The sequence below is a fragment of the Nodularia sp. UHCC 0506 genome, assembly GCF_034931045.1.
Lineage (GTDB): Bacteria > Cyanobacteriota > Cyanobacteriia > Cyanobacteriales > Nostocaceae > Nodularia.
Window position 1 is genome coordinate 152,456 of record NZ_JAYGHH010000005.1, and the last position, 42,204, is coordinate 194,659.

Annotated in this window: 22 protein-coding genes, 2 pseudogenes and 1 CRISPR repeat array; of the genes and pseudogenes, 11 read left to right on the plus strand and 13 right to left on the minus strand. The window is 41.0% G+C overall.

Annotated features, from left to right (window positions below):
• Positions 1 to 101: 101 nt before the first annotated feature.
• Together nblS and purD are read right to left on the minus strand one after the other, a co-directional pair.
• Positions 102 to 2,072, minus strand: a complete 1,971-nt coding sequence (gene nblS / locus VB654_RS06050; RefSeq protein WP_323212675.1) for a two-component system sensor histidine kinase NblS — start codon at positions 2,070 to 2,072, stop codon at positions 102 to 104.
• A 377-nt stretch (positions 2,073 to 2,449) separates the two neighbouring features.
• Positions 2,450 to 3,736: a phosphoribosylamine--glycine ligase gene (gene purD / locus VB654_RS06055; protein ID WP_323212677.1), complete on the minus strand. Its 1,287-nt coding sequence runs from the start codon at positions 3,734 to 3,736 to the stop codon at positions 2,450 to 2,452.
• 453 nt (positions 3,737 to 4,189) lie between these two features.
• Here purD and VB654_RS06060 point away from each other — a divergent pair, with 453 nt between their 5' ends.
• The gene (locus VB654_RS06060; protein WP_323212679.1) at positions 4,190 to 5,149 is read left to right on the plus strand and encodes an NAD-dependent epimerase/dehydratase family protein; all 960 of its coding nucleotides are present in this window, start codon (positions 4,190 to 4,192) and stop codon (positions 5,147 to 5,149) included.
• A 204-nt stretch (positions 5,150 to 5,353) separates the two neighbouring features.
• Positions 5,354 to 5,578 (plus strand): hypothetical protein, encoded by a 225-nt coding sequence (locus tag VB654_RS06065; protein ID WP_323212715.1) that lies wholly within the window; start codon positions 5,354 to 5,356, stop codon positions 5,576 to 5,578.
• A gap of 99 nt (positions 5,579 to 5,677) precedes the next feature.
• Here VB654_RS06065 and VB654_RS06070 read toward each other — a convergent pair whose 3' ends face one another.
• From VB654_RS06070 to VB654_RS06080, 3 genes are all read right to left on the minus strand, one after another.
• Entirely contained in the window at positions 5,678 to 6,010 is a 333-nt protein-coding gene (locus VB654_RS06070) for a P-II family nitrogen regulator (protein WP_323212680.1), read from the minus strand.
• Between the two features lie 97 nt (positions 6,011 to 6,107).
• On the minus strand, positions 6,108 to 7,202 hold the full coding sequence (locus VB654_RS06075) for a sodium-dependent bicarbonate transport family permease (RefSeq protein ID WP_323212681.1): 1,095 nt from the start codon (positions 7,200 to 7,202) through the stop codon (positions 6,108 to 6,110).
• Between the two features lie 449 nt (positions 7,203 to 7,651).
• The gene (locus VB654_RS06080) at positions 7,652 to 7,897 is read right to left on the minus strand and encodes a hypothetical protein (RefSeq protein ID WP_323212682.1); all 246 of its coding nucleotides are present in this window, start codon (positions 7,895 to 7,897) and stop codon (positions 7,652 to 7,654) included.
• Positions 7,898 to 8,387: 490 nt separating this feature from the next.
• Here VB654_RS06080 and VB654_RS06085 point away from each other — a divergent pair.
• Positions 8,388 to 8,705 (plus strand): annotated as a pseudogene (locus VB654_RS06085) (P-II family nitrogen regulator).
• Between the two features lie 179 nt (positions 8,706 to 8,884).
• Here the strand turns inward: VB654_RS06085 and VB654_RS06090 are convergent.
• Positions 8,885 to 12,745, minus strand: a complete 3,861-nt coding sequence (locus tag VB654_RS06090; protein ID WP_323212684.1) for a DUF2157 domain-containing protein — start codon at positions 12,743 to 12,745, stop codon at positions 8,885 to 8,887.
• 1,509 nt (positions 12,746 to 14,254) lie between these two features.
• Positions 14,255 to 23,869: direct repeats of the CRISPR family, unit length 37 nt; unit sequence ATTGCAATTAACCCAAATCCCTATCAGGGATTGAAAC.
• Positions 23,870 to 24,123: 254 nt separating this feature from the next.
• Between VB654_RS06090 and VB654_RS06095 the strand changes: the two genes are divergently transcribed.
• The 3 genes from VB654_RS06095 to VB654_RS06105 all read left to right on the plus strand — a co-directional run bounded on the left by VB654_RS06095 (position 24,124) and on the right by VB654_RS06105 (position 29,798).
• Entirely contained in the window at positions 24,124 to 25,977 is a 1,854-nt protein-coding gene (locus tag VB654_RS06095; protein ID WP_323212685.1) for an ABC transporter substrate-binding protein, read from the plus strand.
• 106 nt (positions 25,978 to 26,083) lie between these two features.
• Entirely contained in the window at positions 26,084 to 28,180 is a 2,097-nt protein-coding gene (locus VB654_RS06100) for a hydantoinase/oxoprolinase family protein (RefSeq protein ID WP_323212687.1), read from the plus strand.
• A 58-nt stretch (positions 28,181 to 28,238) separates the two neighbouring features.
• Positions 28,239 to 29,798: a hydantoinase B/oxoprolinase family protein gene (locus tag VB654_RS06105; protein ID WP_323212689.1), complete on the plus strand. Its 1,560-nt coding sequence runs from the start codon at positions 28,239 to 28,241 to the stop codon at positions 29,796 to 29,798.
• A gap of 201 nt (positions 29,799 to 29,999) precedes the next feature.
• Here the strand turns inward: VB654_RS06105 and VB654_RS06110 are convergent, their stop codons facing one another.
• From VB654_RS06110 to VB654_RS06120, 3 genes and pseudogenes are all read right to left on the minus strand, one after another.
• A complete protein-coding gene (locus VB654_RS06110; protein WP_323212690.1) occupies positions 30,000 to 30,497 on the minus strand; it encodes an Hsp20/alpha crystallin family protein in 498 nt (165 codons plus the stop codon).
• Between the two features lie 31 nt (positions 30,498 to 30,528).
• On the minus strand, positions 30,529 to 31,104 hold the full coding sequence (locus VB654_RS06115; protein ID WP_323212691.1) for an HdeD family acid-resistance protein: 576 nt from the start codon (positions 31,102 to 31,104) through the stop codon (positions 30,529 to 30,531).
• A 42-nt stretch (positions 31,105 to 31,146) separates the two neighbouring features.
• Positions 31,147 to 32,383: pseudogene (locus tag VB654_RS06120) on the minus strand (erythromycin esterase family protein).
• A gap of 295 nt (positions 32,384 to 32,678) precedes the next feature.
• Here VB654_RS06120 and VB654_RS06125 point away from each other — a divergent pair.
• Positions 32,679 to 33,314 (plus strand): bifunctional 4-hydroxy-2-oxoglutarate aldolase/2-dehydro-3-deoxy-phosphogluconate aldolase, encoded by a 636-nt coding sequence (locus tag VB654_RS06125; protein WP_323212692.1) that lies wholly within the window; start codon positions 32,679 to 32,681, stop codon positions 33,312 to 33,314.
• A gap of 94 nt (positions 33,315 to 33,408) precedes the next feature.
• Here VB654_RS06125 and VB654_RS06130 read toward each other — a convergent pair whose 3' ends face one another.
• Positions 33,409 to 34,005, minus strand: a complete 597-nt coding sequence (locus VB654_RS06130) for a hypothetical protein (protein ID WP_323212693.1) — start codon at positions 34,003 to 34,005, stop codon at positions 33,409 to 33,411.
• Between the two features lie 523 nt (positions 34,006 to 34,528).
• On the opposite strand from VB654_RS06130, the gene VB654_RS06135 reads away from it, so the two are divergent.
• Together VB654_RS06135 and VB654_RS06140 are read left to right on the plus strand one after the other, a co-directional pair.
• The gene (locus tag VB654_RS06135) at positions 34,529 to 35,230 is read left to right on the plus strand and encodes a DUF928 domain-containing protein (RefSeq protein WP_323212694.1); all 702 of its coding nucleotides are present in this window, start codon (positions 34,529 to 34,531) and stop codon (positions 35,228 to 35,230) included.
• Positions 35,230 to 37,440 (plus strand): adenylate/guanylate cyclase domain-containing protein, encoded by a 2,211-nt coding sequence (locus VB654_RS06140; RefSeq protein ID WP_323212696.1) that lies wholly within the window; start codon positions 35,230 to 35,232, stop codon positions 37,438 to 37,440. The genes VB654_RS06135 and VB654_RS06140 overlap by 1 nt, the downstream gene beginning before the upstream one ends.
• 63 nt (positions 37,441 to 37,503) lie before the next feature.
• Here the strand turns inward: VB654_RS06140 and VB654_RS06145 are convergent, their stop codons facing one another.
• A complete protein-coding gene (locus tag VB654_RS06145) occupies positions 37,504 to 38,058 on the minus strand; it encodes an acireductone dioxygenase (protein WP_323212697.1) in 555 nt (184 codons plus the stop codon).
• A 344-nt stretch (positions 38,059 to 38,402) separates the two neighbouring features.
• Between VB654_RS06145 and VB654_RS06150 the strand changes: the two genes are divergently transcribed.
• Positions 38,403 to 39,851, plus strand: coding sequence for an FAD-binding domain-containing protein (locus VB654_RS06150; protein ID WP_323212698.1), 1,449 nt, complete (start codon positions 38,403 to 38,405; stop codon positions 39,849 to 39,851).
• Positions 39,852 to 39,854: 3 nt separating this feature from the next.
• Here VB654_RS06150 and VB654_RS06155 read toward each other — a convergent pair whose 3' ends face one another.
• The gene (locus VB654_RS06155) at positions 39,855 to 40,385 is read right to left on the minus strand and encodes a DUF2202 domain-containing protein (protein ID WP_323212700.1); all 531 of its coding nucleotides are present in this window, start codon (positions 40,383 to 40,385) and stop codon (positions 39,855 to 39,857) included.
• Between the two features lie 260 nt (positions 40,386 to 40,645).
• The gene (locus tag VB654_RS06160; RefSeq protein WP_323212702.1) at positions 40,646 to 40,861 is read right to left on the minus strand and encodes a hypothetical protein; all 216 of its coding nucleotides are present in this window, start codon (positions 40,859 to 40,861) and stop codon (positions 40,646 to 40,648) included.
• Between the two features lie 289 nt (positions 40,862 to 41,150).
• Between VB654_RS06160 and VB654_RS06165 the strand changes: the two genes are divergently transcribed.
• A partial coding sequence (locus tag VB654_RS06165) for a transketolase (protein ID WP_323212704.1) occupies positions 41,151 to 42,204 on the plus strand: 1,054 nt, incomplete at its 3' end.

Below are 42,204 nucleotides of genomic sequence, written 5' to 3' on the forward strand. Positions count from 1 at the left end.
AAGCTAACAGCTTTGGTGCAGCTGTAAAAAAGTGGACTCAACGTCACCAGTTTTCGCTGCTGCTACTATGTTTATTGTGCATCTGCTTGCTCATAGCTTTGTCAACTAGTTGATATTGTAATTGTTTCCGAGGCAGAGTCAACTAGAATCTTTGGCTCTTCTTCAAACAGAGTTAAATCAAACCAAAAAGTAGTACCAACTCCCACTTCACTCACCAGGTGCATTTGACTGCGATGACGTTCCATGATGTTTCTCACAATTGATAAACCCAAGCCAGTACCTTCTAGGGTGTGAACTCGGTTCTCTACACGGAAAAATCGGTCAAAAATGGCTTGTTGGTCTTCTGGGGCAATCCCAATACCAGTATCGGAGATTTCCACCCGCACATGAGCTTGCTGATTGTGTGAGTCTGCTTTGGGATCTAATTGGTAGGCACGAATAGCTACTTGACCACCCGACGGCGAGAATTTGAGAGAATTACCGACCAAATTAGCTAATACTTGTAACAATAAATCATAATTACCCAAGACTAAAGGCAAATCAAGGGGTACTTCCTGAATGAGTTCAATACCTTTGTCCCTAGCATTGAGTTGGTAAGTCCGCAGGGTTTGGTCGATGGCTTGCGCTAAATCCACCCCACCAAAGTTGTAACTTCGTCCAGATTCGAGTTTGGACAAATCCAAAACATCATTAACTAAACGGGTAAGTCTGTCAGTTTCATTATTAACAGTTTGCAGAAAATCCTGTCTTTGTTCTACACTCAGGTCTTCGCCATACTCATGCAAAGTTTCAATAAAGGATTTGATATTAAATAGAGGCGTGCGTAATTCGTGCGAAACATTACTGATAAATTGGCTTTTGGCTTCATTCAGTTCTACCTCACGAGTAATATCTTGGACGGTGATGGCAATACCTTTGATACTCTCCCGTTGGAGGTTGAGTACAGTAGTGAGAAGAATACGGATGGTGCGCTTAGTAGCTTCGTTCAAATGAATTCGGAACTCGGCACTTTCACATTCACCTGCGGCCATTTCATACAAAGGTCGGGTAATCTCGATCTGCACTGCTGAGGGCAAATGATGTAAAACATTTCTACCTTCAACTTCTATGCCTTCCCAACCAAAAATTCGCCGTGCTGTGGGGTTAACTAAAATTACCTGCATACTGTTATCAATTAACACAGCACCATCAGCAATTGTAGAAACCAGTGTTTCGAGTTTAGCTTTTTCTGCCGTTAGTTCCTCAATATTTTGCTCCTCATAGCGCTCTAGACGCTCGGCCATTTCGTTAAAGCTGAGAATTACCTCTCCCAGTTCACCACCCAGAGGTAAGTCAATGCGCTGCTTGAAATTACCCGCCGCAATTTGTTTTACCCCTACTAGTAATTCTTTAATCGGCTTAGTAATGGTCAAAGCGTTAATGACTCCGGCCAAAATCACCATCACCCAAATTGTGATAAAAACGGCAATAGTCACATCACGGGTGAAATTAGTGGAAATAACTGCGGTTTGGTTGGGGTTAATCCCAATCGCCAACACACCCTGGTATTTTTGATCAACAATGAGGGGGATAAATACATCAGTGACTATCCCATCTGGGGTTGTATGTTGCCGCACCATCGGCTTTTCCCGGTCATTGTTGTAATCTTCTGGCAATTGTATTCTGCGTTCAATGGTCAGGGAATTTTCTACCTCTGGTTCCCAAAAAGGAATGCCGAAAAATATTTTTCCAGTTTGGTCAGCGTAGAGCATATAACGCACACTAGAGGTGCTGCTATAGAAGCGTTGGGAAAATTGGGCAACCTCAGTCAGATTGTGATCAGCTATTAGGGGCGCAACGTTAGCAGCAAGCAGTAGTCCGAGATCACTACCAAAGCGGGTATCATTCATCCGGGCATCTTGCTGAATTGTATTCACAGCCCAAAAGGTGAGGCCACTCATAACTAAAGATACGACCAAAGTGGCAACGGCCAAAAGTTTGGTCTGGAGGGTAAATTCCGACCACCAGTTAGCGAGTGTCTTGGACACGCCATTAGCGAACGCTTCTCGGATTGTTTTTAAGGGGGCCAGCATTTTAAACAAAGTTGTTAGTATTTTCGGTTATTCAACCCAACAACTAAAAAATTAACAGTTAATATCAATATGTTAATTGAAAGATGAAGGTAAGATGAGATCGCAACTTTCGAGGGTCGGTTTTGCTTGATCAGACATTTCTTTCTGAATTTAATGGCAGCATGGGAGTAGTTATAGCGGTTTTGATCAGAAAGGGAAGTCCACCGACCTGGACTAATGCAAAATCAAGGTTTTCAAACCCACGCAGGTGGTCACTGAGCCTGTCGAAGTGTGGGTTTCGTTTGTGTAGCCGCGACTTCTAGTCGCCAAGGCGAGTAATAAATGAGACTTTTCAAACAACCTCTGATACTCAGCACTCAGCACTCAATACTCAGCACTCAACACTCAATACTCAGCACTCGATAACCGATATCTTTTCGGTAATACATCCCCTCAAATTCTAGGGATTTGATCCCAGTGTAAGCCTGAGCGATCGCTTGCTCAAAATCTTTGCCGATAGCAGTGACATTTAATACTCTTCCTCCATCTGTGACTATTTGTTGCTGCTGGTTTAATTTTGTCCCTGCATGAAATACAGTCACGCCAGCGGCCTCCGCCTCTTTAATTCCAGTAATAACTTTGCCTTTGGCGTATTCCCCAGGATAACCACCGGAAGCGGCAACCACAGTGGCAGCTACGCCCTGTTTCCAAGCTATGGGGGGCATTTCGCCTAAACGCTGCTGGACACAGGCTAAAATCAATTCTTCTAAGGGTGTGTCTAAAAGTGGCAAAATTACTTGAGTTTCAGGATCACCGAAGCGACAGTTAAATTCTAAAACCTTCAAGTCGCCATCGGGGGCAATCATTAACCCAGCATACAGCACTCCTCGGTAGTCAATGCCCCTGGATCTTAAACAGGCGATCGCTCTTTCCAAGACTTCTGTTTGAATCCGGTTCATTAACGCTGGTGTAGCCAGAGGTGCGGGGGCATAAGCTCCCATCCCACCAGTATTTTCCCCTGTATCGCCCTCCCCAATCCGCTTATGATCTTGGGCAGGTAGCAAAGGGCGAATCGTTAACCCATCAGTCAAGGCTAAAACTGATACCTCTTGCCCAATCAAACATTCTTCAACAACTACAAAATTTCCCGCACTCCCAAACTGTCCTTGAAAAATGGCATCAATGGCATTTTCCGCCTGTTCTAAAGTTGTGGCAACGATCACACCCTTACCTGCGGCTAAACCGTCGGCTTTCACAACTATGGGGATTCCCTGTGTTTGTACATAGAATTTAGCTGCTCCTGCTTCAGTAAATACCGCAGCATTAGCTGTAGGAATTCCCGCCTCTTCCATTAAGGCTTTTGCCCAAGCTTTACTAGCTTCTATTTGCGCTCCTGCTCTCACAGGCCCAAAAACCATCAGTCCTTGACTTTGGAGGTAATCTGTGATTCCCATTGCCAGGGGTACTTCTGGCCCTACTACCACCAAAGAAATCCCATTTTCCCCAGCATATCGGCTCATCCCCTCAAAATCATCCACAGCCAAAGCCAAGTTCTGACAACGTTCTAGGCTGGCTGTACCCCCATTGCCTGGTACACAGACAACTTGTTCAATTTGCGGAGATTGCAACAGTTTCCAAGCTAGAGCGTGTTCGCGCCCCCCATTACCGACAACTAAAACTTTCACTTATTTCCTCGTGCGTCCCTTGTGAAACGAGAACACCCCAGAGGGGGAACTCGTAGATCAATCTTTCCATCAATGATTGTGCTAATCAAGCCCCTGATTAGACTCCGTACCAATCACATTAGCGGCTATACTTATTTTAGAGAACTCCACAAAAAAGTTGATCCAAATTTCTGCAACTAAAATGACCTTTCCTCCCCCTGCTCTCAAAACGACGGGATATTTTTTTTATTTGGAAGTCTCTTATTAGTATATTTAAGGTGTAATTCCTGTATTTTAAGAACAATCAACTTATCAGTATTTGCCAGATATAAATACAGATTTTAAATATTTAGCATAAATTTTTCAACTTTCCAACAATTAACTGTAAACAACTGAGTCATTCACGACGTTTTGCGATTGTAAGTATTAATCTGTGAATATTGAAAATAAACACATATCAATAAAATAGAACACATGGCTAAAACTATTGTGACTGGAGCCGCAGGCTTTATTGGTTCTCATCTTGTGGATGCATTATTGCAACAAGGACAAGAAGTGATCGGCATTGATCAATTTAATGATTACTACGATCCGATGTTAAAGCACAAAAATATTGCACATCTACACAGTTCACCTAACTTTACTTTAATTGAAGGAGATATTCAGTCTTTAGATTGGCCAGGGCTGCTGCAAGATGTTGAGGTTATTTACCATCAGGCGGCACAAGCTGGGGTAAGAGCCAGTTGGGGTGAAGGTTTCCGTAATTACACGGAACGCAATATTAGTGCTACCCAAGTTTTGTTAGAAGCTGCGAAGAATGCCCAAAACCTGAAAAGATTAGTATTTGCCTCTACATCCAGTGTTTATGGCGATGCGGAAACATTACCTACCCATGAAAAAATTCCGCCGCAACCTGTTTCTCCCTACGGAATTACCAAATTAGCTGCTGAACGTTTGTGTAGACTATATCACACAAACTTTGGTGTACCAATGGTAGCATTACGCTATTTTACAGTTTATGGCCCCAGACAGCGCCCGGATATGGCTTTTCATAAATTTTTCAAAGCTGTATTGCAGGATGAAGCAATTCCCATCTATGGAGATGGGCAGCAAACACGAGATTTCACCTTTGTTAAAGATGCCATAGCTGCCAATTTAGCTGCCGCCACCGTACCAGAAGCAGTGGGGGAAATATTTAATATTGGTGGTGGTAGCAGGGTAGTCTTAGCAGAAGTTTTGGATACTATGGCAGAAATCGTTGGCAAACCCATTAAAAAGAATTACATCGAAAAAGCGATGGGAGATGCACGTCATACTGCGGCTGATGTTTCCAAAGCCCGGCAAATTTTAGGATATCAGCCCCAAGTTACCTTGAGGGAGGGTTTAACGCAGGAATGGCAATGGGTGCAGCCGTTGTACATTTCTAAATCCTGAGATGCGGGAGTGGGAATTGACATAAATGTTTACCACAAAAAATATACTATGAAGCATGGCAATATCCTTTCTTGTTCAAAAGTGAACTGTCTTGGTATTTAGTTTTGATACAATCTGTTATGACTATGGTCATGCTTTTTAACTGCTGAAATGCTTTGTATATATAAAATTTTGCAGTTTTTGACCCCTTTTTTTGATTTCTTTGTGAGAAATCCGTGCAAGGGGGTTATAAATTTTCTTCATATACCTGATGGTATTCCTGATAGGCTACCCCACTGCGGTCATCAACAACGCTGTAAAGCATTAATAGCGATTTGCCGCGACCGCACCAGGATAAACCGCCCATCAGCGCCTGATCGCATCTGGAATTTGCAGTTGGCTACCGAGGGCGGCAATGACGATACCACCAATCAGAAAGCCGAGCGTTAGGGACTGTAACTGAGACCCAAGTCCTGCAGGCAAGAAATACGGCTACTAAAAAGCCGGGGCATGAATGACCTCGGCTTTTTAGGTCTGCGTCGTTTCGATTCAACAGCCGTCTGGCCCGCAGAAAGTGTGCGCGTACAGTACCTCCGCGTCACAGATATAAGCAATGCCCGCATAATCGTTGAAAAACTTCATTGCGATCTTATCCGCAATATTCTCGGCCATCTCCCGATTTTCGGTGAGTACCTCAAACTTTATATTCGCCTGGGTGTCGGAAACGTTGGGTTGTCCCGACGAGCGCACGTTGCGACTGCCTTTACCGCCAGTTTCCACCACCGTATAACCACTCACTCCGGATTCATCGATGATATTGGCGACCTTTTTCAACAGAATCTTTTCCGTGATGATGACGAGCTTTTTGGCTGGCTTGGCCATGTTGGTTACCTCCTTATCTACGTACATTGATATTATATATTGAGTTGCTTGGTCTGCCGGGTCAAGGGAGCGCCGACAGACTGCAACTAGTTTGGGATTAGCTGCCGCCTATCGCCTGGGCAAGACCGAGGAAGAGCGGTATTGCCACGCCGATAGCAATGGGTGTACCGATGGCTGTGGATGCGCCGATGTAGGCGGAGGGATTGGCCGACGGAATCCCGGCTCTCAACGTGGGCGGCCCTGAGATGTCTGAACTGGAGGCGGCAATGACGGACAGAATCACGACACCGCCAAGGCTGAATCCTGTTGCGTAGTGGGCAATCATACCAAGACCGAAGGCGATGAACCCATGTAGCAACGGTGCTATCAGGCTATACACAACGTACCACTGCGCCACCTTACGCAGTTCGCCAATCCTTGACCAAGCCTCCATACCCATGACCAGCATCAAGATCGAAAGCAGTCCACGGAACGCTGGGTCGTAGAAGCTTTCATAGACCCTTTCCGGCCGAGTGAACAGTCCAAGAGCAAGGCCGAGCAACATTGCCGATAGGGCAGGTCCCCGGAGGCTTTCCTCCACGATCGGCCATATCTTGACCCGATCATCCGGAGACTGCTGCTTGCTGAGATACTCTTGCCGGGTCTTGGGATAATCCCCTGCTGCAACGGGCTGCTTGTCGAGATACTCGTCTGCTGCACTATTATTCTTCTTTTTGAGATAAATGTTGGCTATCACAATCGCAGTTACGAGTGCTGGGATATCCATGAAGGGATAGAGTGCGCCCGCCCATGGATCGTAATAAATGCTTTGTTCGTCCAGTACCGTCAGGGCGGCGGCCATAGTAGAGCCACTCACAGCACCAAACAATCCCCCGGTGGCAATCGCATCCACGGTTTTGACCTTCGGCAGCTTGGCTAACGTATAGCGCGCGATGAATACAATGATAATCCCTAGTAATACAGAAAACAGTACGGGTAACACCATCTCCGTCAGGTTGGAATTGCGGATCGCAATACCACCGGTCAGACCGATTTTGGTGAGCAGCATGAAGACGATGATCTTAGAAATCGACTCTGGAATTATCAGTTCGCTACCAAGGGCGGCAATGACCATACCACCAATCAGAAAGCTGAGTGTTGGGGACTGCAACTGCTTAACGAAGTCAATTAAAAAATTGGACAAAAAATCCACGAATACCTCCTTTCGGCTCCTCTAACGAAGAGCGATTATTGTGATAAGTGAGCTTTAAAAATTAAGGATGAAGCGCTTCATCCCTACAGCACAGGTGTTATGCGAATACCTGCCGACAGGGTGTTCAGAGGTGGTCGCTTTCTGAACTGGGACCGAAGGTGTTGCTATCTTGGAGTAATTCCTAGACCTATTAAGAACAAAATTTCTATGTGCTTCAGTCTATCCTTAAATCTGCACCAATTTGCGATCGCTATACATGAATCTACTAAGTAATTTCAAATTCAAATCATAAGTTTTCCTTTTACTTTCAGAAAACTTGTATATTTCTGGTCAATAGTAAATTGCGAATCGCAGAATTTTCTCTATACACGGATATTGCACCGAGGACGGTATGGGATCAGCCAAATCGGAAGAGTTGTTTGGACACCATTCTTCTAGCAATGACTGAGCTAATCAATCCACACTTCAGGGGGAGTGGTTGCCGGCTCATAAGTCGTAGACGGACTGTTACTGGCGAGGTTAAACCACCCCACCGCCAGTAGGAGAGCGAACCCACAGCCCAACAAAAAAGTCCAGGCGTGAGACAACTCAAGTACGCAAAGCAGGCGGCGATCGCCCCCATATACTTGCACTAGCCAGCCTTCGCTGGTGTTGTTAAATGTGGTCGGCAGTTTAGTTGAGTCAAACTTGTTCATTATCTCATTACCGTTTTAAGCAGGTTCTTTAGTTTTGATTATGTGTTTTCAAACCTTGTGGTTAGTTGCAATATTCATGGTCATTCAAAACAATACAGTATCGTTGTCTTGGAGTAATTCCTAGACCAAGACCTATTAAGAAGAAAATTTCTATGTGCTTAAGTCTATCCTTAAATCTGCACCAATTTGTGATCGCTATACATGGATTTACTAAGTAATTTCAAATTCAAATCATAAGTTTTTCTTTTATCCTTAGAAAATTCGTATATTTCTAGTCAATGTAAATTGCAATCATAGAATTTTCTCTATAGATTGTTGTTATTAAGAAGGGCTTTCTATGACTGCACTTGCCATAATCTGAGTCAATTTTTCTCAACAGAAGGTAGTGGATTCGCCGATATTTGGCATAAGATTAACAATATATTTCAAAACAAAACCATAAAGTCTTGCCTTGAATTGTCACAACAAAACGCGTCAAGAGGTAAACTACATGACCCAGCAAGCCAGCAAGCTCGTCATCGTCACGGAAAAGGTGCTGATGAAAAAGATCGCCTAGATCATCGACGAAGCCGGGGCTACCGGTTATACGGTGGTGGACGCTGGCGGTAAAGGCAGTCGCAACGTGCGTTCGTCGGGACAACCCACTGTTTCTGACACCTACTCGAATATAAAGTTCGAGGTGCTGACCCCCAACCGGGATATGGCCGTGAAGATTTCAGATGAGGTTGCAGCGAGGTTTTTCGACGATTATTCGGGCATCGCCTATCTCTGTGACGTAATGGAGGTACTGCACGCGCATAAGTTCTGAACTTAAAACCTTAGCAATTCTCATGTTTGCCAGAAGTTGTTCAAGCACTGGGAATCTCGGTATTGTCATGATATCTTTGGGGATGACAGATAGCTGAAACTGTTCCCTATTACCTGTTCCCTGCCTCCACGATAAAACTTTTATGCCTAACGGCACGCTACGCGAACAGCAAACCCTAATTATTGCCATTGTTGAAGTTCATCCCTGATGTTGCGAAGTAGGGTATTTATTTGAGTACGGCGAGTTTCAAAGTTAGCGGCGATGGAAATTAGTATGATACCCACTAGCAAACCGACAATCCATTTTAAAAAGGGATAGCTGAAGCTGAAAATTACTAATTGATAGAAACTGGTAATTAAGAATGTCGCTGTACCAAGATAGAGAAATGCCCTAGTTCGTAAAGCTAATCCGGCAAAAATGGCAATTAGGCTGAAGATTCCGGGGATTAAGGGTGTCTCTTGATTAAAGAAAATTGCCCATCCACAAATTAAGCCACTGGCTAAAAGTCGTAAACTGTGACGAGCTGTTTTATACTCTGGAAGTCTCAAGAATGGATCTACTTGAGCAACATACAGCAGTGATAATCCCATTGGTGTCACATACCATAAAGGATCATTTAAAAGTAAGCTATCAAACCAGCGAAATAATGCCCAATCAATTATGGCTACACTAATATATGTAAAACGAATATTGTTACCCATTTTGGCTAGGAAGATATAAAACCCAGCTGCTATGAGTAAGGCAATGGGGGAAACTTGCAGTCTGGTTTCCCAGATAATTATTAGGGGAATGATATATGCAGCTTGTTGCCAAGGTCTTTTTGACCAACCCCAACTTTCCCAAGGTAAGATATAGAGAAAATAGGCAATTACGCAGGCGATCGCACCATTCCAAGGCACTAAGGGACCACCTAACCATTGTCCTATTGCTGTCTCCCGCCAATAAATCCGCATCGTGGCTACCTGTAACAGTCCCAGGTAAACCCACATTTCTCCTGTAGTGATCATGCCGAAAATCTGGGGGATAGCAGGGGTTCCCTTTCCCTGAAATACGGCATATCTAATTAAAAATCCGCCAGTACCTAATCCCACAAAACGGTTAATATCGATGGGTAGGCCAATGGCCGCCATTAATAAGGCACTACTCCAAAACCAGTGCAAATGGGAAATTCTCGTAATTTCTGCGGGAGTCAGACGTAAATAGCCGACAATCCAGGGGGTAAGGATGCGATAAGCATACATGATGCTTGTTCCCAAGGCAGACATAGCAATTAAGCCATCACCTAATGCGCCTCCCGTGGTTTGGGACATTTGATAAAACAGCAGTTCATAAGCAGAAATGGATACGCCAATGATGCCTAAATACAACAGAGGTTTAAAAGCTTGATTGCGTCGCCCTACACCAATGAGAATTAAAGCTACACCTAAAGACAATAAACCAGTCCAATCACTAAAGGTGTCGAAACGCAGCAATATACTAAATCCACCATAGATTAAGGGCAAAATGTGCAAACTGCTGGGGGTTCTTTCTAATTGGTGTTTGTGTCGCCACCATTCTCCTAAAAGTTGGGCGACTAAACCCAAGGCGATGTTAGCAACTGCAATCCTAATTAATGAATGTTCTCCAAAAGCCAGGATTTCCGCAATTAACAATTCTACGCACCAACCGATGCCGTAAAATGCCCAATTTGTGGGAGACTGCCAACTACGATAAACAATTGCCCCTAATGTAATAGTCGTGGCTGTTAAAAATAATATTTCTGGGGTAAATAGCCCTAAATATACTAAACCTGAATGTAGCGTCATCGTCACTAATTCGATGCCACATAATATACTCGCCCAGCCATTACAGGCGACTGCATATATAGTTGCTAATTCGTTACCCCGTCGATTGAGGGCGGTTCTGCCTAACCATAAACTGAGAATTGCGATCGCTCCCACAACAAACCACCCAGTTATAGTAAGTCCAGGGATACTTTCCCACAGTAACGCCCCGGTTAAACTCAAGCCAAAACCAACTGTAATTATAGCTGTGGCTTTATCTCTTAAATACCAAGTATTGGCAAACATTACCGCCGTCGCTACACCCAGACTAATTAATCTGGTTCCAGGTAATGGTAAAGTCAGTAGCTGAATTATGCACACAGCTAAAACACTTAAGCCAGTATTGTTAGTGCGCCGTTGTCCAGTGGTACGACTGGCTAAACCTGTGAGACTTAAAGGCGTAATTAACCAAATCACTCCCCAATCAGCTTGATTATTTGGGTTATACCAAGACACTCCGCTATTTACCCACAGTAAACTAAAACTAACAATAGCCAGCCCTAGACCGATGTACCAGGCACTCTGTTGCCATAATCCCTCTCCCAGACTAAATATCCATTCTGTCACCATGAGAGCGAGTAAAATACTTACCCAAATGTGTGTAGCTAGATTTGGTAATAGCCAATGAATGCTGGAACATAAAGTCAGCACCCCCATGATGTGAGTCAGATAGACCCAGGGAATGAGGATAGAAGAACGGCGTTTGGTGACGACGGCGAGGGTGATGGTAGAAAAGAGTAAATTCAGCGATCGCAATGTGGGATTTACAGTCGCAATTGTGGTTAAAAAAGCACCAAATAACAGCGTCAGCAATTCACCAAATTTAGCTAATTCCGGCTTTTGGGCGCGATTTAATCTCTCGGTAATTGCTACCATAAAGATTACATAAGGGAATAAAGCGACACTCAATAATGCCCAAGGTTCGTTGACAGCATTAGTGAGTTGAATGCCAATAGCGATCGCTCTTTGTTGTATATCTAAAGGTACTAATCGCCAACCCAGCCAAACTGCTTGTAAGCCAATGGTAAAAAATATTGCTAAGTCTAGAGGGAAAGAATATCTTCGTAAGCGATTACCTACATACCACAAACCCAATCCACTTACAGCTATGGCTTGTGCTGGTTGATCGAATACTGTCACTAACCAACCGAGGCATAACAAAATTCCTCCCAATCTTTGCCAGAGGGATGAAGAATCTCTATTTTGTGCTAACCAAGTAGCCAACCAGCCACAAATTCCAATGGCTAACCCTAGTTGAGTGACATCTACTCCATTAACAAAAATTCCTCGGATTAATAGAACTACTAACGCATAAATAATTACAGCAGCGAATAAGCTGATACCTAAATTATTCGGTTCAGTCGTGGGATTTTCGGATGTTGTAGGGGGTTGCTGTGGATAACGATGGTGATAAATAGTAATGATAGTTGTACCCACCATTGCTACATAAATAGCAACTACGGGAAAGCCGGGTATTTGCCAACCCCAATGCAAATAAATTAACCCCAGAACATTAATTAAAGGTAAGTTTCCGGTGGGTAAGTTATTAAAAACAGCGCGATTTTTGCAGAGTAAAGCTGTAATAAATGTCAGAGTAGGGCAAGCGATCGCCACTGTCAACCAGTCCAAGGGATTCTGCCACAACTTAAAGCTATCCATTGCCCAAAAGTTCACCGGGATTAATAACAAGGTGACAATCAGCAACGTCTGAGCTGTTAACCTGAGATTATCTTGTCTCCCAGCCCAAAAACTAAAACCCCAGAAACTTAAGGTATAAGCAAATAAAACACCATATTGTCCCGAAGCCGGAAACCTCTCCCACTGACTAGCAGCGAGTACGCCAGAGGAAACTATAACCAGAAATAAACCTAAAAATAATAGCCAACGTACACTCAATTCTGCCCCCAAGGACTGCAACATTGAGGTGAGGAAGTTGGGTTCTGGTGGTGGTTGGGGAGTTGGTCTGCCGCTACTAGATGCAAAAGTTCCCACAGGCAAAGCCTTTACAGGGTCAGAAACAGTGACAGATACCTTTTCCGGTTGAGTTACAGGTGTTAAGATCACTGAACAGACCAGAAATTGTCGGCATAGCTGCCTAACTTGGATATCAGAAATTAAACCCAATCGTAACCATATATCCAATCCTGCTAGTAATTGCGGATGAGAGGATGATACCTTGAGTTGAATTTTTAAGAGGTCGTCAGGTGAAGATGGCATAAGCCGTAATCGTATCGGTAGACACTTATATCATTATTCGTCAACAGTGGATTTATGCGATCGCTATGCCAGTTATTTTTGTTGACTAAGTACGAAAAATTGGGAACTTTATCTTTTTATTCCCTGTCCCGGATCAGACAATATAAATTTTTATCAATACACTTTTCAAAAATGAAAATTTTCTGTTATATAGAATTAGAACTATAAAGTTTTATTAATTACGCAATATAAATAATTTTGGGGTGCGAGGGGAAACAGACCGTGATGCACTATCGAGTTCGTGCTATTTTTCTCGTTAGTATTGTTTGCGCTGTCACAGTATTTGGTACACTGGGGCGATCTGCTTGCAGCAGCGCTTCGCTATCGCCAACAGTCAAAGCTGAAGAAACTAGAAGTGAAACCGTTCAACCTGTAATTAGCGGGGATGCTACAGCCGCAATTACAACTGAAAATTCAGAAATTCCTGTTGATGAGCTACGTTTATTAGTTAAACCACTTATCCTGGCAGAACTTCATAACGAAACAGCAGCATGGCTGTTATTACTCAAAGATAAAGTTAAAAAAATTAGTCATGCGGAAATTGCCATCAAGCGGCAAAATCAAACCATCAAAAAACAGCAAGAAGCAACTCAGGCTTTAGAACAAGCCAAACAATCCCTCAAAGCAGCTCAAAAATACCAATCTCGTCATGATATTGGCTTACCAGAGTTTCAAAAAGCGACAACAAAGGTAGAAGAAGCTAAAGACAACCTCAAAAAAGCTCAGTCAGCTGTCAAGCAAGCCACAGCCACAAAAACAGAAGTTCAAAAGAATGTCGCCTTAAGCAGTGCTTTAAACAAAGCTAAAGAAATCGGCGAACTTTATCAAGCCAAAAAAACCCTTAATCAAGCCAAACAATTCAGAAGAGAAATTACAGCCAATTCTCTAGCATACGAAAGTGCCACTCGCAAAATTGACACACTAGAAGCAGCTATTAATGCCTTTGAAGATGCACAAATAGCCTTTAAGGATGCTGCACCAGAATCGTCAGAATTTACACGGCTAAACCAGGAATTAGCAGAGGCACAAAAATCTTTAATTAAAGCCAGAGAATTAATTATCGGGATTAATCAAAACCAAGTTAACCCAACTGATCAGTTTTCCCAGAATCTCGACAAAGTGTCAATTGTTTTAGCAACAACCCAAATCACAACCCACCGTGGTACAACAATTGCTGGCCCCATCAAAGTTGTCAATGATATACATAGCCTCAATCAAAAAAGCCAAAACCTGGAAATAGCAATAAAACAGTTGGGAACAAGCATTGCATCTGAGTCAAACTTGAAAAATCAACTAGTCATAACTGTAATCGATCTTCAGGCAGAACGGACGGCAATTGTTGACCGCTTGAGAATAGTTTTAAACGAACTAGAGCGCAAAGGCGGAGATCCTCAACCTTATCAACAGTATATTAAAGCTGCTAGTAGTTTTGCCGTCGTTATTCTCATCATCCCCGCGCTAGGGGATGATATTGCAATTAACCCAAATCCCTATCAGGGATTGAAATTTTAAGTGCTGTAATTACAGGATCTATCATATCGCTCACTAAATTGCAATTAACCCAAATCCCTATCAGGGATTGAAATCACGTCAACGAAAGTCGAGAACGTTGGGAGATATATTGCAATTAACCCAAATCCCTATCAGGGATTGAAATATCATGCTAGATCAAATCAAAGCAGCTTACAAAATTGCAATTAACCCAAATCCCTATCAGGGATTGAAATTACATTAAGCCAAGAGATATCGCTTAGACTTTGCATTGCAATTAACCCAAATCCCTATCAGGGATTGAAATTTACATTGGGGCGATAGCGCGGAGGAATTAATGATTGCAATTAACCCAAATCCCTATCAGGGATTGAAATTACATAGAAGTGATGACTCAACTATCTAGTATCATATTGCAATTAACCCAAATCCCTATCAGGGATTGAAATTGAGAAACGCAAGTGTTCTCGGAAAGGGGCAACTATTGCAATTAACCCAAATCCCTATCAGGGATTGAAATAACTCTACTCAATTCAGATAACCCAAACTCCAGGAATTGCAATTAACCCAAATCCCTATCAGGGATTGAAATAACAGAAAGAAAAAATTTACAAGGCAATTTCTGACGATTGCAATTAACCCAAATCCCTATCAGGGATTGAAATCCTCGAAGGAATGGCGATCGCATTCTCCAACTTTGAATTGCAATTAACCCAAATCCCTATCAGGGATTGAAATACAACATTCCTCTTAAATCAGTGGAATTGAACTAATTGCAATTAACCCAAATCCCTATCAGGGATTGAAATCACACAACCGAACAAGCATCTGCGGGACTTTTCCATTGCAATTAACCCAAATCCCTATCAGGGATTGAAATATACCAGCTTCAGCACCATTTGAGTTACCATTCCCTGAATTGCAATTAACCCAAATCCCTATCAGGGATTGAAATTGGTGCCTAACGCTGATTTCGATATTGAAATTAATGATTGCAATTAACCCAAATCCCTATCAGGGATTGAAATCACCAAACTATAGATATTGGGGGTAGGGATGGCATTGCAATTAACCCAAATCCCTATCAGGGATTGAAATTGCACTGCTTTGAGCCTGACCTGCCTTCCCATCATTGCAATTAACCCAAATCCCTATCAGGGATTGAAATTGGACTTCTCGTGAAATTTCATCCTCATCATTCATTGCAATTAACCCAAATCCCTATCAGGGATTGAAATGACTATCGCTGGAATGAAGCGATAATTCAGAACAATTGCAATTAACCCAAATCCCTATCAGGGATTGAAATTTTGGCGTTCAACCAATTGATGACGGCAAATTCACAATTGCAATTAACCCAAATCCCTATCAGGGATTGAAATGGGACTGATTGATTTTGATATCGGCAACTACGATCGCATTGCAATTAACCCAAATCCCTATCAGGGATTGAAATCTAGATTCACGTAAGGCAAGGCACTTCCGTATTGCATTGCAATTAACCCAAATCCCTATCAGGGATTGAAATTCAACAGTTGCTCCACCTGTGGCACTTGCACCTACATTGCAATTAACCCAAATCCCTATCAGGGATTGAAATGAATTTCTTTGACTACATCAGGACTTGCTTCGCTGAATTGCAATTAACCCAAATCCCTATCAGGGATTGAAATACGGTAGGACGCTCAATTCCTTTAGAGGCCGGACAAAATTGCAATTAACCCAAATCCCTATCAGGGATTGAAATCTGACATCTTTCTTCTATGCGCTGCCCTCTTTTCATTGCAATTAACCCAAATCCCTATCAGGGATTGAAATATTTACCATCTAAAAGTTCTAATCGGTAATTCATCAATTGCAATTAACCCAAATCCCTATCAGGGATTGAAATAAGCCAACTATATATGCTGCTTTTCTCAGAAATGAAGAATTGCAATTAACCCAAATCCCTATCAGGGATTGAAATTTGATGAATGCCCCCGCCATACCTTGTCTAAAATATTGCAATTAACCCAAATCCCTATCAGGGATTGAAATACATTATTAAGCGAGATGGTGAAGAGGTAGGAAGTATATTGCAATTAACCCAAATCCCTATCAGGGATTGAAATGGAACCCTTGCCCAGCAAGGCGGGTGGTGGATTCGATTGCAATTAACCCAAATCCCTATCAGGGATTGAAATTCGCGACTATCCTATGTTGCACACTGCTTGAGAACGGGCGGCTCATTGCAATTAACCCAAATCCCTATCAGGGATTGAAATTCGCGACTATGGTAAGAAGTTCCGCAAGCAAGAAGATTGCAATTAACCCAAATCCCTATCAGGGATTGAAATTGGCGAGACTGGGATGTCCAAAGACTCTGGGAAAGATTGCAATTAACCCAAATCCCTATCAGGGATTGAAATTCGTGCGCCCACCTGCGGTAATGCCTCCTCCAAATAATTGCAATTAACCCAAATCCCTATCAGGGATTGAAATTTGGCTATGGCTAATTAATCCCTTGATGCTCCCATTGCAATTAACCCAAATCCCTATCAGGGATTGAAATCGATGCCTGACCAGGGAATTTCAAAATATATTTCATTGCAATTAACCCAAATCCCTATCAGGGATTGAAATTTTCAACCACTCCCATGTAAAGAGACTCATATTTTATTGCAATTAACCCAAATCCCTATCAGGGATTGAAATGGGGCGGGGCATAAATCTTGACTACGCGCTTGTTAAAATTGCAATTAACCCAAATCCCTATCAGGGATTGAAATGAATGAAGAGATGAGAAAGGAGAGCAATGAAACTATATTGCAATTAACCCAAATCCCTATCAGGGATTGAAATCTCACCAACCCCCAACTGGAGTAAATCACTCATTAATTGCAATTAACCCAAATCCCTATCAGGGATTGAAATGCTTAATTCCTATTCTTTAAAAATAAGGACTGAATTGCAATTAACCCAAATCCCTATCAGGGATTGAAATAAAAAACATACTAAAAAACACCCCCTATATACTTAGATTGCAATTAACCCAAATCCCTATCAGGGATTGAAATAAGCTCTCGACCTAGCGGACTATCGTCGTATTATTGCAATTAACCCAAATCCCTATCAGGGATTGAAATGTATGCCTGACCAATTTCTGTGCCTACCATTTGTAGAATTGCAATTAACCCAAATCCCTATCAGGGATTGAAATACTTATCTGGAATTGCACCCTAACAGGTAGATTTATTGCAATTAACCCAAATCCCTATCAGGGATTGAAATCACCCCCAACCACTTTCTAATAAAAGCTTTGAGATTGCAATTAACCCAAATCCCTATCAGGGATTGAAATAGAAAAAAGAATTTCCGCCAACTGAAGAAATCTTAATTGCAATTAACCCAAATCCCTATCAGGGATTGAAATAAAATCAATGCTTCCTTAACATGGGGACAGCAATAATTGCAATTAACCCAAATCCCTATCAGGGATTGAAATGGAATTGAATGGGATACGGATATAGCAGAGTTGTAATTGCAATTAACCCAAATCCCTATCAGGGATTGAAATTACTAACTGGAGAACCAGAGACTTGACTCGCAAGGCAAATTGCAATTAACCCAAATCCCTATCAGGGATTGAAATTTTAACTGGAATTTAGAATCAAACTAAATTTGGATTGCAATTAACCCAAATCCCTATCAGGGATTGAAATCTTTGAAATTGGTTTCGACATAGAAACTTTTGGCATTGCAATTAACCCAAATCCCTATCAGGGATTGAAATCTAACTTATCTGAGAAACATTCCTTGGTTTATAATTGCAATTAACCCAAATCCCTATCAGGGATTGAAATTCTTAGTCTCCCATGCCATCTGCCATAAATATTGATTGCAATTAACCCAAATCCCTATCAGGGATTGAAACGATTGATAATGCGGCTGTAGTGGTTGTAGCTGGCAAATTGCAATTAACCCAAATCCCTATCAGGGATTGAAACCCCCATACTTCAGCCGTAAAAATAAGATATGGTAGAATTGCAATTAACCCAAATCCCTATCAGGGATTGAAACGTGCATCCAAACCCCCTACCTAATACTTTGCAAATATTGCAATTAACCCAAATCCCTATCAGGGATTGAAACGGGATGGGCGTTGGGAAAAAGTTCGGGAGAATTATTGCAATTAACCCAAATCCCTATCAGGGATTGAAACAGAAGAGGGGCGAATAGAGAATAGGCGGAGTGTTCGATTGCAATTAACCCAAATCCCTATCAGGGATTGAAACTGTATATTAATTATAGTAACAGAAATTAATCAGCAATTGCAATTAACCCAAATCCCTATCAGGGATTGAAACTCTTCGATCATTTCTAAGTCGGCGGCGGTGTACTATTGCAATTAACCCAAATCCCTATCAGGGATTGAAACGTTTATTATACGACCGAATAAGCAGTCCAAGCGAATTGCAATTAACCCAAATCCCTATCAGGGATTGAAACAACTTCCTCGACATAACTTCCTCGACAGAATAAAATTGCAATTAACCCAAATCCCTATCAGGGATTGAAACGGGATAGTATTTTTTATAGAATATAGAGAATATCTTATTGCAATTAACCCAAATCCCTATCAGGGATTGAAACTTTTCGCCAAAGCGGGGGACTTGGGTAGGATGAAGATTGCAATTAACCCAAATCCCTATCAGGGATTGAAACTTCCTAGGAAAATTCCGACTATTGAATCCACTGTTGAATTGCAATTAACCCAAATCCCTATCAGGGATTGAAACTAAGACTTCATGATTGTCTTTAATTTCAAAACTGATTGCAATTAACCCAAATCCCTATCAGGGATTGAAACTGCATTCTTGGTTCATGTACTCGGCAATAAATGCCATTGCAATTAACCCAAATCCCTATCAGGGATTGAAACGTGGTCAGTGGCAGGAAAAATGAGAGGGTTTAGCGATTGCAATTAACCCAAATCCCTATCAGGGATTGAAACAAAGACCAACCCTTGAAATCTTATAATAACTCACATTGCAATTAACCCAAATCCCTATCAGGGATTGAAACATTAGACAAAAAACTTGAACTAGAACAGCAAATCATTGCAATTAACCCAAATCCCTATCAGGGATTGAAACTTTTTACGTCGAGATATTGCTTATTTATTTTTATAATTGCAATTAACCCAAATCCCTATCAGGGATTGAAACCAGGCACAATTGATTACCCATTTGGCTGGACAGAATTGCAATTAACCCAAATCCCTATCAGGGATTGAAACTTACAGCACCTCCCTAAAGATGAAGCTCTGACTAATTGCAATTAACCCAAATCCCTATCAGGGATTGAAACTAGTTGCAATCAAAGCGTCTGTTCTGAATTATCGCATTGCAATTAACCCAAATCCCTATCAGGGATTGAAACCACCAGCGCGCTTTTGATTTGGCAATCGGGAAGAGATTGCAATTAACCCAAATCCCTATCAGGGATTGAAACCCCACACATCCAGCAGTACCTGGTGCTGTCCTAATATTGCAATTAACCCAAATCCCTATCAGGGATTGAAACTTTTGGGTATAAATTAAAACAATTTGACCTAAAAATTGCAATTAACCCAAATCCCTATCAGGGATTGAAACTTTGTTATTTGTTGTTTAGAATAATATCCTGGTAAATTGCAATTAACCCAAATCCCTATCAGGGATTGAAACCAGAGTGCATCGAATAAAAAACTTCGGTTGCAGATTGCAATTAACCCAAATCCCTATCAGGGATTGAAACTTTACTTGTACTTTCATGTTTTTGATTTGTCCCTATTGCAATTAACCCAAATCCCTATCAGGGATTGAAACAAGTACAAACACTGATTGCTGCGGCTTTAAACGCTTGCATTGCAATTAACCCAAATCCCTATCAGGGATTGAAACAGGACTTGCAAGAAAGTTTGGATCAGCACACATTGTTATTGCAATTAACCCAAATCCCTATCAGGGATTGAAACAAGGTATTAGAAACGGAAACCGATTTACAACAGATTGCAATTAACCCAAATCCCTATCAGGGATTGAAACATCAATAACCCCCACAGAAACAATAGCGCTCCGAATTGCAATTAACCCAAATCCCTATCAGGGATTGAAACAAAGAAAGCAACAGCACCAAAAAATCCACCTAGCTTCATTGCAATTAACCCAAATCCCTATCAGGGATTGAAACCTACGGTTTGCCTTTCTCCGAAAATGGCTTTAAATGATTGCAATTAACCCAAATCCCTATCAGGGATTGAAACATTTAACTTTTCGTAAAACTCTTTCTTGCGTCGGGGGAGATTGCAATTAACCCAAATCCCTATCAGGGATTGAAACGTATTCAGTAGGAGTTAACATTAGTTCTGGTAACCGTATTGCAATTAACCCAAATCCCTATCAGGGATTGAAACATCAAAGCACTGGCTAGAGTGAACGCATCTACTATTGCAATTAACCCAAATCCCTATCAGGGATTGAAACTTTACCGACCATTTGCTCCAAAGCGATGAAAATTATTGCAATTAACCCAAATCCCTATCAGGGATTGAAACAGCGAAGGTGTTTGTCCTCTTCTCTGGAACCATAATATTGCAATTAACCCAAATCCCTATCAGGGATTGAAACTTTTGTGGGTATTCAAGCAACTCAACGTTACTTTGATTGCAATTAACCCAAATCCCTATCAGGGATTGAAACTGTGCTATAGAGAGCGATCACCAAGCTGTAAGATTGCAATTAACCCAAATCCCTATCAGGGATTGAAACCCCACATATTCATAAACTCTAACTAACGGGAACTTATTGCAATTAACCCAAATCCCTATCAGGGATTGAAACTGAAGCAAATAACGCGGTGAATTTCCGCTTACTTATTGCAATTAACCCAAATCCCTATCAGGGATTGAAACTCTGGATCTTTGTGGATAAGTTCTTGGGGAGGAATTGCAATTAACCCAAATCCCTATCAGGGATTGAAACTTTCTGGGTACGCAAGCCGTAAAACAAAGCGGCAAATATTGCAATTAACCCAAATCCCTATCAGGGATTGAAACGCATGGAGGACGCTGAGATTTTGGAAGCGTTTTATTGCAATTAACCCAAATCCCTATCAGGGATTGAAACGCCTTTCTTGTGTAGCCACAACTGCCCTCGCTCTACATTGCAATTAACCCAAATCCCTATCAGGGATTGAAACCTGCTCCCTCCCCACTTTTCCCAACCCAATCCACATTGCAATTAACCCAAATCCCTATCAGGGATTGAAACGCTCTTGGTCGGAAAACTTAACCTGTAGCGCTAGGATTGCAATTAACCCAAATCCCTATCAGGGATTGAAACTGCGAACGGGATTAAGAGATTTGTCATCTTTACATTGCAATTAACCCAAATCCCTATCAGGGATTGAAACTAGAAACCTACGTTGCTATTCCTACTATCCAAGTTATTGCAATTAACCCAAATCCCTATCAGGGATTGAAACAAATCTCAAATAGCACAATCTGGTTACTCGCTAGATTGCAATTAACCCAAATCCCTATCAGGGATTGAAACTAATAGCTTTCTCAATCATCTCGTTGGTGACTCTTAAGATTGCAATTAACCCAAATCCCTATCAGGGATTGAAACTAATTACATCTTATCGGCGATCGCCTGACGTACAAAAATTGCAATTAACCCAAATCCCTATCAGGGATTGAAACGATCAATTGTTACTTGCTTAATACCTTTCATTTTTAATTGCAATTAACCCAAATCCCTATCAGGGATTGAAACTTGAGAGTTGGTTTCACAGATCAACCCGCTAACAAATTGCAATTAACCCAAATCCCTATCAGGGATTGAAACTAGAAAAATGATGTGAAGTTTGTTCATCAAATCATTGCAATTAACCCAAATCCCTATCAGGGATTGAAACCACCTGGGATATAGAGGGGTATCCCTCTATTATTGCATTGCAATTAACCCAAATCCCTATCAGGGATTGAAACATAGTAAAAGATTCTAAAGCAATACCATTTTTTAATTGCAATTAACCCAAATCCCTATCAGGGATTGAAACTTCTAACAAAGAAGGGTTTGGCGTTAAAATTCAGCATTGCAATTAACCCAAATCCCTATCAGGGATTGAAACGTTCTAAGTTGCTCTCGCTGCCAACGAAAATGGATTGCAATTAACCCAAATCCCTATCAGGGATTGAAACTTATAACTGGTTTGGGTGTATGCTCCACCCTGAAATTGCAATTAACCCAAATCCCTATCAGGGATTGAAACAAACTTGACCTTACACTTTAACCTTGCATCCTCATTGCAATTAACCCAAATCCCTATCAGGGATTGAAACTTTAATCAGTGGGAAACGATCGCCTACCGCCTGAAATTGCAATTAACCCAAATCCCTATCAGGGATTGAAACCTTTGAAGGTGAACCGTGTGATACTGATTATCAAAATTGCAATTAACCCAAATCCCTATCAGGGATTGAAACTTGATGATTACTACTCCACCCCACCCCACCCACCTATCATTGCAATTAACCCAAATCCCTATCAGGGATTGAAACAATAGAAAATCAAAAATAGTGTAAAGTGATAGTCAGATTGCAATTAACCCAAATCCCTATCAGGGATTGAAACTCCTAAAACAAGTAAGTTGTGGATGCCCCAACTTTGATTGCAATTAACCCAAATCCCTATCAGGGATTGAAACTCCAGGTAGTTGAGGATTATTAGGATCTCCACCACATTGCAATTAACCCAAATCCCTATCAGGGATTGAAACCTTAGAGGAATGATTGTAAGCGCAAAAGTTAAAATTGCAATTAACCCAAATCCCTATCAGGGATTGAAACTTTTCTGGACATACCTTTAATGTGCTACACATTACATTGCAATTAACCCAAATCCCTATCAGGGATTGAAACGCCTCTTGTATATAATACCATGCTGAAAATTCCTATTGCAATTAACCCAAATCCCTATCAGGGATTGAAACTGCACTAGCTTTAATCCCAAATATGAACACCCTTTATTGCAATTAACCCAAATCCCTATCAGGGATTGAAACGATTTGTTAACTAATGCAGACTTGGACGCTCAGATTGCAATTAACCCAAATCCCTATCAGGGATTGAAACCGAAGATACCAGCTAGGCGGAGAAATAAGAGAAGATTGCAATTAACCCAAATCCCTATCAGGGATTGAAACAGATCCGAAGGATATCCTGGATCATACGGCGGGACTATTGCAATTAACCCAAATCCCTATCAGGGATTGAAACGAGGATGCGATCGCTCGTTACCCGGATTGGAGAATATATTGCAATTAACCCAAATCCCTATCAGGGATTGAAACAAAGTAGGAGTAAATTAATGGCGATCGCAGGACTATTGCAATTAACCCAAATCCCTATCAGGGATTGAAACTCTATCCTCAATGGAACTGATGAAGACTGGGACGAATTGCAATTAACCCAAATCCCTATCAGGGATTGAAACAAAAAATAGAAGGGCAAAAAACCTCTTAATCTAAAAATTGCAATTAACCCAAATCCCTATCAGGGATTGAAACGAATATCGGAATCCATCAAGGGACTTCCAAATAAAAAAACACCCAACCACCTAACGCAGAAAACCTTTCAAACCCTCATAACTCTGTGTACTCTGCGTCTCTGTGGTAGCCTTCGGCAAGCTACGCTAACGTTTATTTGGATAATTTATTTCTAGTAAGTCCCTTACTATATCTGTAGCAAAATTTATCTACAGACATAGATAACCTGATTTAACAATCAGACTATTATTGTGAGAAACAGATGATGTAATAATATGTGCCAAAATTGTCAGCAAGTCATAGAACAGCTAAGTATTAATATTTCTCTGTTCTTTGAAAAATTAGAAGCAAGTGCAAACAAAAAGCCACTAAGCGACCTAGACAAGAAAATTATCTGTCAATCTCTATTAGGATATTCTCGGCAACAAATAGCTAATATAGCCAAACTCTCTGAGCAAAATATTAGAGATAGACTGAGTAAATATATTTATCCTAGAATAGCAGAAACATTGCAAGTTGAGCAAGAACAGATAGCTGGTAACTGGGTCGTAATTTTGAATTTATTACTAGAACCAAATAAAAATTATAAATTAAATCCTCCCCCTCAACTAAACAATGATAACTTTCAAGGTAGCTTTGGTAGACAAATTTTTCTGCATCCTCCTAATCAAGAAATTGTTCAGTTTCAAATAGAAGGAACACAATTTTATCAACAAGGACTTTATTACCAAGCTTTAAAGTGTTTTATCTCGGCTTGGAAAAAAGAATTAGAAATTTACAAAACTGGGAATTCTGAAGTCTTAATTTATATAAATAATTGTTTGATTGAATATAAACAATCGCTTTTACAAACGAAAAAAATAAAAACTTATACTCTGGCTGTAGTTGTACCATTTCATCACAATCAGGGTCATGTAGCTGCTGAGATTTTGCAAGGAATTGCCCAAATTCAATTACAAATAAATTTACCAGTTTTTGAGAAACTTTCTGTAGATAAAGAAATAAATTTAGATGACATCAAACCAGATAAATTTTTTAACCTCAATAATACAGGTAGTCAAATATCTTTAAAAATTCTGATTGTTAATGATCCGAATAATTTATATGACCCATATAACCAAACAGCAGAAAATTTAGCAAACTTAGCCCCACAATTAAATTTGATAGCTATTATTGGTCATTACTCCAGCGAAATGACTCAAAAAGCACTACATTTTTATTCTCAGAATAGTCTAGCTTTAGTAAATTCCAGTAGTACATCTAATGAACTTTCACATTTATCTAGAGGTAAAAGTTTATCCTTTTTTAGAATAACTACTCAAGATAGTGTGAGTGCTGCATATTTAGCTAGTTATTTGCTCAAAAATTTTTCCCATCAAGGCTTAAAAAAAGTGGCTATTATCTATAACCAGAATAGCAGTTATAGCACCTCCTATAAAAATAGTTTTAAAGAATATTTATCACCACATCAAAAACAGTTCGTTCTTGTAAAAGAATGTGGATATATTAGTGAAACCTATTATCAAATTCAAGATTACTTAGAAACTATTAACCAAGACAATGTTGATATCATCATTATAATTCCTGATGGTGGTATTGAACCTAATTCTCTGAATAATTCTGGTTTAATTAGTCGGTTAAATCTCAATAAATCTTTAATAGCTGGTTCGGCGACATTTTACCAAGAAAATGTTTTGCATTGGATTCATGAACAAAACCAATATAATCAGATTAATCAAGAACAGTGCCAAATTATTGCTTGTATTCCTTGGCATATCAACAGCCGCAGAAATGGCTATCATAGTGATAATTCCTTGTCTCAGCAATTTTGTCAGATAGCTACGCAATTATGGGGAGAAGAAAACTTAACATGGCGCAGCGCTACAGCTTTTGATTCAGTGTTAATAATTCTCAGAGTTCTCGAAAAATATCAGATTCAAGATAGTCAATCTTTGCTAATACATCTCAATCAATATTTCAAAGAACAAAGAAAACAAGTACAGGGAGTTACAGGAATTATTGAATTTAATGAAAATGGCGATCGCCCGCATCCTCCCTCAGAAATAGTTGGTGTCCAATGGAATGCACAAAAGCAAAAATGGCAATGGGATATCGTCAATAATTTATAGTTATTTCCTAATTATTCACACCTGTCGTTTAAATATTCTACAGATGCAGTAGAAATCTCCTCAAACCCATTGTTATCTTAATTTTAGACCATCAAGGAAATAAGTAATGCTGAAATTTTTTGCAGACCGAGGCGGTACATTCACAGATATAGTTGCTGTCACTGACGATCAAGCAATTATCGATAAACTATCCAAACATCCTGACCGTTTTTTAATTGTATCTATTCCTGATCAACAATGGGTAATAGTCTACAAATTACTTTCAGAAAATCCCGAACAATATCAAGATGCAGCCATTCAAGGTATTCGGGATATCATGAGTTTGGCAGGTAACGAAACCATTCCCACTACAGCCATAGAAGTAGTCAAAATGGGAACAACAGTAGCCACAAATGCTCTCTTAGAAAGAAAAGGCGATCGCGTCGTTCTTCTGATTACCAAAGGCTTTAAAGATGCCCTCCGTATTGGCTACCAAAATCGCCCTGATATCTTTGCCCGTCATATTGTTTTACCAACGATGTTATATGAACAAGTAATTGAAGTAAATGAGCGCTATAATGCCCAGGGTGAGGAATTAACACCCGTTAATATTCAACAAGTAAAACAAAATTTACAGACAGTTTATCACACAGGTGTTCGCAGTTGTGCCATAGTTTTAATGCACAGCGATCGCTATCCCCAACATGAACAACAAATAGCCCAAATTGCCCAAGAAATCGGCTTTACACAAATATCTGTATCTCATCAAGTTAGCCCTTTAATGAAAATAGTTAGCCGAGGTGATACAACAGTTATAGATGCTTATTTAACACCAATTCTGCGCCGCTACGTTAACCAAATTGCTAATCAATTACCCGCAGTCAAATTAATGTTTATGAAATCTGACGGCGGATTAGTAGCAGCCCAACAATTTCAAGGTAAAGATAGTATTTTAAGCGGCCCGGCTGGGGGGATAGTCGGCGCAGTTCAAACCAGTCAAAGAGCAGATTTTCAGTTAGTAATTACCTTTGATATGGGCGGAACTAGTACAGATGTTGCCCACTTTAAAGGAGAATATGAACGCCAATTAGATTCCGAAATTGCTGGGGCGCGGATGCGAGTTCCCGTATTAGCAATTAATACTATTGCGGCTGGTGGCGGTTCAATTCTATTTTTTGATGGTTCCAGTTATCGTGTCGGCCCCGAATCTGCGGGTTCAAATCCTGGGCCTGCTTGTTACCGCAGAGGTGGTCAATTAACAGTGACAGATGCCAATGTCATGTTAGGCAAAATTCACCCGCAATACTTCCCCTCTGTGTTTGGCTTAGATGGTAATTTGCCTTTAGATCGAGGTATTGTTATTGAGAAATTCACCCAATTAGCCCAAGAAATTGCCGATGTTACAGACAACCATCGTACACCAGAACAAGTAGCAGCTGGATTTATAGCGATCGCAGTGGAAAATATGGCAAACGCCATTAAAAAAATCAGTCTACAACGAGGCTATGATGTCAGTCAATATACCCTGTGTTGTTTTGGTGGGGCTGGGGCGCAAGTTGCTTGTTTAATCGCCGATACATTAGGCATGAAAACCATATTTCTGCATCCTTACGCCGGGGTTTTATCCGCTTATGGTATGGGATTAGCTGATATTAGGTCAATTAGAGAAGCCGGAGTAGAACAGCCTTTAAACCCGGAAATCATCCCGCAATTACAACAAATAATGGCGACATTAGAAACCCAAGCTAGAAGTGAATTAACCTCAGAAGGCGTAAATGATCAACAGTTAGTAGTGCAGAAATTGAATTTAAAATACGAAGGTACTAACTCAACCTTAAATATTAACTTTACTTCAGATGTGGCAATCATGCGCCAAGAATTTGAAATTGAACATCAAACCCGCTACGGTTTCATTCAATCAGAGAAAACCTTAATTATCGAATCAGTCTCAGTAGAAGTAATTCAAGAAATGGATACACCCGAAGAACCCTTAATAACTCGTACCCGTCCCATAGATGAACCACCAAAACCCGTGGAAATAGTCAGAATATTTACAGGTAATAAATGGCATAATACACCCATTTATCAGAGAGAAGATTTACAACCAGAAGATATAATTAGTGGTGCTGCTATAATCATCGAAAAAATCAGCACAATAGTAGTTGAACCTGATTGGCAAGCCAGATTAACCGAACGCAATCATTTAATTCTACAACGTTCCTAATAATAGAAAAATTCTCCCCTCCAAAACCTCCGCGTACCTTTGCGTTAAAAAACCAATCATGTACACAACACATCAACCCGATCCCGTCCGCCTAGAAATCTTCAAAAACCTCTATCAATTTATCGCCGAACAAATGGGAATCGTGCTGCAAAACACAGCCGCATCAGTAAACATCAAAGAACGCCTTGATTTCTCCTGCGCCATCTTTGACACTTCAGGATTATTAGTTGCCAACGCCCCCCATATTCCCGTACATTTAGGCTCAATGAGTGAAAGCGTCCGCAGCTTAATTAACGATAAAGGCGACACCATTAAACCTGGAAATGTTTACCTATCCAACAATCCCTATAACGGCGGAACTCACCTGCCAGATGTCACCGCCATTACCCCCGTTTTCCTCGAAGATACTACTAAAACCTCAATTCCCCTGTTTTATGTGGCTTCTCGTGGACACCAAGCCGATATCGGTGGAATTACACCCGGTTCCATGCCTCCCCACAGCACCACAGTAGAAGAAGAAGGTATTTTATTTGATAATTTTCTCTTAGTGGAACAAGGTGAATTTCAAGAAACTTCAGTACGAGGAATACTTGCAAATCATCCCTATCCAGCGCGTAACCCTGACCAAAACATTGCTGATTTCAAAGCTCAAATTGCTGCCAATAATAGAGGAGTGCAAGAACTCCAAAAAATGGTTAATCAATACGGTATTGAAACAGTGCAGTCTTACATGAACTTTGTGCAAGACAATGCCGAAGAAGCAGTAAGGCGAGCCATAAATCTGCTCAAAAATGGCTCATTTAGTTATGCAATGGATAATGGGGCAGAAATTAAAGTTACAGTCACAATTGACAGAAAAAATCGCAGTGCAACCATTGATTTTACTGGTACATCTCCACAATTAAAAAGCAACTTTAATGCTCCCAAAGCTGTCACTCAAGCCGCAGTTTTATATGTCTTCCGCACCTTAGTCGATGATAATATTCCCCTGAATGCTGGCTGTCTGAACCCTCTAGAAATAATTGTGCCAATTGGCTGTATGCTTAACCCCACTTATCCCGCCGCAGTGGTAGCAGGTAACGTGGAAACCTCCCAAACTATTGTTGATGCTTTATATGGTGCATTGGGTGTCATGGCTGGTTCCCAGGGAACAATGAATAATTTTACCTTTGGAAATCAGCGTTATCAATATTATGAAACCATTTGCGGCGGTTCAGGTGCAGGAGCTAATTTTAATGGTACTGATGCAGTCCATACCCACATGACCAACTCCCGATTAACTGACCCCGAAGTGTTAGAAACCCGTTATCCTGTATTAGTAGAAAGCTTTAGTCTGCGTCCTGATAGCGGCGGTAAAGGTCAATATTCCGGTGGTGATGGCGTAATTCGCCGCATTCGGTTTTTAGAACCCATGACAGCAAATATTCTCTCTAGCCATCGCTTAGTTCCACCCTTTGCATTAAATGGAGGGAAACCAGGACAAGTAGGACACAACTGGATAGAACGTCAAGACGGAACCCAAGAAAATTTAAACAGTACCGCCACAGTACAAATGCAGCCTGGAGATGTTTTCATCATTGAAACCCCTGGCGGCGGCGGATTTGGTACAGTCTCCTGATTTTGAGCTAAGACTCAGATCCCCGACTTCTTGAAGAAGTCGGGGATCTTTACTATTTTACAGTTGTACCCAGAAGCGACTGATATGCTTTTGTACTGTTCGTAATTCGTAATTCTTACAGCACATTCATTTTGATGAGGTACACAAGGGCAGGCAAGACTTGTACTGAGCTTGCCGAAGTATGCCCACCCCACAATGGTTTTATTTCTGTTTTTGACCTCCGGAGATTTGCCCTTGTTGGCTTTGTCCTGGTAATTGAACAGTTACAACTCTGGTTTTTTCTTCTTCGGCTTTTGGCATGGTGAGACACAAAACACCATTTTTAAAGTCGGCCTGGACTTTATCGTTTTGGATTCGAGATGGTAGAGGTATTACTCTTTGAAATCTGCCATAACGAAACTCTGAACGCCTCATCCCTCTTCTTTCTTCTTCCCTAATTTCAGATTTACGTTCACCGGTGACGGAAACTGTATCTGCGGCAACTTTGACATCTAAGTTTTGGGGGTCAATACCAGGAATTTCCATCCACAGTTTAATATCATCAGAGGTTTCTTCCAGTTCTGCGGGGGGTATAAATGTCAGTCTATCGCTGATGATCTCGCCTGTATCAGTTGAGGGTGCTATTTGATCTAGTAGACGACTCATCTGCCGTTGCATGGTTTCTATTTCTCTAAAAGGTTCCCAGCGACTTAATACCATGATTTTTTCCTCCAATTAATTGTTGAAGTGTTTAAAAGATTCTGCGTTCAGTTCCCCAACTACGGAGGCGAAAAGCCAGAATCAGGAGTAAGATACCGAAAATAATGGCGTAAGCACCGATAATCCACAGGATTGCTAACGCACCAGCAAGAGGCCAGACGAGCAACAAAACGCCGAACAATACTGACGCAATGCCTGCTATGGCTAGTAACCACTCATTTTGAATTTCTTTTCGGATCTGAATGGCTGCGATGATTTCTAAAACACCAGTGACGATCGCCCAAGCTGCGATGAGGTAAAGCAAGACTAATGCGGTGATCCCTGGCCAGATAAAAGCCATGATGCCAATAGCAATACCAATTGCACCTTCGAGCAACATTAGCCAACCGTGGGTATGAGTTAGACCATCTCGGAAGGCAGCGATCGCTAATAATACTCCACTGACTAAGACAAAGGCAGCAAAGATAAATATCAAAGCTGTGAGGGTAATATCTGGCCAGAAAAGGGCTGCTAAACCAAAGATGATCGCGATCGCACCCCGTAATGCAACTGTCCACCAATTTCTAGCCAAGCGCGTTCCCATTCTCATGGGGTCAAGGTTTGTCATAGCTGGAGTTTTTAACTGGCGTTGAAGTTTTCAATAGTTTGTCTAAACACCAAAGGGAAAAGTCTCTGGTGCGTCCCGCATTTCCCAGGTGGGAACACGGTCTAAAGGTTGGACTCCCTTGGTATCATCAATAGAAATCACTGCGTCAAATTGTTGGGGGAGACAAGCATGGAAGTAGTGACTCACACGCTCAGTTTCCGGTTGGTAAATCACACCGATTGCTCTTTCTAGCCTGGGTTGTCGTAAACCCACAATTGCTTGATTCTCTTCCCGGAGGTTGAGGTAAAATTGGGGTATTTCAGTTTCATGGAATAAAGCTTCATAACTTCCAGGTAAGGCAGAGTGAACCTGTTTGAGTTGAGCCGTTTCGCCCCAGTGAGAAACTGCGGTGACAGTACCCGTATAGGTGGTAAAGCCAATATTTACAGCCTGATCGCCATAGCGTTCTTTGACCAATTGACCAACATTCACCTCACCCATTAACCCCATATCGGTGGCTCTTGCGTCACCTAAATGGGAGTTGTGTTCCCAAACCACAACTTTGGCTTGGGGATGTTGTTGATCTAAATGTTCCACCAGCTGATCTAAAGTTTCCGCCATGTGGCGATCGCGTATATTCCAGGAAGACACTCGCCCTTGAAACATCGAACGGTAGTAATGCTCGGCGTTTTTGACTAGTCGCGCATTTTGTTCGGCATAAAAGAACTCATCAGTTTTAACTCGCCCATCTTTTTGGATATATTCCGCAGTTCGACGTTGCAATTCTTGTAGTTGATTAATTACCTGTTCCTCACAAGATTTAGCAATGCCAAAACTGGTAGCATAACCATATTTTTGAGCATCTTCGCCAAAATGCTCTAAACAAGAATAGCGATCGCGCGCGCGTTGGGCGGCTTCGGGGTCAACTTGATTCAGGTAGCCCAGAACTGCTTCTATGGAAGCATACATACTATAAAGGGAAGCGTTGGAAATTTAAAAGTGCTTCGGCTGGTGTGGGGTCATCATCGACACCCTGCACGTAACGATTAACTCGGTAAGCATCAGGCCAATCCGCTTCCACCGCTACGGCTGTAAACCCCTTTTCTTGAATTAGTCGCTTGGTAATTTCCGCCCGGTGTTCATAAAATTCATGAGTCCCGTGGGAGGCTTCGCGAATCAAGACGAAACGCGCATTGCCGATTAAATTCATTAATGGGTCGTAGTCTTGATCTGCGCCTGTTAATCGGTGGGCATACCCACGCACCGCATCGACTATGCTGGTGATAGTTGCGTCTACCATAATGAATTAATGATTGAGAAATACCCGCACGGGTTTTAAATTTCGTATCACCGCGCAAGTTAAGTTTGATACGGTTTTTACACCTGTTTAATTTCGGTTCTTACTACATTTAGCTTAAAAATTTTCATCTCTGATTCCATCTGGCTAAGGTCGCATGATACTAAATGTATGGATCTCCCTCTAGGAATAGTCAAAACACATATCTTGTACCTTCAATTTTGTGTCATAAGACCCCACCCCTAACTCCTCCCCGCAAGCGGGAACAAGATTTAAGCAGAACTCACGTTTTTATGAAATGTCTGATCAAGTTTGGTTATCACATCTGCAAAAATACCGTGCGATCGCAGTTATTCGCGCTTCAGATATGCGGTTGGCTCAAAATATGGCTATGGCTGCTGCGGCTGGGGGAATGGGGCTGATTGAAGTTACCTGGAATAGCGATCGCCCTGGGGAATTAATTAGTCTATTACGGGCGGAGTTACCAAATTGTCTCATTGGCACGGGGACGCTGTTTAATGTCGGACAATTGCAAGAGGCGATCGCTTCTGGGGCGCAATTTCTCTTCTCTCCCCACGTTGATTCTGCCATGATTCAAGCCGCAGTCAAACAAGATGTGCCAATTATCCCCGGTGCAATGACTCCTACAGAAATTGTCACTGCTTGGAATCAGGGTGCAAGCTGTGTGAAGGTGTTTCCTGTGCAAGCGGTGGGAGGAGTTAATTATATTAAAAGTTTACAAGGGCCACTGGGTGAAATTCCCTTAATTCCCACTGGAGGAGTAACTTTAGAAAATGCTCCAGAATTTATCCAAGCTGGGGCGATCGCTGTGGGTTTGAGTGGTCAATTATTTCCTAAAAACCTGATTATACAAGGAAATTGGCAAGTGATCGCGTCTCAGGCCAATCAACTAATGCAGAGCGTCACAACATAATCAAAGAACTGTAAAGGGCTACTGTAGAATCTTCCCGACGGCACACACAACCCGAAAACCATTAATGTAGGAGAGGTCGTCGCGCTTTCAAAAGTTAACCTTGAATTGGAGGAAAACTTTGTAATGGATCACTAATTACCAACCTACCTCGAAAATCTATTTTGCCTTCCTTGGGATAATTCAACCATCCTTGAAATAACTTTCCTGTTTGATTATCTCCCCAAAAGTAGCTATCTTTGCTATTTACCTTAAAAGTGATACTAGCAGCAGTTTGATTATCACCAAAATCCCAAGATAACCTTTGCTCATTTACCGTTAAATCTTGAATTACCGCCAACCCAAAACGAGAACGAAACTGCACTTCACCTTGTGAAGAAATCCATAAATGTTCTGGTTGTGATTCTTTACGCCAAATACCTGTTTCTCCACCCCATTTAACTGAACAAGTGTATTCTCCAGCAAATACTTGAAAAATGCTAGACTCTGTAGGTTTGATATCTGTTTGCTGTATTTCTTGAGATTGCTCAATTTCTTTATCTAGTTCTGAGTCTTTTTCAATATCTAAAAATTTTTGCCAAGGAGGTGATGCTGGAAGTTCATCAATTTTTTTATCATGAGTTTCGCCATCGCCATAAAAACAATACCAATCTTTGTAGTTTTCTGAATCATTTTCCGATTGATTTTTAGTCATTGTTTACTCCTTATGTTCATATATCATTTAATAATTACTATAGTAGCTCCCTTAAACAAATCTAAAAATTTACCTAAGAGAACTCCACAAAAAACCTGCACCCTGTACTCAAAACGACGGGATATTTTTTTATTTGGAAGTCTCTAAATACTTCCTGTGTGCTGACTCAGATATGATTTCAGCATTTAAACTGAAAAAACCTGATTTTGCACTTCATCGTTCAATCCCACACTCCCCAACTGCTGGCAAGACGAAAGTGGGTTCAGTATTTTCTCGAATATTTTCAGGTCATTAAAACCCGTTTCTCGATGCCAAACTGAGGTTTAGCTTGGTTTCTGGTGCGTTTGTTGATAGCTGGGAATGATTTTAGAGTTTTACGTAAACCTACGGGGAAATTCAGGAATGGACTGCTAGATTATGGTAGTAGTAGGTAATTCACAGGATTTAATATATCAATATGAACTGGAAGCAAATATCTCGATACTTTGTAGCCTTTTCCTTACCTTTCTATTTTCACCCGCTTATGGCTTCAGCACAGACATCATATCAGCCTGGTTATACCAAAAAAACTTGGCAAATTAGTCAGACCTTTAAACCACCAAAAAGGGGTGCGCCTCCCGCAAGTGCTGGTGGTTCAACTCGTGGTATGACTTGTCTCAGGGGAAATAAACGATTAACTTCTTTAATACCTCCAGATAAATTGGGGCTGACATTGGCAACACACCCGACATTTTTCTGGTATATACCTGTAACTTCAGTGAAAACAGCTAGGTTTCTACTCTTAACTGATAACTCTCAAAAAGTCGTTTATGAAACAACTTTGCAACTTCCGAATCAACCCGGAATTATTAGCTTTACACTTCCTGAAAGTGTCGATGCACTGGAAGTCGGTAAAAGTTACAATTGGTATTTAAACATTGTGTGTGATGCTCATGACTTTAGCGGCAATCCGGGGGTAAATGGTTGGGTGGAACGTGTTCAGCCAGAATTACCCCTATCCACAGCGTTAGAAACAGCAAATCTGCGGACTTTGCCTACTATCTATGCGGAAGCTGGAATTTGGCATGAAGCGCTAACTAGTTTGGTAGAACTACGTCGTGCAGAACCGAATAGTCTCAGCGTCAAATTGAATTGGCGAAAATTTTTCACCTCGGTTAAGTTAGATGCGATCGCCTCTGAACCTTTCCTTGATTGCTGTACCTCTGAGAATTCATTAGCAAAATAATGTGGTCAACACTGAAACCCAAAATTTGGCAATGGCGGGGTGTAATAATTGCAGTTCCTCATATTACAGTCTTAGTAATTGCGCTGCGCTTGACTGGATTATTACAATTGTTGGAATTAGCAGCACTGGATCAATTCTTTCTTCTGCGTCCACCAGAGCCTGTAGATTCTCGGATTGTTATAGTTGACATTAATGAAGCAGATGTTCGTCAACAAAAACAATGGCCAATGTCTGATGAATCTCTAGCCATTGTGTTAGAGAAAATTAAACAACAGCAACCCAAAGCCATTGGTTTAGATATCTATCGTGATTTACCTGTAAATCCTGGTCATCAAGACTTACTTGCAGTATTTGCTTCTACACCGAATTTAATTGGAGTGCAAAAGGTTTCTGATACTTTTGATAGTTCTGCTGTTAATCCATCTCCTTTACTCAAGGAACGTCAGCAAATTGGAGCTAATGACTTACCTTTAGATAGTGATGGCAAAATTCGCCGGGGATTGTTGTATGTCAATTTAGACGATGACCAATTTTTAACAAGTTTTGGGTTGAAATTAGCATTATTATATTTACAATCAGCAGGAATTACCGAAAAGCCAGCCGCCCATAACCCTAATTATTTACAGTTAGGTAAAGGGATTTTCCCAATTTTTGAAGCTAATGATGGCGGTTATGTTCGAGCCGATGCCGGCAGCTATCAAGTTCTGTTAAACTATCGAGGCGGAATAAATAAGTTTAGCTATATTTCTCTCACAGATGTGCAAGCAGACCGCATTCCTAGCCAGTTAATGCAAGACAAAATCGTCTTAATTGGTGCAAGTGCTGAAAGTTTGAAAGATTTATTTTATACGCCTTATAGTAGTAATATATTGACTCATCCCGAACGCATGGCGGGTGTAACAATTCATGCTAATTTAATTAGTCAAATTTTGAGTGCGGCTTTAGATGGTCGTCCACTGATTAAGATTTTACCTGAAGCCATAGAATGGCTATTGATATTGGGTTGCTCAACTCTTGGTGCTACTTTATGTTGGTTAGAACGTCACAGCAATCACCAAAAAATTGTGATGGTTGTGAGTATTTCTTTCGTGGGTGCTGGTTTACTTGTTAGCAGCTTTTTGGCGTTTCTGGCTGGGTGGTGGATTCCTATTGTCCCTTTACTGTTGGCGTTGGGTGGATCTGCGATCGCTCTGACTCAGTATATTGCCCAAAGTGTTACCGAGATGCGAAAAACTCTGGGGCGTTATCTCACAGATGAAGTCGTGGCGAATATCCTGGAAACTCCTTCTGGCTTAAAGCTAGGGGGAGAAAGGCGAAAAGTCACTACACTCATGTCCGATTTAAGAGGATTTTCCGCTATTGCTGAACAGTTTCCCCCAGAGCAAGTCGTAAAAATTCTCAATCTTTATTTGGGCGCAATGACTGATGTGATTAACCAGTATCAAGGCACAATTAACGAGTTTATGGGCGATGGTATTTTGGTGATGTTTGGTGCGCCAATTTGTCGTGCAGATGATTCTCAAAGAGCGATCGCTTGTGCGGTAGCAATGCAATTAGCAATGCAGCAAGTAAACGCAAAGAATCAGCAAATGGATCTACCAATCCTAGAAATGGGAATTGGGATCAATACAGGTGACGTAGTAGCGGGAAATATAGGTTCTCAAAAACGCGCTCAATACACAATTATTGGCAGTCATGTGAATTTAGCCGCCCGCATTGAGACTTATACTGTGGGAGGGCAGATTTTGATTTCTGAAAATACTTGCAAAGATGCCGATATTGATGTGGAAATTGTCGGAGAACTGCAAATAGAACCCAAAGGAATCAAAGACCCTGTAACCATATATGATATTCGTGGCATTGGCGGTAAATACAACCTATTTTTGCCTAAAGATGATGAAAAAATGGTTAAATTAAGTCAAGAATTGCCTATTGAATACACAATTTTACAAGGAAAACACGACCTGGGAACCTTATTACAGGGTTCATTAGTTAGTCTCTCACCCAAAGAAGCACAACTGCGATCGCTTCATGCTTTAGAACTATTTAGCAATCTTAAACTTAAGTTATTGATTGAATCAGAATCAGCTACAGATTTAGGACATTTTTATGCTAAAGTAATCAGAAAATTAGATTTTGATGGTCATCATTTCCTAATTCGTTTTACAGCTATTCCTCCTGAAATAACTTCAGTGTTAAATAATTTATGATATAGATCCCCGACTTCTTAAAGAAGTTGGGATCTGGATATGCCAAAAAAGTTTAAAACTGTTTTATTGTGGCTTATTCAAAGAATCACTCAACTGAGTTTCCGTATAATTTGGAATCCATCCTTCTACAGATGTGAAATAGCGTACCGCCTTCAAATCTAACAAAGCTGTAGGACTAGACCAATGTTCTACACCTGCGAGAATGTGGATATAATCTTGGGATTGAATTAATAGTTGTACCTGTTGACCATCGGGTTTAACAAAACCAAAAATCATTTCTCCCGCCAATATGTAGAGAGCTTCAGGGGCAGTATGGTGATGGTAACGGCTATAAGTAGCGATTAAATTTTGGAGATTTGGTAAACCTGGATGTATATTCAACACATCACACCACATATAGCCATTTTCTTGCTGAAGAAATTCAAAAACGCTATTATGCAGTTCTATTATAGAATTTTTCTCTGCACCAGTCAAAACATCCTGTTCTAGAAGATGGGGGCAAAGCAGTGATGTTCCTGAGTCATAATGTTTTAAATGAATGCCAAGAGGCGAAATTTCTCTGACTATTTCATGGAAATCCCTCTTGATTGTGCCGTCGTCTAGTAATAAGGTGGGCATGACAAAAATACTAAATAAAAAAACTAAGTAAGTTGGCGAGAATAAAGCTAACTATGTGAAGTAATGTAAAAATATAGTAATTTAGCTCGTAGTCAGGGCTTTAGCCCTTAATTCAGGATTTTAGTCCTGACGACAAACCTTGAATTATTTACGATGACTTACTTCTATTTAACTTTAACTCAGTAATCCACCATCCCGATAGACATACCGGAGATTCTGATTTAATCATATCTTACCCTGTGTAGTCCGGTGATTTTCATCTCAGGAAAAATTTGTCGGCAGAATGATGTGCAAAAATACCATAAGGGTCTAATCTAGTACAAGCGAACTAAGATGGGTGTGGAATGTCTGACTTAATTTTGTTTTGGCATCGTCGTGATTTACGTATTTCCGATAATACAGGACTAGCTGCGGCCAGAGAACGGAGTGCAAAAGTTGTGGGCGTGTTTTGCCTGGATACACAGATTTTAGAACGGGATGATGTCGCCCCGGCAAGAGTTACGTATATGATTGGCTGTTTACAAGCACTACAACAGCGATATGCACAAGTCGGTAGCCAATTATTAATTCTACATGGCAATCCTGTACAAGCCATACCAGCTTTAGGGGAAGCGTTAAATGCCAAGGCTGTATTTTGGAACTGGGATGTAGAACCCTATTCTCAAACACGCGATCGCACAATAATTGATATCCTAAAATCAAAAGGCATTGAATTTCTGCTGGAAAATTGGGATCAGATTCTCCACGCACCAGACGAGATTCGCACAGGTGCGAAAAGTCCTTACACTGTTTACAGTCCTTTCTGGAAAAATTGGCATAGCAAACCCAAAGCCAAATCAGTAGAAACACTGCAAAACGCCACAGGTTTAACCAAGGCTGAACAGGAAATTGCTAAACAAGCCGGAGTTGTTCCATTACCCACAGCTAGAGATTTAGGATTTATCTGGGATGGAGAATTAAGTATTGCACCAGGAGAAGCCGCAGCCCAAGAACAATTAGAGAAATTTACTGCTAGTGCTATCACTGAATATCAAGAACAGCGTAACTTTCCAGCCATTGATGGGACATCAAGACTGAGTGCAGCTTTGAAATTTGGTGTGATTGGCATTCGTAAGGTGTGGGAAGCCACATTAGAGGCGCAAGAATTTAGCCGCAGCGAAGAAACAGCAGCTAGTATCCGCACATGGCAACAGGAATTAGCCTGGCGGGAGTTTTATCAACACGCTATGTATAACTTCCCGGAATTAGCTGAGGGTGCTTATCGTGACACTTTCAAAAACTTTCCCTGGCAAAATAACGATAAATATTTTCAGGCTTGGTGTGAGGGGAGAACAGGCTATCCTATTGTGGATGCTGCAATGCGCCAATTAAATGAAATGGGTTGGATGCACAACCGTTGTCGGATGATTGTGGCTAGTTTTTTAACTAAAGATTTAATCATAAATCCCCAATTGGGAGAAAAATACTTTATGCAGAAACTCATCGACGGTGATTTGTCTGCTAATAATGGGGGTTGGCAATGGAGTACTTCTAGTGGCATGGACCCGAAACCGTTAAGAATTTTTAACCCTGCTAGTCAAGCCCAAAAATTTGATGGAGAAGGTGAATATATTCGTCAATGGGTTTCAGAATTGCGGTCTGTAGATACAGAGTATTTAGTAACTGGAAAGATTCCACCTTTGGAGCTTCAAAGTATTGATTATCCTGCACCGATTGTAGATCATAAGGTGCAACAAGGTTTGTTTAAGCAGATGTATCAACAGCAAAAAATTCTCACTAATTCTGCATCTTGACGGCTAATTACCCGCACAACGTTGAAAAGCAGGAAGATGATTATTTTGAGAAACATGGCGCAGTTGGGTAAATGCAGCTCGTAAATCTGTTTCTTGCACAAATTCTAAAAAGCGGTCATACATTTGGACATTAGCTATTTCTGATTCTACTCCTACTTGACAGGCAGCTTGAAGAGTATCGGGCGTTTGAATATTTCCCGTATAAGTATCAGCAGGAATTGGCACTCCGTATTTAGAAAATAGGGAATTCCATAAAGAAACGTGTCTATTTTCAGCATGAACAATGTTGCTAAAAGGACGTACTTCTCCAAATTTGTTGATTACTGCTGTATAAAAAGCACGGGCATAATATTCATCGTTAATGGCATCAATCATTGCCTGTTGGGTTTCGGTATTTAACTCGGTATGAAGATGAACAGGGGAGGTTGGGCTAGTGTTACTAGTAGCGCTTGCTTCACCACACAAACCAGTTTTATTTTGATGATTTAATCTAGATATTTGATGCTGTCGGCGGCGATGTTTTTGACCACTCATAATTTATTCCTCATGTTTGAATCAGTTTTGACTTTTGCTATGGGAATCCGGTTTGGTTTATGTTCGCGTAGCGTGGCGTAGCCATATTTACTCGTAGAGGTAGGGAACAGGGAACAGGGAACAGGGAACAGGGAATCAAGGAATAGGTCGTTTTGTATGGCTTACGCCACGCAAGCTATCAAAATTCAAATAGGAGTCCTATTATATATGTCTCACTACCATCCTTCTTCTGTCCACTTTGGGGTACTTTTAATGGTATCTTAAATTGCTAACAAGAAAACTATTAAAATTATACTGAAAATAAAAGCAAACAACAAAGCATATTCAAATCTGCGGCTAAAATATCCCACAGCAGCAATCAAGCTGATAAGAAGTATAGTAATGCCAATGTATTGTTCGCGTTGCCAGCCTTTAGCAATGAGTGAATCTTGCTGAGACGGTTCTTGAGAGGGATGTTCTTGAATTGTTTTAGACAATAGTTTTTTAGGTGGTGAAATCATATGTACCCTAAGAAATAATGAGTAGTTATTCCATTAGAAAGAAGTTATTACACCTCCTAATCTCTAAAGTGAACCCAGGAAGATTGAAATAATTTTCTGCACAATCTTGGTGATTGGCTAAGTTACTGCTGTTAACAAAATTAAACATGAAAATCTTTATTTTGTCATAGAACTATAGTGGTAATTTCTACTGGGAAATAGCTCAAGTTAGCCAAAGATTGCCGAATTTTATAAATTACCTGTATTTTGATTTAGGAAAAGTCTTATGACCACACAGGAGCAACTGCACGGATGGCATGAGTTAGCGCAACAGTTACGTGTAGATAGTATTCGTACTACTACAGTTGCGGGTTCTGGTCATCCTACCTCGTCTATGTCACCGGCGGATTTGATGGCGGTTTTACTTTCTAAGTATCTTCGCTATGATTTCCAGAATCCAGATAATCCCCATAACGATCGCTTGATTCTCTCTAAAGGTCATGCTGCACCTCTACTTTATAGTATGTATAAAGCAGTCAGTGTCATCAATGATGACGAATTGCGATCGCTCCGGCATTTTGGTAGTCGTTTAGAAGGTCATCCCACACCGATTTTACCTTGGGTTGATGTCGCCACTGGTTCTCTAGGACAAGGATTACCCATTGGGGTGGGGATAGCTTTAGCAGGTAAATATTTAGACCAATTACCTTATCATACCTGGGTGCTGCTTGGTGATAGTGAAACGGCGGAAGGCTCAGTTTGGGAAGCTTTTGACCATGCTGCACACTATACTCTAGATAATTTAATTGCCATTATTGATGTTAATCGCCTGGGTCAACGGGGTCAAACTGAATTGGGTTGGAATACACAAGCTTATGCTAAACGTGCTACGGCGTTTGGTTGGCAAGCTATTGAAATTGACGGTCATAATTTAACCGAGATAGATCAAGCATACAGCGCGGCGGTGACTGTGAACGATCGCCCCACGGTGATTATCGCCCGCACTAAGAAAGGTAAAGGTGTCGCTTCTCTAGAAGACTTAGGGGGTTGGCATGGCAAAGCCCTCAAATCTGAGGATGCCAAACGAGCAATTTCTGAGTTAGGTGGCGAAAGACAGATTATAATTTCAGTGGATACACCTGAAGGACAAGGACAACTAGTCAGCATCGGTAATCCTCAACCATTGCAACTCCCCAAATATGACAAAGATGCAAAAGTCGCAACACGACGAGCTTATGGTGATGCTTTAGTCGCATTAGGCGCTGCACAACCCAATGTCATTGTCCTGGATGCAGAGGTGAGTAATTCCACTTATGCCGAAGATTTTGCCGAAGCTTATA

Excerpts from the sequence above, each read along its gene's own strand:
- VB654_RS06155 (WP_323212700.1), bottom strand. The coding sequence starts at position 40,385 with ATGAGTGGTCAAAAACATCGCCGCCGACAGCATCAAATATCTAGATTA.
- VB654_RS06125 (WP_323212692.1), top strand. The coding sequence starts at position 32,679 with ATGTCTGATCAAGTTTGGTTATCACATCTGCAAAAATACCGTGCGATC.
- VB654_RS06105 (WP_323212689.1), top strand. The coding sequence starts at position 28,239 with ATGTACACAACACATCAACCCGATCCCGTCCGCCTAGAAATCTTCAAA.
- VB654_RS06115 (WP_323212691.1), bottom strand. The coding sequence starts at position 31,104 with ATGACAAACCTTGACCCCATGAGAATGGGAACGCGCTTGGCTAGAAAT.
- VB654_RS06095 (WP_323212685.1), top strand. The coding sequence starts at position 24,124 with ATGTGCCAAAATTGTCAGCAAGTCATAGAACAGCTAAGTATTAATATT.
- VB654_RS06060 (WP_323212679.1), top strand. The coding sequence starts at position 4,190 with ATGGCTAAAACTATTGTGACTGGAGCCGCAGGCTTTATTGGTTCTCAT.
- VB654_RS06080 (WP_323212682.1), bottom strand. The coding sequence starts at position 7,897 with ATGAACAAGTTTGACTCAACTAAACTGCCGACCACATTTAACAACACC.
- VB654_RS06135 (WP_323212694.1), top strand. The coding sequence starts at position 34,529 with ATGGCTTCAGCACAGACATCATATCAGCCTGGTTATACCAAAAAAACT.
- VB654_RS06130 (WP_323212693.1), bottom strand. The coding sequence starts at position 34,005 with ATGACTAAAAATCAATCGGAAAATGATTCAGAAAACTACAAAGATTGG.
- VB654_RS06070 (WP_323212680.1), bottom strand. The coding sequence starts at position 6,010 with ATGGCCAAGCCAGCCAAAAAGCTCGTCATCATCACGGAAAAGATTCTG.
- VB654_RS06145 (WP_323212697.1), bottom strand. The coding sequence starts at position 38,058 with ATGCCCACCTTATTACTAGACGACGGCACAATCAAGAGGGATTTCCAT.
- VB654_RS06110 (WP_323212690.1), bottom strand. The coding sequence starts at position 30,497 with ATGGTATTAAGTCGCTGGGAACCTTTTAGAGAAATAGAAACCATGCAA.
- VB654_RS06150 (WP_323212698.1), top strand. The coding sequence starts at position 38,403 with ATGTCTGACTTAATTTTGTTTTGGCATCGTCGTGATTTACGTATTTCC.
- VB654_RS06100 (WP_323212687.1), top strand. The coding sequence starts at position 26,084 with ATGCTGAAATTTTTTGCAGACCGAGGCGGTACATTCACAGATATAGTT.
- VB654_RS06090 (WP_323212684.1), bottom strand. The coding sequence starts at position 12,745 with ATGCCATCTTCACCTGACGACCTCTTAAAAATTCAACTCAAGGTATCA.
- nblS (WP_323212675.1), bottom strand. The coding sequence starts at position 2,072 with ATGCTGGCCCCCTTAAAAACAATCCGAGAAGCGTTCGCTAATGGCGTG.
- VB654_RS06140 (WP_323212696.1), top strand. The coding sequence starts at position 35,230 with ATGTGGTCAACACTGAAACCCAAAATTTGGCAATGGCGGGGTGTAATA.